Raw genomic sequence first — 57,671 nt, 5'->3', positions numbered from 1 at the left:
CATAATTTCCATATAAATTGAATTTAGTATTTCGTAAATTCAGTGATGCAGAAGCTGTCCCTAAATTTCCTGTTCCTACAGTTGCAGCAACATTTCCGTTTATTCCACGCTTCACATTCTTCTTTAAAACAATATTGATAATTCCAGAAGTTCCATCAGGATCGTATTTTGCAGACGGATTTGTGACAATTTCTATTCGTTCAATACTACTTGCTGGAATACCTTCCAAAACACTTTTACCGTTTCCACCGCTCATATTACTTGGTTTTCCGTCGATAAGAATTGTCACATTTGCATCACCTCTCAAAGAAATTCCACCATCTTGATCCACTTCAACCGATGGAACATTATTCAAAACATCTGTAACTGTTCCACCTGTAACTGAAATATCATCTCCAACATTGTAAACTTTCTTTTCGATTCCAAGTTGCAATTGGTTTTTCTCCGTTTGAATAACCACTTCATCCAACAAATTATTGATACTTACCAATGAAATCGCGCCTACTTTTCTAAGTGGTTTTTCTGCAGAAAGTTGAATATTTCGGATGGTTTTCGTTATATAATCTGGATTTGTAACCACCAAGTAATAATTTCCATACTTCACTTCTTCCAATACAAACGAACCATTTTCATCGGTATAAATTCCTGTTGCGACTTGAGAAGTTTCTACGCTAAATAAACGAATCATCGTATACTCAAGAGGAGTTTTACTCAGTGAATCTAAAACACGACCATCAATAGATCCGAAACCACTAACTGTTTGAGAAAATGAAAAAAAGCTGAGAGCTAAAAAAAATAAAAAAAGCGTAAAGCGCATAAAATTGTAGAAATATGGTACAAAAGTACTGTAATAAGGTCAGCTCAGGAGTCTCTCCATCTAAAACAATGTTAAGATTTTATTGAAACAAATGATTGCTAAATGTTTAACAGCAAGAATGGAAAATCACAAAGAATGCTCATATAGATAAAAATACTTTACATTCTCAGGCCTTTTCGGGGGAAATCAATGAGTGATTATCCGCGTAGTTTATCGAGTAAATTACTCAAAACCTCTGCTTCTTCTTCCGTTAAATTCCCTGTAAAATCAAGATCCGATTGATTGTCATCATCAATTTGTTTTAGGATATTCAATCCTGCCTCAGAAATTGACACATAGACCACTCTTCTATCAGAATCACAACGAACACGTTCTATTAATCCCTTTTCGATTAATTTATCCATCAATCGTGTGGTATTTGGAGACTTTTCCACCATTCGTTCTTTCACAGCATTTACACTGATTACCTCTTTAGCTCCTCGAAGAATTCTCAAAATATTGAATTGTGGCATTGACAAATCAAATTTTGACATGTACGTATTTTGAATATTACCTAGATAATTTGAAGTATAACGTAGATTCACCACGGCTTTATGCTTAGAATTTTTAAATTTCGATTGGATAACCTGTCCTATTTCCATGCTACAAATTTAATTACCGTGGTATTATTTACAAACTTTATTTAGTTAATTTTTACTATTTAATGATAGAACCAATTAAAATCCGTTGGTTTCAAGTCTCCTTCAAACACAAACTCCAATCGATGCGTACCTGGAAGTAAATGCAAAAAATTCTGATCCATGAAGACTACCCCTATTTTTGAAGTAAACCAAAAATCTAGCAGTATTGTTTCATTTTCGATGAGAACGACTCCTTTTCCAGAAGCTGTATCGAGTGATTCGACAGTTACTTTAGGAGCAATGCCAACAATTGCTTTTCCTGGAAATAATTCATGAACAAAGATCCGACTGCACATTTTTCCTGTTTCATCTTTCCAATTGAATTGAATAGCAAAATCAACTTTCTTATACTTCTCTAATTCTTGTGGAAATAATTCAACAGAATGCGGATATGCAAGTGTTTGATGGCATCTTAAAGTATCCAAAATCCTTCCTTGAAAATCACTCACTTGAGCTTCTATTTCGCATAAAAATCCAGTTGGGATATCTGAAATAAGTACAAACTTTTCCTTACCAAGTGTATCAATTCGTGCAGCAATTGTTACATCTTTAAAATCGTTTTTCACTTGATATTGCAAGGCTTTCCATCTCCCAAAATAATCGATACTACTCCATGTTGGAGCTGGCCAACAATCATTGAATTGCCAATAAATCGTTCCTGCACATCTTGGATAAGTTGTTCTATGTGCAACAACCGCAATCCCAACAGCCTTAGCTTGAGTCAATTGAGAAAAATATACAAACCGCTGGAAATCATCTGTTTTACCATAAAGTAAATTCGAATGTTTGGCAATCATTCCGTTTCCGACATAGCTTTTCTGGTGCTTCTTCATCACTGGACTATCTAATTTCCAATCCGTTGGGTTACTAAACGAAGAAAGAGTTGCTAATTCTGGAAAAGACTGAAAACCATATTCAGCATTGAAACGCCCCGATTTTCTACCGAAATCCTCAATTGGATCTTTTCCATGCCAAACTCCCCAATAATGTTGGGTTCCATGATTGTAATACTCATCATTTCCCCAATTGCTCAACGGTGAAGTATGTTCGTAAGGAATATTTGTTATTCTTTTGATTGTTTCAGGAATTAATTCTTTAAAAAGCTTCTGATAATAAACTCCAATCAACGCTTCGTCCTTACTTGAAAGATTATAAGTACTTTGAAATCCCCAATTTTTCCAAGCTACGTCTACTTCATTATTTCCATTAAACAACGTTAAAGAAGCATGAGAAGCCAGCCGGGGTATTTGCTGTTGAATCTCCTCTTGAACGTTCTTCAAAAACTCATCGGTTCCAGGATACATCGCACATGCAAACATGAAATCTTCCCAAACCATTAATCCGCCTTCGTCACAGGCTTCTAAAAAAGATTCTCTAGGATAAAATCCACCACCCCAAATGCGTACCATGTTGAAATTACACTCCAACATGGTTTTCACAGCATTTTTTAACTTTTGATCCGTAATTCGAGCTGGGAAAATATCATCCGGAATATAATCTGCTCCTTTACAGAAAATTGGTCGATTGTTTACTTTTAACTGAAAAGAAGTTCCCCATTGGTCTTTTTCCTGAACCAATTCCACTTTTTTCACTCCAAACCGGATATCTTTTTCGAAGATAATTTCTCCTTTTTCATTTTTCAAAAGCCAGTGATCTTGATATAAAAAAGCTTCTCCTTGACCTCTTGGCCACCATAATTTCGGATTTTCAAGTGTTTCTGTCCGTTTGAGCACCTTATTTTGACTTTTCAACACTTGCAAGCCAAACAGATTACTTTCCCAAGTAAAAGATTCTGAGCTTTCTTTGGCCAAAATCAGTGAAAATTCAGAAGTTGCCTTTTCATCAGAAACAGCAAGCGTATTGGAATAATTTGAAACAACTTTATTAGAAGAGAAAATGGCTACTCTAACTGGCTCCCAAAATCCCATGGTAAGAATACGTAGCGACCAATCCCAACCAAACTGATACTGAGGTTTTCTACAATGTGGCGCCACTTGCGTTTTTCCAACATCATTTGGAGCAGGCAATGTAACTCCAACCTTCCCCATTCTCGGCTTTTGATACATGACAGGCGGAGTAAAAACCACTTTCAGTTTATTTTTCCCAACGATTATCTTGTCTTGAACATCGAAACGATAGTTTACAAAAGAATTATTGGTTTCAGCTACGAATTTTCCATTCAAAAAAATGGAAGCATACGTATCGATACTTGGGAATTCTAATTCAACGAATTGGTTGAAATCTGCTTCTGTTAGAAGAAATTCAGACTCTAAAATCCATTGATAGTTTTCAACCCAAGCAAATTTATCTTCATTCATCCCAACAAAAGGATCCGGAAGTTCTTTTGCGGTAATCAATGCTTCCTGAACAGAACCTTTTTCACCCATCGGCATCCATTTTTTTGAAATTGGATGTTGCACTTTCCACGATAAATTCATTTGACCAAACAGATTTATTGCCAACGAGAAGAAAATACTAATCAGAATAAATTTTACCATTTTCTATCGAACGGTGTATCAATCATTTCGTCTTTATTAGCAGTTTTCAACGCATAATTAAATCCATTGTAAACCGAAAAACCACCTACTTCACCTTTTGTATTTATAGCGATAAATGCACATTGCAAACCACTCATATCCTTATGTTTACGAATCAATCTTTCAACTATTTCTTTACATGCTTGCTCGGGAGATTTTCCCTGTCGCATCAATTCCACAACAGCATGCGAACCAGAGATTCGAATGATTGATTCACCCAAACCCGTTGCAACAGCACCACCAACCTCTTGATCTACAAATAATCCAGAGCCAATAATAGGAGAATCTCCCAAACGACCAGGTAATTTATAAGCCCAACCAGAAGTCGTACAAGCTCCACTAATTCGACCTTGTGAATCAATTGCTAAAAGTCCAATTGTATCATGATTCTCATGATTAATTGCAGGTTTTTTGGCAATCTCGGCTTGTTCTTTCTTCCATTTCTCCCACTCCTTTTTCACTTCAGGGAGTGGTGTTTTAATGGTTTCAAACTTATTTTTTAACGCATATTTTTTCGCTCCAGCACCAACAAGCATCACGTGTGGTGTATTTTGCATAATGTGTTTTGCTACAGAAATCGGATGAGCAATTCCTTCCAAACAGCCTACAGAACCACAATTTGATTCCCAATCCATGATACAAGCATCCAAGGTTACGTGTCCTTCACGATCCGGCATTCCACCAATCCCAACACTTCTGTTAGTTACATCGCTTTCCGTATGTCTTGCTCCTGCTTCCACCGCATCCAAAGAAGATCCTCCAGCTTCAAGTTTCAACCATCCAGCACGGTTTGCATCTTGCCCATGACTCCAAGTGGAAATCATTTTTGCTTCTCCAGTATAATGCGAAAAGGAAGGTTCAGAAATTGGTTCCTCACTTGCAAAACTTGGTTTTACAATAGACGCAGCTAAACCAACTGCTCCTAACTTCACAAAAGATCTGCGCTCCATACACTTAGTTATTAGCGAGTTCAGAGGACAACCAAGTTTGAAATTCCGTTGCATATTTCGCATGATCAGCATAATCTTTCGCGAAATTGTGCAATCCATCATAGTTGGGTTGGGCACACATGTACAAATAATCGTTTTTATCTGGATTCAAAACGGCATCAACTACTCCAGTTGGAGGCATTGAAATAGGTCCTGGAGGCAATCCATTGTACAAATAGGTGTTATACGGACAATCTTTATTTCGATGTTCGTAAGTCAAGCGTTGAACTCCTTTCAATTGATCTCCCCAGCAAAATTTGAATGTTGGATCTGATTGCAATTTCATCCCTGTATTCAAGCGATTTAAGTACAAGCGGGCGATAACTGGCCATTCAGATGCATTTTTTGATTGTTCACCATAAACAATGGAAGCCAAAGTAACAGCTTGAGAAGGAGATTTCAAGCCTACTTCATTCAATTTCGCCATTCTTTCCGAGGTCCAGAAATTTTTAAATTCTTTCGCCATACGATCCAAAAATGCTTCTTTATCAGTATCGTAATACATTCTGTAAGAATTTGGCATAAACAACGCGGGAATTTGCTCAACAGTAAATCCATATTTGTTCAACGTTTCCGAATCCAAAATATAATCTTCCAATTCAGTACTATCAACCATGATTGATTCAGATACTTTTACACACAAATCATGAATCGTTTTACAATTATTGAATGTAACCACAACTTCCACTTCAAAACTCCCGCTTTTTAAAGAGTTCAGCAAGTCTCGATAGGATGTGTGAGCAGGAAACGCATACATCCCAGGTTCAATATTCTCTACAGTAACCTTCTTGTTTTTTGCCATTGAAAGAAAAGCATCTGTATTAGATATAACACCTGCTTTTTCCAATGATTTTGCAATTCCGTCTAGTGATTGGCGATTATCGATTACTACCCGAGCCTCTTTGTCATTGGAAGTTTTCTTGAAATAAATCATTAAAGGCGTCCAACCGAAAACCAGTGCAACTCCAATCAACATAACCACAACAGCTGCGAATACTACTTTTTTGTTTCTTTTCTTTCCAGACATTTCTGATATAAAATTTCGTCCAACCAAATACCTTTCTCTAGGTACCATTCTTTTCTTAGGCCTACTCTTAAAAAACCAGCTTTTTCAAACAAACCAACACTTGCTAAATTGTCGCTATGAATAGAACAATGGATGTTGTGTAATGCTAAAATTTGAGTAGCGTAATTTTCTAATAGTACTAATGCTTCAAAAGCAAATCCATGATTCTTATTGTCCTCATCCGCAATTAAAATTCCAACTGCAGCCCGAAGGTGTTTAAAATCCACTTGATATAAGTCAATCGCTCCAATTGGCTCTCGGGTCCCAACAACACAAATCATCATTCTCAATTGACCATGTGTGCGAATATGTTGCGCCTGATCAATGTATTCAAGAATAGATGAAAATGAAAATGGAACTTCTGTCCCCGTTATCTTCCAATGTTTGGGGTTATTTTCCCAAAGCATCAACTTGGTAGCGTCCTCTTTTTCAACAGCACGCAAGAAAACGGATTTACCAGTTAAACTCATTAATTACTCCTTTTTAGTTGCTTTAAAAGCGTTCAAATGTAAGTCAAAAACTGCTTATTTAAATGGAAGGAATTTGAATTCTTTCAACAAGTTACTAAGAGTTAATTAAAATGTCGAATTCCTAATTCAAATGAATGGAATCTTTTCAATTAAATACAATTGAATGATTTCACCTACTTTGACGTAATTCCGCAATATTACGTCAGTAACTTTAGATAAATAAATATAAAAACATGTAAATAAGATAGTTAAACCCAAATATCAATCCAAAAATTACTCAAATTACTCATTCAGAGTATCAATCCGATTTAAAATATCGTCCATCGAATAAGCCTTGATCCCAGTATAATTTTCAGGCAAATTCAAACCATTTACTTGATTAATCAGTTTTTTAGATTCCAAATAGACCAAAAGATCCGATAATTGATTTACCTGATTCCCTAAATTCATAACCTCTCTTATTGGGTGCAAACAAGTAATTCCATCAATTGCTTTTTCGTAGCTTGAAAAAACAATTTGTGGATTCAATGGAACGATTTCTTTCGGAATTTCCACCAAAACCAAAGGAATAGCAGATCTCTTCGCTTTTTTCAGCATTGAAGTAGTTAACAACTGTTCTGATTTTCGATAGGTCAAGCTGAAATAATCTTTTCCAACCGAAATTCCAATGTGTGGCGGAATTTTATCGGCATTCCAAATCCAAATAACTGTTTTTTGGAGAAGTTGTTCGGGAAGCTCTCTATGAATTGATTTAAAGTCAAATTTAGACATTGGTTTCTCCTTTAAAAACAACTTCAGCTGGACCAATGAGCCAAATATTCGTGAATTTGGAATTTTCTCGAGTGAATCGAACCGCGAGGTTTCCTCCTTGAGATTTCACGGCATACTCAAACTCACCAACAATCAGATTTTTCTCTCCTAGAGCAATTGCTGCAGCTGTAACACCGGTTCCGCAACTCAATGTTTCATCTTCCACCCCACGTTCATAGGTTTTAATCTCAAAAGAATGAGAATCTAACTGATGAATGGCATTTACATTGATTCCTTCTTGTTTGTAGGTATCTGAATACCGGATTTGCTTTCCGTAGGAAACAATATCAAAATCAGCTACATTCTCCGTGAAATGAATGAAATGTGGGGAACCCGTATTCAAAACAAATTCTTTATGAGATACATCAATTTCCGACACATCATTCATTTTTAAGAAAACCAACGAACCCTTTTTCACCGCTTCGTGTACTCCGTCAATAGCCATGAAAGAAACGTGATCCTTTATAATCCCTAATTCATGGGCAAATGCAACCGAACATCGCGCCCCATTTCCGCAAAAACTTTTCGACCCATCCGAATTGTAATAGTCCACTTCGAAATCGTATCCTGAAATTGAATTGATTTTTATCAAACCATCCGCACCAACACCAAATCTCCGATCACATAACTTTTGAATCGTAGAAATAGATAAATCATCCCACTCTCCCGATCGGTTATCAATCATCACAAAATCGTTTCCTGTGCCTTGATATTTTACAAAAAATAGACTCATATATCCTTTGCTACGATTGAGTTACAAGCTTTTTATGCTTAACAATCTTTAACAGCACAAAAGTAACAATCATCGATTGATAACTGTTATAATTGTATAGAAATTTAGCATAAACTAATTTAATATCATGAGCAACACATTAAAATTCTTAGGATTAGGAATTGTTGGCGGTATGATTCCATTCGCCTTCGGCTTCCTTTTAAAGTCAACTTACGAAGAGCCGTTATCAGAGCAAGTTATCGACGGCAACAGACTAGCAAAAACCGTTTCATACAACGGGATGCCTGCGGAAGGCGCTTCATTTGTTGAAGCATCAGAAAATACGATTAACTCAGTAGTTCACGTCACCACCAAAGTAGTTCGAACACAGGTTCAACGAGATCCATTCTACGAATTCTTTTACGGCCCTGGAACTGGTGGTCGTGAATTCAAACAATATGGAAGCGGATCTGGATCTGGAGTAATCGTTTCCAGTGATGGGTACATCGTAACCAATAACCACGTTATTCAAGATGCATCTGAAATTGAAGTCATTCTCAACGACAATTCAAAATACACAGCAACAGTGATTGGAACAGATCCTTCCACTGACATTGCAGTATTAAAAATTGATGCTCCAGGTTTAAAACCAATTGGAATTGGAAATAGCGACGATTTAAGAGTTGGTGAATGGGTTCTTGCAGTTGGAAATCCGTTTAACTTAACATCCACTGTAACCGCTGGTATCGTCAGTGCAAAAGCGAGAAACATCAACTTACTATCTGACAGAACAAGAAACACCAATGTTCCTATTGAATCCTTTATTCAAACAGATGCAGCGGTAAATCCAGGGAATTCTGGAGGAGCTTTGGTAAATACAAAAGGTGACTTGGTTGGAATTAACACAGCGATTGCTTCACAAACAGGTTCTTATTCCGGATACAGCTTTGCTATTCCAGTAAACCTAGTAAATAAAGTAATGCGCGACATTATTGACTTCGGAATTGTTCAAAGAGCTTATTTAGGAGTTCAAATTGCAGACATCAACCAAGAAATAAAAGAGAAAAACAGCTTACCTTCTACAAAAGGAGTTTTCATTTCTTCTGTTACAGATGAGGGTGGATCAGACAAAGCTGGAGTGAAGAAAAACTGGGTTATTTTAAAAGTTGGAACCAAAGAAGTGAACTCTGTAGCTGCATTGCAAGAAGAAATCGGAAAACGCAGACCTGGTGATAAAGTGAACCTTACGTTACGCACAGAAGATGGAAACGAAGTAATTAAAGAAGTTCTTTTGAGATCAGCAGACGGAGAAACATCCTTGAAGTCGAAAGAAGAAATGAGCAAAACAACTGCACTTGGTGGAACTTTTATAGAATTAACTTCCAAAGAGAAAAAAGAATTAAACGTCAGCCTCGGAGTGAAAGTAAAAACATTGGAACCAGGAAAATTAAAATCGAGCGGACTTTCCGAGGGAGATATCATTACGAAGGTCAATCAAACACAGATTGAATCTGTAGAGCAACTCACCCGACTTCTAACCAACACAAAAGGTGGAATTTTGTTGGAGATTGTTTCAGAAAGCGGTAAGAAAGAATACGTCGGATTCGGTTTATAAACCTCAAATCCGTTCAAAAGGTTTAAATGTTCAAAGTCCCGATAGCTATCGGAATGAAATTCATTAGCAATTAATTTTGAACTTTTTAACCCTTGAACTTTTTTGAACTTTCGCCGCGAAAGTGCCGTAATTCGGGATGGAATATAAAATAATTGTTAAGGCATGGTTTTTGAGAGGTGAAAATCTCTTGAAAATCTGCCTTTTTTATTTGGAAATCACTTGTATTTCGTCGTAACTTTGCACCCAGATTTTCATTAATCGTTATAAAACGAAGTTCATTACATGAGACAACTTAAGATTACAAAATCGATTACCAATCGTGAGAGCCAGTCATTAGACAAGTATCTTCAAGACATTGGTAAAGAAGAGCTAATCACCGCCGAAGAAGAAGTAGAATTGGCGCGTAAAATCAAACAAGGCGATCAAAGAGCATTAGAGAAGTTAACTCGTGCCAACTTACGTTTCGTCGTGTCTGTAGCAAAACAGTATCAAAATCAAGGATTAACATTGCCCGATCTTATTAACGAAGGGAATTTAGGTTTGATCAAAGCTGCACAGAAATTTGATGAGACGCGTGGTTTCAAATTCATTTCTTACGCTGTATGGTGGATTCGTCAATCTATCTTACAAGCTTTAGCAGAACAAGCTCGTATTGTACGTTTACCATTAAACCAAGTTGGTTCATTAAACAAAATCAACAAGGCATTTTCAAGATTGGAACAAGAATTCGAAAGACCTCCTTCAGCAGAAGAATTAGCAGAGGCTTTGGAAGTTCCAGAGGATAAAATCAAAGAAAGCTTAAATGTTTCAGGTCGTCACGTATCTATGGATGCTCCTCTTTCTTCATCTGAAGACGGTGGTACATTGATGGATGTTATGGCAAACGCTGATTCACCAAAAGCTGACCATGCGCTAATGGCAGAGTCACTTCAAAAAGAAATCGAACGTTCTTTAAGTACATTAACGGACAAAGAGCGTGAAATCATTCGTTTATTCTTCGGAATTGGAATGAATCACGGTTTGACTCTAGAAGAGATTGGTGCTAAGTTTAATTTAACACGCGAGCGTGTTCGACAAATTAAGGAGAAGGCGATTAGACGTCTTCGACACACCTCTCGAAATAAGTTATTGAAAGCATATTTAGGATAAGAAAAAAGGCTGTCTGCTAACGCGGGCGGCCTTTTTTGCTTTACACACATGTATCTCGTTGAAAATAATAAACATAAATAAATACACCCGTTAGATGGAAGCTGCATTAGGCTATGAAAAAGAGTTAAACATGCACGTTCAGAAAGAACGCGCTGCTGTGAAATTGTCAAGTCACGTTGGTGAGTTACTTTACGACAAAGGAATTGAATTGGTTTTGTTCCGTAATCACCTTACAGACATTACGATTTCAGAAATTCTAAACTTGCATGAATATGCAAAGAATGTTGTGAAGAAACCAATTGACATTGAAACGACAGCTGCTTTAGCTGAAGAATTGTTGAAAATGGATTTGGCTCCTGCTAAAATCGACATCGGTAAGTTATCTAGTGAATGGATTGCTGAAGGAACATCTTTCGATTCAAAAGCTGCTTTTTTAGGAGCGAAATTAGGTAAATTCTCTAGTGCTTCAGGATCTGTTGAGCCAAGGGATGTCGTTTTATATGGGTTTGGTCGTATTGGTCGTTTGGCAGCTCGTGAGTTGATCAAACAAGCCGGTAAAGGTCAACAATTGCGTTTACGTGCAATCGTTACGCGTGGTGCAAGTGACAAGGACATCGTTAAGCGTGCTGCTTTATTGCGTTCTGATTCTGTTCACGGTGCTTTCAGAGGAAGTGTTGTGGAAGATTTGGAAAACAAAACTTTAATCATCAACGGACAAATTGTTCACATGATTGATGCTTCCAATCCTGAAGATGTAGATTACACGAAATACGGAATCAACAACGCATTAGTAATTGACAACACAGGTGTATACACCAATCGTGAAGCTTTATCGAAGCATTTAGCAGCTAAAGGAGTTTCCAAAGTATTGTTGACTGCTCCTGGTAAAGAAATTCCAAATGTTGTTTACGGGATCAACCAAGGTGATTTAGATGTTGAGAATGAAACGATTTATTCTGCAGCTTCTTGTACAACCAATGCAATCTCCCCTATTTTAAAAGTTGTCAATGACGCTTTTGGAATCGTGAAAGGACATATTGAAACAGTTCACGCATACACAAATGACCAAAACTTGTTGGACAACATGCACAAATCTTCACGTAGAGGACGTTCTGCTGCTATCAATATGGTTATTACTTCTACTGGAGCTGGAGCTGCTGTAACGAAAGTTATTCCAAACTTAAAAGATAAATTGACCGCTAATGCAGTTCGTGTACCAACTCCAAATGGTTCATTGGCAATTCTTTCTTTGGAATTACAAAAAGGAACAACAATCGAAGATGTCAATAACGTAGTTCGTGCTGCTTCTTTGGAAGGCGATTTAGTCAATCAGATTTTCTATTCGTACGATCCAGAATTGGTTTCTAGCGATATTATTGGAAATACCTGTTGTTCTGTGTATGACTCGCATGCTACTATCGTTTCTTTAGACGGAAAAAATGTGGTGTTATATACTTGGTACGACAACGAATTTGGTTACACGAAACAAGTAATTCGTTTGGCTAAACACATTACAAAAGTTCAACGTTTGATTTATTATTAATAGTCAAATCAAATTTGAAATATATTGATAAAAGGATTCTTCGGGATCCTTTTTTTTATTTTCTTTTATTTTTTATTGCAACATTATTGCATTTAACTATATTTGCAACACAATTGCATTAAAAACTATTTCGATGACACGAATTCTCGTATTGGTATGTATCTGTTTATCCTCTCAAACGCTTTTCTCACAAGTTCTGCATGGAACAGTGATCGATGAGCATTCCAAACAAATCATTGCAGAAGCTTCTATTGGAATTGAAGAACATGAAATTCATGTAACGACAGATGCTGAAGGGAAATTCCAACTGAATCTGAAAAACATGCCACAACTTTTTCATCTAGTTGTAAGAGCACCTCATTATGATTTACTGCGAGTAGAACTAATTAAAAGTAAAACAGATACTTCCATCGTGATTTTATTACACGAACAGCACTTTGAACTGGAAGAGGTGGAAATCAAATCCAGCTACGGACAAACAGCAAATCAGGTCGTTTCTCATGTGGAAGTAAGAAAATTATCAACATTAAATGGAATTCCTCAAAGCTCTTTGGGTGATGCATTGGCAACGATTCCTGGAGTTTATAATTCTTCTACAGGAACTGGAATCTACAAACCCATTATCCGCGGATTGAGTGGAAGTCGAGTAATTACTTACCTGAACGGAATTCGACTGGAAAACCAGCAATGGGGCGGTGATCATGGGTTAGGAATCACAGAAATAGGAATAGACCAAGTAGAAGTTATCAAAGGCCCATCAAGTTTGCTCTACGGAGCAGATGCTTTGGGAGGGATTCTTTACTTTTCAGATGAAAAATATGCACATCTGAACAAGACTACATTTATGCTTCAAAGTCGTTTTGAATCCAATTCACTCCTCACTTCCAATACCGTAGGATTTAAAACCAGTACCAAAAAACTTCGATTAGCTGTTTATGGTGGCTACAATTCCGCTGCAGATTATCAGACTCCAGATGGATTGTATGTAAAAAACACCCGTTACAATCAAAAAATGGCGCGCATATCTGCTGGCTTCGGTCGGAAAAATTACACGTCCAATATTCGCTATTCCCTTTTGATGATGGATGTGGGAATTCCAGGGCATTCACACGACTCAATTCCTGATCCTGCCGACTTCTACGGAACTAAAGCTGTACGTGAAAAGGGACTTCCTTATCAACACATTTTCAATCAGATAATCTCTTGGGAAAATAAATTTTTCTTCAAAAAACACGAATTTCAAGTCCTGCTGGGAAATACCCACAATCAACTTCAAGAATACGAAGAAAAAGTAACTATTCCAGGGATGTTTCTTCAATTGAACACCACTTCTTATCAAGTCAAGCACAAAGTTACTTTAAGAAATCAACTAGAATTGATCAGTGGAGTTCAGGGAATGGTGCAATTAAATAAAAACAATCCCGACGCAGAGGAAATCTTGATTCCAAATGCAACAACGATGGATAATGGAATTTACACAGTCTTAAATGGTACTGTCAAAAAAACAACCTTTCAATTGGGATTGCGCATGGATGTGCGGCATTTAAAAGTTCAGGATGATAGTATTCAATTCAATAACTGGTATCCGGGATTTACTTATTCGGCTGGAATTGTTCAACGTTTCAAGAACAGCAAATTACGCATCAATCTTTCATCTGGCTTCCGAGCGCCACACAGTTCAGAATTACTGGCAAACGGTGTACATCACGGAACCATGCGATTTGAAATTGGCAACAGAGACTTAAAAACAGAGCAGGCGAATCAGATTGATTTGACTTATGAATATGACAACGAACACATTAGTTTCATCGTTAATCCGTTCTATAGCTATATTCAACACTTCATTTACATCGAGCCATCCGACAGCTTTGCAGAATCACTTCCTGTTTATTATTACAAAAGCGCCACTTCTGCACAGCTTTATGGAATTGATGCTGGAATCCACCTTCATCCACATTTCGCTCACGGACTTCATTTAGAATCGACCTACTCTTTGGTCTATGGAATTATCAATAACAATTATTCCATGCCGCTAGTTCCTCCTGGAAGAATTCAAACGAATTTACGTTTTGCATTTAACTCGAAAAGAGCGTTTAAATTTGATGAAATCATTATTCAACACGCATATTATTTCCCTCAAAACAACGTATTTAACTACGAAACTAGAACGGTCGATTATCATGTTCTTGATGCAGGACTGAAGTTTTCATTCACACAAAGTAAATCTGTTTGGGGACTACAGGCTGGAGTGAAAAATTGTCTGAATACACGTTATGTCCCACATATTTCTAGATTAAAAACATTTGATATTCCTTCCCCTGGAATTAATGGATATATAGTAATCACATATAATTTAAAGTAAATGAAAAAAGCAACATTACTAGTTGGAATCGCACTATTCTTGGGTGCCGTATCTTGTAAGAAAAAAGAATGTCATGACTGTCATTATGAAAACGTTCAGAATGAAGAAGTGGAGTTAGGAAACAAGTGTGGTGACGATTTAGAAAACCTAGAAAAAAACGGATATTCTGACGGAACTCAAACATACGAAGTTCATTGTCACGAACATTAAATAGTAAGGGAGCCTGAGGGTTCCCTTATTTTTTCAATCCGTTTTGCTTCAAACACTTCATCACTTTCTTATCGTGTTTCGCTCTTTCTTCTGGAGTTGTATTCGGAGTGGTCAAAAGTTCTTTGCACTTGTTATCGACAACTTCCCATCGAGCCATTAATTTTTCTTCTTGTTTTGCGCTAGTTGTCCCTTTTTCAAAGGCATCATTAATGGAATCATTGGCAACTACACAGGTACAAAAATCCCATTGTTCACCGTACTTTTTAACAATCTTTTCGTGATTTTCCTTATTTTCTACCGCAACTGATTTCTTTTCTGTAGCAGTATCCTTCAAAGCAGTTGTCAAATCATCTGCTTTAGCAACAGTATCTATATTAGATTCTATTTCACATTCCTTACATTCTTCATTGGAGCTGCAAGAAATGATTAGTAGACTAAGAGATAAAAACAATAGAAACGAACTTTTTTTCATAAGGCTGAATTACAGACAAATGTATAAATAATGATGGAAATTGAATTGAAAACTATTTGCTCAATTTAACACCTCACCCATTCAGAACTAATATTCAGGAAAAGGTATCAAGACAATCGTGTACTTAAACGATTTGTGTTTGGGCTTTAAGACAATTTTTGTACGTGTAAGGGAAATAATTTCGAAAATCAAATCTTTCTTTGTACCCTTAAAACCGATTTCATTTTTTGATTGATCCAACCAAAAGCCCATTTTGATACCTGGTTTCGTTCCTAAGTCTTTCAGTCGGTGGAAATAAGCATTCTGTGATTCGTGGAAAACAATCAAATCCTTGTACTCAAATTGCAAAGGTGTGTAATCTTTATCTCCATCCAATTGCTTATCTATCAACCAAACTTTGGAGGAATTATCATGTAATAAAATGTAATTATCAATGGGCTCAATACCAGTATCTCCACAGGAAGAAAGTAATAGAATAGAAAGAATTAGATGACAACTAAATTTCATCAAAATAGCATATTGTTTCTATCAAGAATTTTCTTAATCTCAACTCCCATTGAATCGATAAATTCAGCTTTCACTTTTCGAGGAACATCTTCATCAATTACTTCACAATTGACGTAATCGTATCTTCCATCTTTCCAACGGAACAAACAATTGTAGTAGGTGATATTATTATTGATGTTATCTGGAAAGCGAATCACCAAATCATCGTATCCCGAAGAAGTTTTACGCTCTTCAATTAAATTCCCGTTAAAGCCATTTAGTTTTACCAAATTCCCTCCTTCTCTTTCAAAAATCAACATTCTTCTTATCGGAAAGCCATTAACACCAGCTTTTATCAACAATTTGAATCCATCCTTCAAAGGAGTGTTTTTATTCAACTTAAAAAAGCGAAAGAAATTTGGAGAACAAGATGGATGAGCTGGATCATCATTTTTTGTTGCTTTCGGATCACAAAGATGTAATTCAACCAATAATTCAGCTTCTACTTTCGATTTAAAGCTATTTTCATTAAAATTAGTACTGATGGTATTATCCGTCAAGGCTTCTTTACTTGAATGTCTTTTCTCGATTGTAATAGTATCATCCGCTTCATCGCTACAAGAAGTGAAAACAATTGAAAGGAGTAAAAACAATCCGAATTTGATTTTCATACCGTTATTTTTGTTTTTAATGAAATATTTTGGAAGAAGTTACAAAGGACTCCGTGAATTTCTTTGGATCTACTCCTGTCTCGATATTTTTCACTTTAAACCAATCCAACATACGCTCAGTAGGCATATTCCCAGTTAATTCATCTTTCGCCATTGGACAACCACCAAAACCTTTTATAGCGCCTTCAAAATAGCGACAACCAGCAGTATATGCCGCTTCCGTCAAAATAGCAGCATTTTCTGGTAAAGTGTGCAAATGCGCACTAATCTGAATGGATTTAGATTCCGATAAAATTGTTGAGAAAACTTGCTGAATTAATGCTGGTGTTGCCACTCCAATTGTATCTGAAAGGGAAAGTCGAGAAACTTCAAATAACTGTGTTAAACGTTCCGCCCAAGTTACTATTAAATCTGGTGACCATGCATCTCCATAAGGATTTCCGAATCCCATTGAAAGGTACAATACCAATTCTTTATTCTCTTTGTGACAGATATTTGCAATAGCTTCCACTCTTTTCAAAGATTCTTGAATGGTTGCATTGGTATTTCGCACCTGAAAAGTCTCTGAAATACTGAACGGGTATCCTAGAAAATCAATACGTTCAAATTTCGCAGCATCTTCCGCCCCGCGTTCATTTGGTATTATTGCTAATAATTTCGTGTCACTTTCATTCAAACCTTCTAAAACCCTTGCAGTGTCTTGCATTTGAGGAATGGCTTTGGGCGAAACGAAACTTCCAAAATCTAAAGTATCAAACCCACATTCCAAAAGACTGTTCAAATAAGTAATCTTATCATTTGTCTCAATCCATTCTTTAATACCTTGCATGGCATCACGTGGACATTCTGTTATAAAAACACGGTCATTCATGTGCTATTTTCTTTCGTTTTTTTAGAACTGCTTTATTTATCTTTTTCACCAAACCCGGACCTTCATAAATAAATCCAGAATACAACTGGATTAAACTTGCTCCAGCCTCCAATTTTTCAAGGGCATCTTCAGCAGAATATATCCCACCGACACCAATTATAGGAAAAGAACCATTCGAATTTTTGTACAAATACCGAACAACTTCTGTTGATCTATTTTTAAGTGGTTTTCCTGAAACACCACCCATTCCAATCGCTTCAACTTGGGCACTTGAAGTTACTAAATTACCTCGTTCAATAGTCGTATTTGTAGCAATAATTCCTGCAATTTCGGTTTCCTTAACAATAGCAATTATGTCATCTAATTGAGAATCTGTTAAGTCTGGAGCTATTTTTAAAAAGATGGGTTTAGATGAGTTTATTTCAGAGCGTTTATCCATCAAGGTTTGCAATAGTTTAGTAAGCGGTTCTTTATCTTGTAATTCTCTCAAATTTGGAGTGTTCGGAGAAGAAACATTGACCACAAAATAATCTACATATTGTTCTAAAGCATTGTAGCAAATAAGATAGTCGGAAATTGCATCCTCATTCGGAGTCACTTTGTTTTTGCCAATATTTCCTCCGATGATACAAGCTGGTTGCAATTTTTTAAGTCTTTCAACAATTTCAGCTGCTCCATCATTATTGAATCCCATGCGATTAATGATTGCCTGATCTTCAATCAATCGAAACAAGCGTGGTTTCGGATTACCATCTTGTCCAACAGGTGTTACGGTTCCAATTTCAACAAAACCAAATCCACAAGCTGCCAATTCATTAATTCGAAGCGCATTTTTATCAAATCCAGCAGCTAGCCCAACTGGATTAGGGAATTTTATCCCTGCAACTTCTGTTTCTAAGAGTTGATTCTTTACACAATAAATGGATTTCCAAATAGGCCTAACTAAAGGAACCTTTAGCCAAAACCCAAGTAATTTAAACGTGAAGTAATGAACCTTTTCAGGATCATATTTAAAGAGAAACCAGCGTAGCAAAGGATACATTCTATCAATTTGTACCAAAGGTAGAAACACAAAACGAGCTTATCAATAGATAAGCTCGTTTTGTTAAAAGAATTTTAAAATTGGTTCTAGAACTTCGCTTTATATCTTCGTTTTCCGAATTTCATTGGCCTATTACCTGTAGATGATTTATAAGTAATATTTCTTGTAACCATAATATTTACAAAAATCATAGCATCTTTTTGTTTATCACCTCTTTGACTACCTGCATTAAATGCCGATGGGTTTGTAGACGGATTAGATAAATAAGCTGCTTGTGCTCCATAAGTTGCTCCAATAGCTGATGCATCGTAATAAACACCATGTACATCATCAATATAATCAGAGAACGTTTTCACATAAGTGACTTCTAGTCCTATTCTCCACATACGATTAATTCCCATTCTGAAACCAACTCCAAGAGGAACCATTGCGGTAATTCTCTTGTAATTTGCTGGTCCTCCAGGCAATCCTTGACCTTCTGTATGCATGTCATGTAACGCAACCCAGCTCCCTTGATATTGAGCTTTCGGATTATAATACATCGCTCCAATTCCTGCAATTAAATACAATTGCTCGTTGTGATCTGTAAATCCTCTTAAACCAGGAATATTATATCTACGTCCAATTTTTTCATTCGCAAGTAGAATAAATTCAATTCGTTGACTTAAACTTACAAAGAATGAACGGAAATGAAGATTTCGCATATTCCGAATAGGCTCTTTTGTCAATGCATCATTACCTCGAATCATCCCCAAGTTTACCATTGTGGATGTTGCAAAATAAGGATGAAAGCGATATCTGTATGATACAGAACCTCCAAAATGCGTCGAATTAAAATCGATGTCTTTCAAACTGTAATCTGTTCCAATTTGGTTAGCTCCACCTAGATCTCCAAGGAAACTAGTAGCGCCAATTCCAATTGAAATTTCTTTCTTATTCATTGCCCAATTACGCTGAGTATTGAAGTTCGAACCTTGACCAAATGTAACTGTTGAAACTATGGATAAAATAGTTAGACTTATGTATCTCATTCTAAAAATTTATGTTGTAGTAGTTTTCACAGCGCTAAATTAAGGTTTTCTATTTACGCAATCAAAAAAAAAGTCGGATTTATTCAAATTGCTAGTTTTATTGAATAATTTACCGTATCCATTGAATTTATCTTAGAAAATTAGTTCAAATAGAAAGCCCTCCATTTCTAGAGGGCTTTCATTCAATTAAGCGGCATATTTACCTAAAAAATATTCTCTTAATTTTTCCAATGCTCGAAATGTTTTCACCTTCGCATTATTTTCAGTAATTCCAATTGATTCTCCAATTTCTTTAAAGCTTAATTGCTCGAAGAAACGCATCTCAATCAATTTCAGTTGTTCTTCTTTTAGTCGTTGCATTGCTGCAAGAAGTAACGATTGGTTGTACTCAAACTCTTGGTTTTCAAAAAACAGAGTGTCAAAGGATGGAATTTGAACATTCTCCATAGAAACAGTTCTAGAAGCTTGTAACTCTCTGTAAGATTGGTACAATTCACTCTTAGCTATTCGATAAAGCCAAGAGCCAAAAGGCACTCCTCGGTCTTCATACTTCGATATATTCTTAATTGCCTTGATGAAAACCTGAGAAGCTACATCATAAGCTAGCTCTGGATCTTCCATCCGCTGTTTCAAATAACGAAGTATTGCATCATAATACTTACGGTACAAAGGTTCAAATCTTGCCGGATCTGCCTTTGCTTGTATCACCCATACTTGCTCCTCTTGGAGTAGTTCCGATGATTGGTGGAAATAGACATTAATTGCCATGGTATATTTGGATTTTGGGTTTGCATAATTTTTTGCATTGGGTATATCTAACTTAACTGATTTTTTTTGAAATTATTATCGAATTCTGAAATATATAGTGGATTTTTAACAAAAATTCGACGAACTAAGCTATTTATCCTATCAATTTAGTAGATTTTAGATCTAATTGATTCCAGAAGTGTCAGTTAGAGTTCTTAAAAACTGTTCCAATTGACTGATTTCATGTTCAGTAATCGAAAATGGTCGAATAATAGGGGATTTATTTTCAAATACCTCACCTCCCTTGGAATAATGCAAAATAACACCTCGCAAAGTCTCAATACTTCCATCGTGCATATAAGGAGCTGTTAAGGCTACATTTCGCAAACTAGGAACTTTAAATTTTCCATTATCAGTTTGCAAGCCATTTATTCGAAAACGACCATTATCCAATACATAATCAGAATACAACCCATTGCTGAGTACTTTGTAATTGGTGAAATGAGGAGCTGAATGACATTTCGTACAATACAGCTTTTCAGAAAACAAAAGCCAACCTGCTAGTTCATCTGAATTTAAAACCGCATTCTCCCCTGCTCGATAGCGGTCAAATTTACTATTCTGGCTGATTAAAGATCTTTCGTAAGAACTTAATGCACGTGTAATGACAAATGCATCTAACTCTCGTTTAAAAATAGATTTTGCTAATTGGCTGTATTGCTCATCATTAGAAAGCTTTTGAAGAATTTCCTTCATCGAACTCCCCATTTCCTGATGATCTTGCATAGGGACCAATGCTTGGAGCTCTAACGTTTTTACTTCGCCATCATACATGTAGCTTTTAAAATAAGCGCTGTTCAATAAACTTGGAGCATTGCGCATCGCAACTCTTCCTTCAATACCAATACTCTTGGGTAAACCATCTGTAAAAGCTTTCTCAGGCTGATGACAGTTGGAACAAGCTATTTCATTGTTTTTGGAGAGTCTCTTATCAAAGAAGAGCATTTTCCCAAAAGCAATTTTCTCACTTGAATTTAGATTGTCAATTGGAGAGGGAATTTCACCCAAAATCAAGGTGTTTTTCTTGCGGAAAGTACACATTGATCCTAATAGAATCAATAGGAAACAGATTAAAATGCCTTGCTTATTGAATTTCATGACTCATTGAAATCTAATTTACTGGATTCCAATCAAAAAACACTTACTTTTTACGGACAATATAAAGAATCTCTTGTTTTGAAAGCCTGAAACGCTCAATTTCTTCGATTGATATCGGATTTTTCTCAAAAGCGATTTCTACCTCAAAGCCTGCTTTTCTCAACCAATCAGGATAATCCATTCCGAAAAGACGCACGTGATCTTTTTGCCAAAAATGTTTCTCGCGCTCTTCAGGTGAAGTAATATTCCAATCTTCATACGTTTCAGATCTTGAAATATCTTGTGGAACCTGAAGAATTCCCCAAGCACCTGGAGCCATCACTCGATACAATTCTTTCATACATTTTAATGCATCATCCACATGTTCCATCACGTGATTACAAAAAACAACATCGAATCGGTTATCTTCCAAAGGAATCTCATGTAAATCGAAATGCATATCCGCAATGGGAGAAAGTAAATCTCCCGTTAAGTAATCCAAGTTCTGCTGATTCTTGAATTTTTTATGGAAACACTGTTCTGGAGCAATATGAAGTACTTTCAATTTGGGAGCAGAAAAGAAATTACTTTCTCTTTTCAAGTACAACCACATTAAACGATGGCGTTCTAAAGTTAAATCATAAGGGCAAAGTACATTATCGCGATGCGCAACTTCAGATCCGTAGGATAAAAATTTTCTAAATTTCCGATTACACACAGGACATTCGACATTGTTTCCTTTGTAAATGACAGGCGCAAACACTTTAAAAACGTAGCTTAAACGAATCAAAAGTGGTCTTGGTAATTTATTCAGAAGAAATTTATACGCTTTTTTCATACGAACAAAGTTAATAATCTAGAACATCCTAACGACAATCTTTAAAGACTTCTTTTAAATTTGCACCATGAAGAATCTACTCCTATTACTTAGTTTATATTCATTTACACAAAATACAGTGATTGCTCAAGTCCAAACACATACTCCAGTTGCGAAAGAAATTCCAACAGAATTAACGAAACACAATCACATACGCATTGATCCTTATTTTTGGATGAATCAACGGGATTCTAAGCCAGTATTGGATTACATTGCTGAAGAAAACACTTATTCAAACGCTTTTTTTGAGCAGAAAAAACCGTTAATCAATACTTTTTTGGCTGAATTTGAAAATAGAATTAATCCAGAAGAAACAAGTGCTCCGATAGAAATTCAAGGAAATACCTATCAATGGCGTCAAATAAAAGACAAGGATTACAAACAATTAATTTTAATTGAAAAAGGCAAAGAATCTATCTATTTTGATGAAAATGAACGAGCTAAAGGAACCGAATATTACAGCTTAGGTGACTTATCAATATCTCCTAACAATCAACTAGTTGCGTTTTCAGAAGATAAAATTGGGAGAAGAAATTACACGATTCTATTTCGCGATAATCAATCGGATAAAATACTTAAAGACGAACTCAAGAAAACAGATGGAAGTGTTATTTGGGCGAATGATAACAAAACTGTTTTCTACGTAAAAAAAGATCCAACAACCCTTCGGGAGTATCAAGTTTACAAGCACATTCTAGGAACCAGTCAATCAAAAGACGAATTAGTCTTTGAAGAAAAGGACGAGCGTTTTACGGTTTACATCTCAAAAACATTAGACAAATCATTCATACTCATTCATACAGAAAGTTCTACAACTTCAGAGATTTCGTTGATTAAATCAGACAATCCTTCCGAAAAAGCCCTTTGTTTTTTGAAGCGTGAGCAAGACCATTTGTATGAAATTGATCATCACGAAACTGGATTCTTCGTTCTTTCAAATAAAAACAGTCCCAATCGCAAATTGGTATTCACAGAATCGATTCCAACATCCATTGAATCGTGCAAAACACTCATTGCACATGATTCAGAAACCTATCTAGAAGGACTTGAAGTCTTTAGTACATTTTTAGCGCTACAGTCACGCAAAATGGGACGTACAGAAATTTCAATCGGAAATATCGACGCTACAAACTTCTCGGTCATCTCTATGCCAGAAGAAGTTTATGAACTAGGATTCAGTTACAATGAAAATTACTTCGCTAAAAAAATAAACTATTACTATGCCTCTTTCACAAGTCCAAGTTCTATCTATCAATACGACTTGGCATCCAAAAACTCTCAACTCGTTTTTCAAAAAAAATTAATTGATCCTAAATTCCATTCGGAAGATTATATTTCTAAGCGAATTTGGGCCATAGCCAATGATGGCGAGAAAATTCCAGTTTCTATCGTGTACAAAAAAGGAACAGATTTATCAAAAGCCCCACTTCTACTTTACGGATACGGAAGTTATGGAGTTACTATTCCTACTACCTTTTCTGCAACTAGAATTAGCTTATTGGACAGAGGTTTCGTTTATGCAATTGCCCATATTAGAGGTGGAAAATTCTTAGGTGAAAACTGGTACCAAGATGGCAAGTTAAATCACAAACGAAATACATTTACCGATTTCATCAACGCAGCGGAATGGCTTGCTATGGCTGGATATTGCGATCCAAATGCTATTTATGCACAAGGCGGAAGCGCCGGAGGATTGTTAATGGGTGCGGTAACCAATATGGCACCTCATTTGTTCAAAGGAATTATTGCTCAAGTTCCGTTTGTTGATGTGGTATCGACCATGTTGGACGAGAGTATTCCATTAACTGTAGGTGAATACGAAGAATGGGGAAATCCAAATATTGAAGCTGATTATTGGTACATGTTGAGTTATTCTCCGTACGATCATATCCGGAAAATAAATTATCCAGCTATGTTGATTACGACAGGCTATCACGATTCACAAGTTCAATATTGGGAACCATTGAAATGGGTGGCGAAATTGCGTAAAAACAACTTGGGAAATCAGCCCATTTTATTTGATTGTACAATGACTGCAGGCCATGGTGGCGGATCGGGAAGAACAACCGAAAGATTGGAAGTTGCAAAAGAATTTGCATTTTTGTGCCACATTCAGGGGATTAATGAGTAGATTTTATTTCATAATAATCTTTCTTGCCTACTTCAGTTCGATTTCGATTGCTCAGGACAATGATTCGTTGCCTTATGCAAAATATCGAACCAGACTTGTTTTATATGCCGATTTTGGTTGGAGTACAGCTCCAATGTCGATCTCTTATCCATTCAATAATGGAATGAAAAGCGCTAAGTATCGAAATAGTACTTGGGTTTGGTTTTTCCTACAAATGGATGTCATTACGTTTTGGAGTTACTCTACCAAATTCTGTGCGGTCCAAGAACAAATTCGGAAAAACAAAATACTACGATTTTGGAGTTGATTTTGGTTTCAAAAATATGTTCTTTGATGCGAGTTTACATCTATACAATGGTTACGCAATGAAAAATGCCAATCGTTGGAATGATACCATTAGTAGTTCAAATCAAAATTTAATTAGACAAGATGTGAATGCAAGCAGTTTTTCCATTAGCGCTTGGCAATTCTGGAACAATCATTTTAAAATGGCAGCTTTCAGAGGGAAAACAGCCTCTTATCAACGAGATGTAAAAACTTTCTATTTAAAATACACTACGAATTATCACGGAATTTCTTCAAATCAACCCTTATTACCTATTGAATTACACGATACAACGGAAAGTAAAACTTCCGCTAACATTATTGCAGCATTTGATATTGGAGTTGTTCCAGGGTATGCTTATGTTCGAAGATGGCGTATTTTTCAATTCGGAATTATGGGTGGACTTGGTTTAGTTCTTCAGTCTAAACTGTATACGTTTGATGCAACAACGAGATCATTTTTAGGGCTTGCACCTCGCGTAGATTTGCGGATTATTGGAGGAATTAATAAACCGAAGTACTTCATTATGTTTGTGAGTGAATTTGACAATAAATCAATTGCTTTTAATAATTTAAGCTACAAACAAACCTTCTACAACTTAAAAATAGTGGGAGGTGTTCGCTTGAATGTCACTAAAAAGAAGGAAGCACGAGAAGCTGCTGAGAAAAAAGCGGCAGAGAAGGAACGTAAAAAATAATTACGAATTACGAATTACGAATTACGAATTACGAATTACTATACTTTCTAATGATTATTGAGTAAACTGGAAACAGGTACTTTCCAAGAGTTTTTCCACTCACCTACTGACATCACCATATTATTATAGACTAAAGTATCTGGGGGCAATTGATCTAATTCAGAATAGGAAGTAAAAAACACATCTTGTCCATTATCAACCAACATTTTTAAACGGTTGAAAAATGAAACATTCAATTCCTTTTCCAATTGTTTGATAAATCGAACAGAACTATCAATCGAGCAACCAGAAGCGTTTGCTTGATCCTCATTTACAGCCAATACGACATGATAATCTCCCAAAACTGCGCCGTATGCATTCAGCTTCGCGCCGTGAGCAGCCCATTCAGCCAAAAAAGGAGGTAGAATTTCTTCAATCCACGATTTTTCAGTCGCCGTTAATTTACGATCTGACTGATAGCTCCATAAACGAGCATTATCTGGAAGTTCTTCGAAAGGTATCATATCTTATAATTCTGCAGCATTAGCAATTAACTCTGCTACATCCAATACTTGGATTTCATGTTCTTTATTGAAGTTTTTCACTCCATCAGTCATCATTGTATTACAGAAAGGACAACCAGTAGCAATAATTGTTGCTTCTGTTTCCAAGGCATCTTCCGTACGTTCAACGTTCACTTCTTTATTTCCTTTTTCAGCTTCTTTAAACATTTGAGCTCCACCTGCTCCACAACACAAACCAGTTGTTTTACAGCGCTTCATTTCAACCAATTCAGCATCTAACTTTTCAATCAACGCTCTTGGTGCTTCATACACATCATTCGCTCTTCCTAAATAACACGGATCATGAAAAGTGATTTTCTTTCCTTTAAAAACACCACCTTCTTTGATTTTTAGTTTTCCAGAATTAATCAATTCTTGAATCAATTGGGTGTGATGAATAACTTCATATTTCCCTCCTAACTCAGGATATTCATTCTTTAAAGTGTTGAAACAATGAGGACAAGCCGTTACAATCTTCTTTACTTCGTATCCATCAAGCACTTGAATATTCATCATTGCTTGCATTTGGAACGTAAATTCATTTCCAGCACGCTTTGCGGGATCTCCTGTACACGATTCTTCTGCACCTAGTACGGCAAAATTGACTTGACATTCGTTCAAGATACGAACCAAAGCCTTCGTGATTTTTTTTGCTCTATCATCAAAACTACCCGAACAACCTACCCAAAATAAAATATCTGGAGTTTGTCCTTGCGCCATCATTTCGGCCATTGTTGGTACATGTAACGTGCTCATAATTATCTAGAATTTCAATCTTGAAATAGCTTTTCTATTTGGAGTATTAATCCTCGTGAATCCAATTTCCTCTATCTGCTGGAGAAAATTGCCAAGGAGCTCCGTTGTTTTCGATATTTGTTAGCATTCCAGTTAATTCAGTTGGCATTTTGGATTCTTCCATTACTAAATACCTTCTCAAATCAACAATAATTGCTAAAGGATCAATGTTTACTGGACATTCCTGCACACATGCATTACAAGATGTACATGCCCAAACTTCTTCTTCAGTGATGTAATCTCCCAGCAAGGATTTTCCATCTTCGTAATCTTTTCCGTTTTTGCGTTTTCCATCCGCATATTCTACCAGTCGATCACGTGTATCCATCATGATTTTACGTGGAGAAAGTTTTTTACCCGTAATATTTGCAGGACAAGAAGATGTACAACGCCCACATTCAGTGCAGGTGTATGCATCCATCAAATTCTTCCAAGTCAAGTCATTCACATCTTTTGCTCCAAAACGCTGAGGAGTTGCGTCTGCAACTGGTGCGGCATATGGATCTGCTGTTGGATCAAGCATCAATTTCACCTCATTGGTAACAGCTTCCATATTGGTGAACTTTCCTTTTTTCTCCAAATTGGAATAATAGGTATTTGGGAAAGCTAAAAGGATATGGAAATGCTTGGAGTAAGGCAAATAATTCAAGAAAGCAAGAACCATTACCCAGTGTCCCCACCAGCCAATTCGTTCTAAAATATGTAAAGTCTCTACACTAAATCCACCAAAAAGGTGTGGTCCAACCCAAGATGAAATTGCAAATCCGAAAGATCCAGCTTCATGAGATGCGTGCGAAGCTCCTTTCAAATACAAGGCCTCATCTGCTCCATTCATGGTGAAAATACAAGTCACCAAAATAAGTTCCATCACCAAAATAAGATTTGCATCAAATGTTGGAAACCCTTTCATTTCTGGCTTTTTGAAACGTGGAAGCTTCAATATATTTCTTCGAGTTAAAAAAGCAATCGTAGCAATTAAGGCCGCAACGGAAAGCACTTCAATAATTGAAATTGCTAAGGTGTATAATCCACCAAGAGACGACATGAAAATGCGGTGTGATCCTCGAATACCATCTGTGATGATCTCAATTAATTCAACTTGAGTAATTACAAAGGCTACATAAATTCCAAGGTGTAATAAGGCAGGAATTGGTCGAGCAAACATTTTCTTTTGACCCAACGCAACCAATGCCATTGTTTTCCAACGCTGTCCAGGTTTGTCTTTTCTGTCAATGTCTCTTCCTAATAAAATATTTGAACGGATTTTCAAGATGTTTATTCCAAACCACCCGAATCCAGCAATTAGCATTACACTAAATATAATTGCAGCTACCATAAGTTCTCTTCTTAATTATTAATCAGGGATTGAATCTAACAAGTTACGCAATTTTTTCTCTTCGTTTCCAGTAATCGGAACACCTTTTGTTTTAGCACCAAAAACAGAGAAGTGAATGTATCTTTCAGGATGTAATTCAATATCATTCACCAAGTTTTGTAAACTCTTATTGGTTACAACCAATTCATTGTACAATTTCTCATCTTTCAACAACTTACCTAAAGTTCCTTTTCCAGATTCAATTTCAGCAAAGGTTGCATTCAGCTTTTCAATGGTCGTATTCGCATTATTGATTACTTTTTTGAAATCTGCTGTTACTAAATCATCCGAAACCTTTTCAAAATTTCCAACAATCTTCGAAATTTTCTCATTGGAAGCCTTCAAGTTTCCAGTAATTGACTCTACATTGCTCATAATCCGGCTCAACTTCACTTTTTCAGTCGCTACGAGTCCTTCAACATCATCAGCAATGTTTCCAAACTTTTTAAACGCATATTTCAATTCTTCCAAAGAAGTTTTCAATTCCGAAGTTGCTGTTGTATCCCAAAATCCTTTCAAAGAAGTAATTGTTTTATCAACATTCACAACCAATGCAGAAACTTTTTGCATAACAGGATTTGCATACGATTTCAACTGTCCGAACATATCCAATTGAACCCTACCTTGAATAGCTTCACCTTCTTTGTAATACCCTTTGGATAAATCATCACCCATAAAAAGGAACAATCCTTTATTTAAAAGATCGACCGAACCAGTTTCTACCACAGATGATTTTGGAATTTTCAATCCATCTTCCTGTACTGTAAAAACCATTTTCACTTTTGATAATGAATCTCCACTTGGATTGTAATCTACAGAGATGATTTTACCAATTACTACTCCGTTTAGATAAACAGAAGTTGAAGCTCCTAATCCTCCAGCATTTGGGAAATAAGCAGTATACTTCGCATCTCCTCCAAAAAAAGAATAGCCTTTCAAAAAATTAATACCTGTTACGAGTAATCCAATTGCTAGAATTGCAATAAGTCCCGCTTTCACTTCTTTTTTGATCTTCAAAATATTTATTTTTCTGCTAATTTAATAGCTTTTTCCAAACTAATACGCTCTCCATTTTGAAAAGCTACAACAAATGCGTGAGGAAAATCCTTTTGTCGGATTTCATTTTTATAACTATTCGCTGCAGCAAAGTCATTCACAAACTCTCCTACAGTATATTTATATAGTTTATCTTGCTGATATTCAAATACATTATGTTTTTTAAATCGCGCAGAATTCGAATTTATTTTGCTCTCAGACGTTTCAATTTGTACCCGAAACACAATTTGATCTTTACCTTCATTTTTTTCAACCAAAGGAATATTATTATTCGGTTGTGGTCCTCTTGTTTTATAGTCTACTCCTTCTAATTCTGCTTTGTATTTTTCAAATGCTGTAAACATTGCTCCCGCCATTTTTTTCTGACCAGTAGAATCGGCTAAAAATTTCTCCTCTTCCTTATTGGTCAAAAATCCCGTTTCAATCAATACACTTGGCATTGTTGTTTTGTACAAAACCAGAAATCCAGCTTGTTTCACTCCCCGATCATAGCGACCAATTGCCTTAAATTCTCCTTGTAACTTGTCCGCAAATACAATAGACTGATCTAAAAAAAGAGAAAGTTGGAGCTGACGTGCAATAATCGCATCTGGTGACATATCGAAATCCTTATATTTTTCTCCTTTATCAGCTTCTAAATAAATCGTACTATTCTCTCGATCAGCAATTTTAGCTTGCGCATCTGTTTTGTGAAGTCCTAGTACATACGTTTCGGTTCCAGAAGCGCTGGGTGAAGCAGAATTCGCGTGAATACAAATAAATAAATCTGCATTTGCTTTGTTGGCAATTTTAGCGCGATCATCTAATTCCACAAAAACATCTTTATCTCTGGTGAAAACCACTTTTATTTCAGGATATCCTTCTTTTATTTTCCGACCTAGTTCTAATGCCATTGATAGACACACATTCTTTTCGTGAGCTGAAGAACCATGACAACCAGGATCTTTTCCACCATGACCAGCATCAATCACAACTGTTCTAATTGTTCCCTGAGGCTTAATAACGGTCGTTTTTTTTGCTCCTTGAAATCCAAAAAGCATCGCGAAGGGTACTAGAATCACTAGCCACCTTAACCATTTCAAACTATTTTCTAACCGGTTCATTTCAAGATATATCATTTCCAATCTAAAATTACAACCCTTTCTGTAGCAATCTTTAGACCAATTAGGAAACTTATCTATAGTTAAATGTTGAAAAATCAATTTAAATCCGAAAAATGCAGTTTTTAGCACGACTTTTGTTAACTCGCTTTCTTTTTTAGCAAAGAAGTTGCACAAACTGTTATTTATAATCAAGTAAACGTGTGTAATTTCGTAGCTTTGTGCCTTCGCTGTAGCTTTAGCACAAGCGTTGCAAACGTTAATACAAGTATTGAAAACAAAAAAGGACACTTTCCTGTTTTTTTCTGCTGCAATTAGAATTTGTTTCTTCTTGCTCATTTGTATTTCCCCAGTTTACGCATTGAGCCAGCCAATACCAGAAGACTCTACTAAACTGCGTAAAATCTACTTGAATGACACTGACTTTGAATCCATTATTACTTATTCCGCTAGAGATTCCATTTATTCTGATTTGAGAAAGCAACAAGTTCATTTATATGGTGATGCTAAGTTGAATTATGAAGGAGTTGACATGTCGGCTGACTATTTATTAATCGATTTAGAGAAAAATGAAGTGCTGGCAACATTCACTGTTGATTCTTTGGGACGAAGAGTTGGAAAACCCTTGTTTATAGATAATGGAGATACGTTAAAAGCAGCCTCTATTCGCTATAATTTCGATACCAAAAAGGGATATATTCAAGAAGCAGCCATCAAGCAAGATGAATATTACTTGACGATGGAAAAAGCCAAAAGACACGCGAATGATGAAGTTCATTTTGTGAAAGGAAAATTTACAACCTGTAATTTAGAAGAGCCACATTATCATTTTGGACTGTCAAAAGCTGTCATGGTTCCAGATGAGCGGATTGTTTCTGGACCAATGAATCTTTGGGTAATGGGCGTTCCTACTCCACTTGGACTTCCTTTTGCAATCATTCCACTAAAAAAGAAAAAAGAGCGCACAAATGGTTTTATCATGCCGCAATATTCCTTAATTTCTGCTTATGGAATGGGGCTTCAAGATTTAGGGTACTACTTCCCTATTTCTGAACGTTTGCAAACAATTGTCTACGCTACTGGATTTACACGCGGAAGTTTTGGATTTAGAAATTATTCAGAATACGCTACTCGTTATAAATACAATGGGAACTTCGACTTAGGATATACCCGATTTAGATTTGGATATCCCGATTCAACTGTTTTCAGTACCACAACTGTTCGTTGGACACACAACCAAGACGCGAAATTGAATCCAAACTGGTCGTTTACTGCAAATGTGAATTACAACTCTAACTCCACCAACAAACAAACATTAAACACCCAAAATAATCCGCAATACTTCAACAACACCTTAAATTCGGATATTCGTTTAGGAAAACGATTCGGCTCCTTGCCCATTTCTGCTGATTTAAAACTGAGTTTGAGACAAAATTCACAAACACGTATCATTGATTTAACCTCTCCAATTTTCAACTTTCAAACAACCAATCGGATTTTTCCATTTAAGCGAGTCAATAAAGTCGTCGGTTTTAGTTATGCAAATGAGTTTCAAAATAGATCCTCATTCAAAGATCGTTATTTGAAAAATGGAAATTTTGATAGTATTGGACAAAATTTCAGGAATGGGTTCACTCAAAACTTCAATGTTCAAGCAACATTCAGCGCATTAAAAAACACTCTTCGTATCACTCCTTCAGTAACTTACAAACAGATTTACAATTTCCAGTCCATTCAAAAAACAGTGGATACTGTTACAAATTTTGCAATCATTGATACTATTGGAAAAGGAGGATTTAGCCATTCTTTTAATTCAAGTGTTTCTGTAACTTCAAATTTGTATTCATACTACCGATTCATTGGTAAGCGTAAAACGATACTCCGTCACGTTATGACACCGACCGTATCCTTCAATTACGCACCAGCTATTCAACAAGGAATTACTAGTTATCAGGACACCTCAGGAAGAGAAATTAAATACAGCAGATACGAAGGAAGTTTGTATTCTGAATACCTCACAAAATCGTCAGGAAGAATTATTTTCGGAGTAAATAACACCTTCGAGTTAAAACAAAAGAGTGCAAAAGACACAGTAACGGGCTTCAAAAAGCTACGCTTAATTGATAATTTCTTCTTGAATACAGATTATGATATTTTTAAAGATTCGATGAATTGGGGTAACTTAAACATGAGAATGGTCATTAATCCCAACGAATTCATCAATCTTACCATTACAGCAAATCACAGCTGGTATTCTTGGAATGATACAACTGGTGTCACTAAAAGACAATTTGCAATCAAAGAAAATCAAGGTATTGGTCGGATAACTTCTGCTTCGTTTGCAACATCTTTGATACTAACAACTAAAAAGAACAGAGACAAGCTCCAAAACATCTCTAATGAAATGGCTAATATTTGGAACCCTCAGTACCAACAATGGATGCTGAATCCCAATCAAATGGTTCATTTTGATATTCCATGGAAACTAACCATTGATCATATTTTTGGGTTGAATTTGAATACAGACGTTCTAACCTACCGAGGGAAACACTACCTCCCTACCAACACAATCAATGTAAGTGGAGATGTGAATCTGACTCCAAATTGGAAAGTTGCAGCCCGACTGATGTACGATATTCAAACGCGATCAATAAGTAACTTCAACATTAATTTATACCGAAATATCCATTGTTGGAATGTCGTTTTCAATTGGACACCCATCGGAACAAACAAAAGTTTCACAGTCGGAATTAGAGGAAATGCTTCCATGTTGCAAAATGCAAACATCAATATCCGTAAACCACCTATCGTACTCAACTAATTATTTAAATTTCCTAAAAATTGTGACGTCAACTAAAAATAGTTTGTATTTTTCAATCAAAACAAACTACTTTGATTCCACTGCAAATAAATAAACAACCCAGTCCAAAAAAAGGGGATTTACTACTTTCAGAGCCTTTCCTCATGGATAGTAATTTTTCGAGAGTTGTTATTTTATTGTGCGAACACAATGAAGAAGGCAGCTTTGGATTAATCCTCAATAACACGCTTGAAATAGACGTAAATTCTATCGTTACTGATTTCCCAGAGGTGAAAATTCCTGTAGGATTTGGAGGCCCCGTTGAACGGAGTCAACTCTTCTACATGCATCAAAATGAGCAAATTGAAGGCTGCACGAAAATTGGAAAAAACCTATATCTCGGAGGCGATTATTTAGAAATAAAAGATCGGATAAAAAAAGACGAGATGACTGCTTCCAACTTGCGTTTCTTTATTGGATATACTGGTTGGGGCAAAGGACAACTTCAGGAGGAAATCGATGAATTAAGTTGGGTTGTAATGAAAGCACCCGATGATTTGAATGTTTTCAATGCCTTTGAAGATGAATTGTGGAGAGATTTAATTCTACAATTAGGCGGGAAGTATAAAATAATGGCTGATTATCCATTAAATCCAGCAGACAACTAGGGAGAATTATCTTATTTTTGGAGCAAGGTTCAAAAACAGGTTCAATAAGTTCCAAAGGTTGAAAAAGTTCAAACCTTGGAACCAATGGCTACTCTGAATTGAACTCTTTGAACATTTAAACCCTTTGAACAATATAGAATAAGATGAGTACTCCTCTTGCAGAACGTATGCGACCAAATGAATTGTCTGAATATATTGGACAACGTCATTTATTGGAGGAAAATGGAGCATTGAAAAAGGCTATAGAATCGAAAATATTGCCGTCTATTATCTTTTGGGGACCTCCAGGAGTTGGTAAAACCACTTTAGCCAATCTTCTTGCAAAGCAATTAAACAGACCATTTTATACACTTTCGGCTATTTCTTCGGGAGTAAAAGATATTCGCGAAATCATTCAAAAGGCTGAAAGTCAAGGAATGTTTCAAACAAGCGGAGCTGTTCTATTCATCGATGAAATTCACCGTTTTTCTAAATCACAGCAAGATTCCTTACTTGGAGCTGTGGAAAAAGGAACAATTACGTTAATCGGTGCAACAACAGAGAACCCTTCATTTGAAGTTATTTCAGCACTCCTTTCCCGTTGTCAGGTTTACACCTTGGAAAGCCACACCCTAGAAGATCTTTTAGAGCTCATCAACCGCGCAATCAAACAAGATATCCTTCTTTCCAAACGGAAAATTGAGTTACGCGAATACAAATCACTGATTGCAGTTGCTGGCGGTGACGCCCGTAAAATGCTCAACTTACTAGAACTTGTTGTAAACACCTTTTCACCCAGCGAAACAGCAATTATTACTGATGAATTGGTGAATCAACTGGCGCAGCAACGTGTTCGTTATGACAAAGACGGAGAACAGCATTATGATATCATCTCAGCATTCATCAAATCCATTCGCGGAAGTGATCCAGACGGTGCAGTATATTGGCTTGCACGAATGATTGAAGGTGGAGAAGATCCGAAATTTATCGCACGAAGATTACTCATTTCAGCCGCCGAAGACGTTGGCTTAGCAAATCCAACAGCATTAATCATGGCGAACAATACATTTCAAGCAATTCAAGTGATTGGATGGCCAGAAGCCCGAATTATATTGTCTCAATGTGCTATTTATCTGGCAACATCTCCCAAAGGAAACGCTGCTTATATTGCTATTGATGAAGCCATTTCAACGGTGAAACAAGATCCAAACGCTCCTGTTCCACTTCATTTGAGAAATGCACCCACCAAATTGATGAAAGACTTGGGTTATGGAGCAGAATACCAATACGCACATGATTTTCCTGGAAACTTTGTCTTTCAACAATACCTTCCAGATTCCTTGAAAAACAGAACATTTTTCCATGCAGGAAGCAGTGCTCGTGAACAAGAAATTAATAAGCAACTACAAACGCTTTGGCCTAATAAATTTAAAAAATGAGTCGAGTAGCTTATTATTTATTCGTTTACCCGCTTTCAAAGCTTCCATTGTGGTTTACTTATCGCTTTTCAGACTTCTTTTTTCTCCTTTTAATAACCGTATTTCCCTACCGCAAAAAAGTAATTGAAGGAAATATTTCTCGTTCTTTTCCAAATCTATCCATTCAGGAACAAAAACGCATCAAACGCTCCTTTTACAGACATTTCGCAGATATGCTTCTGGAAGGAGTGAAAAATTTAGGAATTTCAGAAAAAGAATTGCGTAAACGTTTCGTAATCAATAATCCTGAAATGATGCAGGAATTATACAATCAAAATAAAAGTGTATTGCTAGTTTCGGCTCACTATATGAATTGGGAATGGATGATTACTGGTCAAGATTTATTCTTTCCGCACAAAGCCGTTGGAATTGGAATGCCGTTAACAAGCGGTTATTGGGACAAGAAAATCAATACACTTCGATCACGCTTTGGAATGCATGTTATTCATGCAAAAAATGTCAAAGACGCCTTCAACTCCTATTTAGAAAAAGGAATTCCCACTGCAACATTAACGCTTAGCGATCAAAGTCCAGCAGATTCTCTAAAATGCTACTGGATGACGTTCTTGCATCAACAAACAGGAGTACTTTTTGGAGCTGAACAGCTAGCAAACACCTATAATCAGGCCGTGGTTTTTTACCTACCAAAGAAGATTAAACGTGGCTACTACGAAGTGGAATTACAACTACTCACAGCTGAACCGAGAAGCTTAGCTTGGGGTGAAATTACGGAAACTCATGCTCGTTTATTGGAACAACGAATTATGACTGAGCCTGGTCCTTGGTTGTGGTCGCACAAACGCTGGAAAAGAAGTGTTCCTGATAATATCCCAAAATTAAAAGAAGAACAACGTGAGAAATTTAATCGTCATTTTAGGAGCAATACTAATTTATAGCACTAGTTTTAGTCAGGAAATAAAATCTATTGACACACTGCATTTTACAAGTGAAAAATCATACTCCCGTGCACTTGCTCGCTACTCCAAAAACGAATTGGTATTTGGAACTTCCAAGACCGGAGTAATCCTGTATAATGAAAAAACTAAGAAAACAAAAACACTCATAAAACCAGTCAATTCTGGAGAGTTCAGAGATGTAATCGTTGATGAGAAGAAAATCTATACTTGTGTAAGTGGCGATTCTGGGATTATTTACAAAGTGAATGGAAAAAAAGTCTCCGAACTTTACCGGGAAGCTTGTTTTATTGACGATATCGTTCTTAAAAATCGTGAATTGATTCTGCTCAGCGATCCAGTTGACAAAGAATTATACATCAAAACCATTCATACTCAAAAAGGATATTTTTACCAATACGGTCCTTTCAAAACCATTCAGGGAGAAGCCTATTATGCAGCCAGTGGCACAACTGCACAGTTAATTGAACACTGGTATTATCATGTCTCAGGTGGGCCGAATAATGCCACTTTCTATCGCAGAAGTACTTTTGAATATCGTGAAAACATAACCTCTCAATTACCGCTACCCAAAGCCGAAGGTGCTGGGCCGTTCTCCATTTTCATGATTGACGAACAAAATGGTTCAATTGTAGGTGGAAACTATACAAAACCAGACACATCTGATTCTACGGCATGTTACACTTCTGATGGTGGAAAAACCTGGCTTCTTTCTGAAAAACAACCAAACGGTTATCGTTCTTGCGTTACTGGAAATACAAAAATACTCTTTGCCTGTGGCACAAACGGAATTGATTATTCTATTGATGGCGGGAAAAACTGGAAATTTTTGATGAAAGGGAATTTTTGCGCATTGCTTTTGGAGGAGAATACCTTATACGCAACAACGAATAAAGGATATTGTTTAAAAATAAAAATGCAGATGAAATAAAATGTAGGCACGCGAAGCATCGCGTGCCTACATTTTATTTCATTGCCGCCACAGCAGCCAATAATTTCTCCTTGCTCTGCTTACCTACTAATTTCTTTACCAATTTCCCTTCACCATTGATAAATAGCAAAGTTGGATAACCTGAAATAGTATATACTCTAGAAATAGTTGGGCCATCCGCATCATTTTCAGCGTCAATCTTTAAATTGATAAACTTATTGTTGAATAAATTTCCAACTTCAGAGTCTTGAAACGTTGTTGCAGCCATTTCTTTGCACGGTCCACACCAAGTGGTGTATACATCAATAAAAATCAATTTTCCAGTAGATTTGGCTTTCTTGATTGCCTTTGAAAGTGTCATTTTATCAAACTTGATTCCTGATGAACCAAAACTAGTAACAGAGCTTGTTGATACTGAATTTTCAATTGATTTGAATGAAAGTCCAATAAATGCAAGCCCAATTAAAAACAATAAAGTAAATTTCATCTGTGATTTATTATGAGTCATAATCTTTGGTTAAATTTAGCAATTATAATTCCTAATTGCGATTCCTAATTTTGAATTAGCATGAATCGCTCAATTTTTGTTCCAAACGGATGGCCTTCGAAATAAATTATATCAATTGTTCTGCGGAAATACAAAATAAGATTCATTCAATTGTGCAATTATGGAACAATCAATCACCATTTTACGACGTTAAAACAAGTGGATCAACTGGAATTCCAAAATCCATTTCCCTCACTAGAAAACAACTGGAATCTTCCGCAAAACGAAGTAATACCTTCTTTCATTTAGACGAGAAATCACATGTTTTTATGTGCATGTCTCCCGATACTATTGGTGGAAAAATGCTTATAATCAGAGCACTCGTTGGAGATTATGCACTTGATGTGATTGAAGTGCGTGCAAATCCTCTAGTTGAATTGGAGCAAAACAAACATTATTCGTTTATTTCCCTTGTTCCCTATCAAGTAAAATGTATTCTAGAAGAAAATCCAGCTAGATTGAATCAGTTTGATCAGATTTTATTAGGGGGAATGGGGCTTTCAGTTGAACTTGAAACCACACTTCTCAATTTCAAACCAGCTATCTATATTGGTTTCGGTATGACTGAAACTGTTTCCCATATTGCTTTACGTAAACTTGGAAGTCCTGTTTATGAAGCTCTAAATGGTGTGGAGGTTGAAACTTCGAACGATTGTTTAGTCATCACAGATACGGAACTTGGAATTCATCAAATGCAAACGAATGATGAAATTGAACTCATTGATTCAACACATTTTAATTGGCTTGGAAGAGCGGATTTTGTGATTAATAGCGGAGGAATAAAAATTCACCCCGAGAAACTGGAACAAGAACTAGAGCCACTGATTTCGACACCCTTCATCATTGCTGGTTTGCCACATGAATCTTTTGGCGAAGAATGTATCTTAATCAGCGAAAAAATGCTTCAGGAGGCAGACTTTTTGAAAATTCAGACTATCATTCAGGAAAAGTTTGGTAAATATGCAGCTCCAAAACGTCAAATTGAACGAGCGATACTAAAAACCGAAAACGGAAAAATTCGTCGGAAAGAAATGCTAAATCTACTTTTGAATGACTAAAGCTGAATGCTTTCGATTATTGGGATTGCCCTCATCAGCAAGTGAAGCAGAAATACGCAAGCAGTATAAAAAAATGGCTTTGCGTCTTCATCCTGATGTGAATCCAGATCCATTGGCTCACGAAGCATTCATCAAACTTACCAAAGCAGTTGAGATTATACTTAATCCCGATTACAAAGAAGAAATTATTACTTCCAGAAGTTCTCGAAAGGCATCAACTAATGAATCAGACGAAGATCGTTTGGAGCGCATGCGCGTCGCCAAAATGCGTTACGAACAGCAAAAGATGCAGCAGGCAAAGGATAATGATGTCTACTTCAAATCACTGACTTCAGGGATGCGTTGGAGTATTTACAAATACATCATGCGTATTTCAGTAGCCCTTTCATTGGCAATGACTTTGGAATTCTTTCTTCCTGTTCACTATGAGACAGACGTTTTAAAAGGAAGTTCAAAATCCTTGAATAGCGGAATTTTGAAGAGTAATATCACCCGAATTGAATTGGAAAACAGAGGGAATTACTTTGTTCAAAACACACCTTACGCTTGGATGAATTGTTATCCTGAAGTCATTATCGAAACGACTTGGTTTCTGCACACTCCGCTAAAAATGATTACTACAGATGATGTGAAACGATATAGAACACATTTCGATTTTCACCTTGGAAGTATTCGATTTGGGTTGATCATCTTCTTTCTAATCCCACTTCACCCCTATTTGATCCGCAAAAAAAGGGTTAGCTTTTCTTTTCTGTATCAGTTTTCCTTTTGGGGAATTGGATTCGTGATAACCTATATTTTATTGACCCAAGGAAGATTGATCCATTTAATCAGCTTTGGCTTTCTATGAATTATTTCTTCATAGCGCGATCCATTTCACGTCTATCGTCTTTCGCCTTCAAATCATGACGTTTATCGTGTAATTTTTTACCCACTCCAGTAGCCATTTCCAATTTCAGCCAACCTTTTTCAGATAAAAACAATTTCAAAGGAACAATCGTATTCCCTTTTGTTTTTAGCCATTTTTCAAGTTTCTTGATTTCTTTTTTATTCAGCAAGAGTTTTCTATCTGAACGAGCCATGTGGTTGTAAAATGATCCGTTTTCATAAGGTGAAACGTGCATATTCCGGATAAAAACCTGTCCGCTTTCAACAATACAATATGCTTCAAGGATACTCGCTTTCCCGTTACGAATACTTTTTATTTCCGTACCTGACAAAACCATTCCAGCGGTGAAAACTTCATCTAACTGATATTCAAACCGCGCACGTTTGTTCTTAATATTTACTTCGTTCTTAGACATGATTTAATTGAGCCTCTTTTTGCCCCCATTCTTTTAATCCTCTGTAAAAATAGTAAATCGTACAGAACATAAGGATATGACTCAAATCATCTTTGTTTAACCACTTATGTACATCTAGCTTGAAAATGAAAATAAAAGCGGAAGGTGTTAAAATAATCACCCCGATAATCATGTTTTTCAAGAATTTTGCCTGCTCACTGCGTTTCATTAGGATAAAGGCATAAACCCCAGTATAAATAATGTAGGTCAAAATCGCATCAATTGCAACAAATATGAACTTTTGAGTCAGTATTGCAGCTACGCAAAGTCCGATACTCTTGATCCAAATAATTGGAAATGCATATTTTTTCGGATTGGATACTCCTTTAATTTTAAGCATTCCCGTTGCTGAAAAGGAATTAGCAACACATCCCAAAATCCAACACGGATACTTTCCGAAAAAGCCTGTATAGTTGAAAAATAGATGCCCCAATCCACCAAAAACGGTAGATATTCCGAAGAATAGGTAAAAAGCTCTCCAGTAAAAATTAGCTTCATTTTTAAATTTCCCCAATTTAGAGAAGGCAAAAAAGCAAAAACCAGCAATTATCCAATTAAAAAGCAATGCCATTGGTTCTTGCAGATGTAATCCTAAAAATTCAAATTGTATTTTTTCCACGGTGCAAAAGTACTGTTTCATGCAGGAAAACACAAATTCATTTCATGTTTGATGTCTAAAACTTTCAATTAGATTGGATTTTTCCAGTCTTCAAAGCAAGTCAAAATACGTACATTTGAGGCGATGAATATTCCTTCAAAATATGTAGAAGAAGCAGTTGAACAATTCAGCTCATTACCAGGAATTGGAAAACGTACTGCATTGCGCTTGGTTTTGAATTTATTAAAAAGGAATCCGGAAGAATTGGAGCGCTTTGGGGATGTTTTACAACAATTAAAGACTCATGTACAAAGTTGTTCTTCTTGCGGAAACATTTCCGATACCGCTATTTGCTCTATCTGTGCTAATGAGAAGCGAAATCATCGCTTAATTTGTGTTGTAGAGGATATTCGTGATGTAATGGCGATTGAAAGCACTGGAACTTACTTGGGGATTTATCATGTCTTAGGAGGCATTATTTCACCGATGGATGGAATTGGTCCGAATGATTTATTTATTCAACCATTGGTAGATAAATGTTCGCAAGGTTCTGTGGATGAAATCATCTTAGCACTTAGTCCAACCATGGAAGGCGATACCACAAACTTCTTCTTGTACAAAAAAATTCATGCAACAAACGTTCAAATCACGACCCTTTCTCGCGGAATTGCAGTAGGTTCAGAAATTCAATACGCGGATGAAATTACCTTGTCGCGATCAATTCAGCAACGCATTCCGTTTCAATCATAATACAATTAGTCCATTATTTTCTTGCTCAGAAATAGATAAATAGTATATTTGAATATACTTCAAACTAAGAACTATGTTAAAAGAATTTAAAGACTTTATCTCTCGTGGAAATGTTGTGGACCTAGCCGTTGCAGTTATTATTGGTGCAGCATTCGGTGCAATTGTAACATCTTTAGTTGCTGATATTATTACACCATTAATTTTACAACCAGTTATTGAGAAAGCTGGTGTTGCAAATTTGGCAGAAGTTAGTTGGAATGGCGTTTTATACGGAAAATTCCTAGCAGCTGTTATTAACTTTTTTGTGGTAGCATTTTGTATCTTCATGATTGTTAAATTGATGAACCGAGCAATGTCTTTACGCAAGAAAAAAGAAGAAGAAACACCTGCTGCTCCAGCTGAACCTTCCAATGAAGAAAAGCTTTTGATGGAAATTCGGGACTTACTGAAAAATAAGTAACTAGGAGTTTAAAAACGATGTAGATAAAACCGTTTTTACACCCATTCACTAATTGATTTGATAGAATTATCATTCAAACTTTTGTGGATTTGAAAATTTATATATCTTCGTTCGAAACAATTGTCCATTTCAGGGCATAAAAAGTGAATATTTAAATACCAATGACAAGTATTTTTGTTGCAAAACTAGATTTCAACACAACAGAGGAACAGTTGAAATCCCTTTTTGAAGATTATGGTAAAGTGAACCGCGTTACCATTGCAAAAGACCGTGAAACTGGCAAGCCTCGAGGGTTTGCTTTTGTTGAAATGGCAGATGAATCTGAGGCTGATAAAGCAATCGAGGCATTAGACGACTCTTCTGTAAACGGTAGAAATATCGCTGTAAAGAAAGCTGACGACCGTGCTTCGGGAGGAAAACCATCAGGTGATAACAATCGCTCTGGTGATAGACCTGCTTTTCGACCAAGAGAAGATCGTGGTCCTGGATCGGATTCAAAACCAGATGAAGGACGACCAAGTAAACCAGTTTTCACTAGTCCTGATGACATTTCTCCTTCCAAGGTTGAGCGTAAAAAGGAAAAAGATGTTCCGCGCGGAGGAGGAAAAGATGCCCCTAAGAAACCAAAAATGGAAGCTTACCGTAAAAGTGGTAAAGACAACCAATTTTTGAACGACGATGATTTATCGGATGAAGAATTGGATTTATTCGGAAGAAACGGAGAAGAAGACGAAGAAGAAGATTATCGTAAATACCTAGTAAATAGCGATGATGATTCTGAGGAAGACTACGACGATGAGGACGAATGGGATGACGAAGAAGATGATAACGAATAAAAATTAATGAAAATCCTGACTTACAAGTCAGGATTTTTTTCTTTGAAACCACTCGAATTCCTTTTAAACATTGAGTTGTTCGCAATATCGCGAACTTGCAACTTTCAGTAAAAACTCCAAGGGTTTGATAGTCTCTTTTTAACAATTTATTCCTCAGACTCCCCCTCCTTTTGGTTAACAAAACACAAGAGCCAATTGTAAATCCATATTTTTTCTTACTTTTGTTACAACTGGGGTCGACATTGGATTTGACAGCGATCGAGATTTCGGTGGGAAGCATGCAGAGCGTTGTAGTGAAGCTCTTTAATATCTTGCTGCGAACCATAATTGACAATACGTCATACGCACTTGCTGCTTAATTTACTAGGTAAATAAGGCTTAATCCAGTGGAAGTTTAGTACACGGACAAGTTTCTCCTCTGCACGATTCTGATTTTCGATCAGCAGGCCAAGGGGAATCATTTTAGAAAATCTGGCACTGAGCGAGCTTCGCGCAAGGTGTGAGATCTCAGAAGCTAAGGTTGGATCTTGGGTGTTTTTGTCCGAATTCAACTCGAAAACTAATCAAAAAATAAGCATGTAGAAGACATTCGGAACCATTGTTTGGACGAGGGTTCGAACCCCTCCGACTCCACTCAAAAGCCTGTAAGTATTTGATTTACAGGCTTTTTTATTTTAAACTGTCAGTTTTACTGTCAGAAACCCCAGTAATGACCAGAGTTTTTCACCAAAAATTAGAAGACCTTAAAATATTTCTTCTATTTTAAGGCTCTTAGTCTCTAGGTTAAGTAAACATTATGAAAAAAAATCGTTTTGAATCTAACGACACTTGGTTCTATGTAGTCGCTTGTATCATTTTAATGTCGATGCTATTTTCTGATTTGATAAAAAAGATAATCGTGATTGACTGGATTCGCTATGCTCTATTGATCTTACTTCCGACGTTTCTAATTATCCTTATAAACAAAACTCAACGAAAAAAGAACATTGGAGTAAATGATAAAGACGGTGAGCAATTAGTTAAAAGGCATTTTTTCTCTAAAAAGAAAATTCTTAGGTGTATTTTATTGATTTTAGTATTCTTAATTCTAATTGTAGCCTTGGTCAAGCTCTGTGGAGTAATGCTGGATTGCGAATATTCAGTTTTTCTACTTCTAAGCTTGTTTCTATTTGGGTTCTTAGCAATAGAAATATACTTATTTACTAAGGCATTCTCTTACATCTCTCGAAGATTTCAAAAAGATAAAAAGATTTTTTTTTCAATATCAAAGTGGAGGATTTGGGAGAGCAGCTCATTTACTCAATTCTTATCAATAACTATTCTTGTTACGATTTTCAGTTGGATTTTTTCAGGTCAGTTATTTATGAATTGGGTAAATGATAAGTTTACCAATCCTGATGTTTTAGCAAAAAAATATTATCACGAATCGATAACAACCTATAGAGTAGGTGCAGTTTGTAGCGATGGAACAGGTAGCTTTGCAACTGGTTCAGGCGCATGTTCCCACCATGGTGGTGTATCGTATTGGGTGGAAGACACTATTTATAACAAAAGCCTAGAACGATGTAAAAAAGAAGCTAAAGAATTTTCGTGGGTTGATTAATATGAGTCTATTCTAAGAGTTGGTAGACCTTAATAAAGTTGCACAGTTATAGCTCTTCTGTTTTTATAATGATTTGGTTTGTTCGGGATAATTTAAGGCTGTAAAGAAGAAAATTGAATATTTTTATGATATGAAAGACAATGACTTACAATTAGATGTACAAAGACGTTTGAATGATGGTACAAGTAAATTTATCTATTATATTATTGCTTTAGCCGTTGCAGCAATTGGATTTGCAGTTAATAAATCCTTTGGAAAAAAACCAGAAGGAAGTGATTTCTGGTTAATGGGTGCAGTTATTTTATGGAGTCTTTGTATCTATTCTGGATTCAGATTTAACATTCACACATTCACACAACTTTCAACTAGTAACGCTCAATATGATCTGGTAAAAGAATATAATCTTTTAGAAAATAGTGAAGACTTGAAATTTGTCAATGATAAATATTCTGAAATATTAAATGGAATCTCGAAGAAAATTGACCGTGCTTTTAATGATTGCATTTTTACTTTCTTTTCTGGGGTTATCTTTTTCGCTGTCTGGCATATTCTAATGATGTTTAATTCCCCTGTTTCAGCACCTGATATTCATCCCAATGTTAAGAAAGTACAAGAAATACATATTCAACATCATCCTGATATTTTAAGCCCCGACACTGTAAAATAATTCTAAATTTACGGCAACAAAACTATTTGCTTAAATTTAGTCCATATTGAGATGGTGTTTAATAGACTATTTATCAATAGTAGATATACCCATAAATAATCGCTATCAAAGAATCTTATAATGAGCAAAACAGAAAGAATTTGGAACGTAATTGTTAAAGTATGGAAAGATCCAGTTTGGAGTAAAGTTATTTCAGCTGGTATAATATTGTTAGTAGCTACATTATGGACTAAATATAGTAATTACTCAGCACAGGAGGTTTATACTTTCATCGTCTCATGCCTAAAGTACGAACTACCTGTCTTTGTTTTTTTGTCAATTATAGGTCTGTTTTTTTTAACAAAGTGGTTGATTAGATTTTTTAAGAGAAATAAACATCCTATTTGGGATGAACAAGTTGGCAATTACAAGTTCGGAGAATTATATCATATTTTATTAAATCAGAATCTTCCATTTGGTACAAATGGAATGAATTGGTCAGGGCAAGAACCTCCGCAGGAAGATTTATTGAATATGTTTCATGTGTATTCTCCTTTTTTTAATAAAGGTGTTACCTTGAATGATGAGCTGAACGATGGCGGGTATTTATATGGAGTTCTCGCTCCAAAATTAGTTGGTTATGGTCTTTTGGAAAAGATTGAGACAAAGAACCTACAAATTGATGTTATGGATATTAAGTATCAAACATCGGAAGTTGGGTATAAATTTTACGCATTATTAGAAAAGTCAATTTATTTATTGTCGGGTAAGAGTCGTTAAATTCTTGTCTTATGTTTCTGATTATATTTTATTCCCTATGAGAGAGTTTGATTTCGACCCGGCATTAGAAAATTTATTTTTAAGCTTTGATTGTATTAAATGTTTCGAACGCCAACAAATTGAATTAGATATTCCTGATCAAGAAAATATTGTAGGTGACGAATTGACATCCGAAGGAATGATGTTTTGTAAATGTGGTGAAGAGTATTATTGTAAAATTTTTATCACACCTTATCAAGGTTATGGCTATATAGATGGAATCGGATCCGATTATCGCATTACTAAATTAGGGACAGACGGTTCTTTTAATGAACAACAATACGAAGCACTTATTGATGATCAATATGATGCTATAGTATCTAATACCGAATTCTATGAAACCTTTTGTGCAGAAATTAGAAGCTTAAGGGAGCTAAATGCTATCAAACTGGCCAATAATCGAGCTGATAAAGCATTAAGACGACAAATTTATATCGGTGTAATTTCATCCATGGAAACCTATTTATCAGATGCATTCATCAATACCACATTAAATTCGGATATCTTCCTCAAAAGATTTGTTGCTACATTCAAAGATTTCAAAAATGAAACAATCTCGTTAAATAAATTATATGATGAATTTGAAAAAATTAAACTCCGATGTCGACAATCAATGTTAGAAATCATATTTCACAATTTAGCTAAGGTGAAGGGAATGTATCTCGATACATTAGGAGTTGATTTTGGTAGTATTGCTGTTCCTTCTAAGGCAGTTACTAAGCGTCATGATTTAGTACATCGTAATGGCTGGACTAAAGAAAAAGATCAGATAATGGTTGACAATGATATCATTACTGATCTTATAGTAGATATTCAGTTATTTATTGATAACATCGAAGATCAATTAAAAAAACTGTAAGACTTTTTTGAAAAGTAAAACGAAGAAAATGAGCCAGAGTTTAGATCACATAAAAAAAATCTATGTTGAACAATTAGGTTTTGATCTATCAGATTCAAAACACTCGGACCACCCTTTTTTCAATAGCTATAATGAATTGCTAGCTCTTGATCCTTTATCTGAAGAATTTAATTATCTTCTATATAATAGCCTATTTGGACCAATAGACTATTTATATGAGCTAAACCTGATAGACAATTCAGCTTTTGAATTATGGAAAAATCGTCTCATTAAGAATACTAAAAATGTCTCATTTTACGGAGATCTATTTGAATTATACTTTCATTGGACTTTAGTTCAGAAAAATATCACTTTTAAAAATCGAGAGAAGCCTGATTTTTCAATTGATTACAATGGTGAAATATTTGTAGAATGTACTAGCGCGTTATTTAGTTTTACAGCTATACCTTCTGAAAAGCAAATTTTTCAAAAGATAAGAAATTCTGTAAGAGAAAAATTGGTGGTAAATTATATGAATTCATCCACTGTTTTATTTGTAGATATTACTAATCCGATTTTTCATGCTAAGAAACTCGATTTGGAAATATCCAAGCAATATTTATTTTCGATACTAGAAAATATAAATGAAGGTTTTAAAAAGAACTCACCAAAGAATTTGAAATCTTTGGGAGCAATAGTTTTTATATCTTTTGATTACTATGAAGATAAAGATGGTGAATGGAAATACCCTTGCAATATTGCACATTACTCACCTACGAAAATCGCTGACAGCAATTTGATTTCATTTTTAGAATCCAACTTCATTTTAGCTGAGTCAAAACTAGAAACCGTGAATCCAAAATTTCATCATTAATACATCAAATAATTATTGTTTCTGGTTCCATTTCCGTTCGCTCTTCTCCACAAAAATAAAAAAGCATTACGTGAGTGATGCTTTTTTATTTTTGTCACTCTGTACTCGCTCTCACACTTTCCGGGCTTTTTTCTTTTCAGAGTAAGTGTGAGAACTGAGTATGAAATCCCGGTTCGAAGAACGAATTTAGTCTCCTCCTTTGAAGGAAGGCCGAGGAGCGTGGCAAACCCAAATCTTCCGCAACTAGCCATTTTCATTCGGTTTCCGAAAATTCATAGCGGTTCAATTCCGGTTTACTCAAAAGGAGTTGTATTTCAGTGCTTTTTATAATACTGAAACTTAACAAGCTATGCTCTATAAAAGCATTTAATCCATTAAATAAAATCCAGATTACTATTAATTAGATTGTTGTATTCCATCCTAGAAAGCGGAATACATCTGGAGTCAGAAAAATAAAAAGAAAAATATTTTGACTTGATAAAAAACCAACTAAAATTAGAGGAATTTCAAATCAGAATATATCCTAAAAACATGGTTTAGAGATCATTGTTGAAAAAAAAAATAAACCTCAGACAACATTTTTATTAAAATATTTATATCTTTCAAACGTTAACAAAAATTAAAATGGGGAATCCGAAAACCATATTTAGAGTAGGAAAAAATAAAAGACCATCAAAATGAAATCAAATCTAAATGACACTTTTAAGCGTTTTCAGGAAAATGTAATTGAAACGAACAAAATCTTTGCAGGAATGGCAACAGGAGGAGAAACTGGCGCAGGACCATGTGAATCAGGATTCGTTGATAGTGCAGGTGATCCGAATACCTTTATAGAAACAGAAACTCAGTGTACAATTGATCCAGATAAGTGCGATGCATTGGCAAGAAGTATTTCTGCTTTAGAAAGATAAACAACCCGAAATTTGGTGAAATCAACTCTAGTATGAGAACTGATTTTTTTAAAAAACACCGGATAAAAACTTTTTTTTATCCGGTGTTTAAGTATTATTCATTTCATGTATTGGTAATCATTATCGTATTTTCAATACTATTTTCTTGTCAAAAGAATATGATTCGAAATTATTCCAGATATGATAAAGAAAAAGAAACAAACTACTTAAAATCAATTAATTGTATTCTTCTAATTGAAAATAAAGCCATCAATAAAGGATATTACAGAAACCTTGCAATTTACCATGCGGATAAAAACAATGACCAACCGTTATTTGAAAAGCTTCTTTTAGGAGTAAATCTTCAAGACAGTTTTTCATTAAAAAATTTAACTTCCAGAAAATACACTCATTTTCAAAATGAAATGACTGATTTTATGAAACAAATCACAACCAGTTCTAAATCATCTGATTCAAAGATTCTGAATATATTAGATTCGTGCTATTCTCTTGAGCAAAAACACCGAATAAAGATTGGAAGTGTTTATCTGAAATACAGAAAAAATGAAATTACACGAAATGAATTTGAGAAATTTTCAGACAGCATATTTCGATTGCAAAACCCCTTAGATGAAATCAGCAGTGAATTATTCTATCGAAGTATGGATACTATTGGATATGTCCCTGGCTATCGAGAGTTAAATTTAGAATATATACACATGATGTTTACTATTATCCAACATTTGGACAACAACGAAAAGAAAAAAAGACTGATTGAAGATTACTTAAATCAGGTAAAAAAAAATAATTTACCCAGTGAGTACTATGTCCAAATTGTTGACCGTTATTTGGAATCAAATAATCTGCCTTTACAATTTTTAATGACAACCAAAGCACAAAGCGGTAACCCAATTAATAGTCTTTCAAAAAAAGAATTAAAACAAATTAATATAAATAGATTATTATTTGGTTTAAAGCCATTTACATTATGAAATACTTACTATTTTTCTCAATTGAGGATGACATTACTACTCATAGAATGGTCGATTGGTGTATAAGCCTGAATGTTACACCGATCATTATTGACACTCGTAATTTGTCGAAAGTTTTGCTAAATTATTCCATTGCGAATAACATTTTTTCTTTTCAGATAAAGCATAAACGAAGTATTGTTACAGAAAAGGATGTCGTGGGATATATTTATAGAAGATCGAATGCTAGTACATTGAGTAATTATAAGTTTAGTACATTAACTCCAGAGCTCGAGGAATTTGCACAACAAGAAATCATTTCATTTAATTCGGGTTTTTTTCATGCGCTTTTTAAATACATGAAAGGTGTAAACAATTTGAACACCGCAATCAACGATAAACTGGAAACTCTTTTTCTTGCACAGGAAAGTGGTTTTAAAATTCCTGATTCACACCTTTTGACATCGAATGAAGAAGCAATAAAAATCATCAAAAAAACAGGTAAAAGATACATTACCAAGCCCATTTATAATATGGTTATGTTAAGACATAATTCAAACCATTACATGCAGTATACCACAGAGGTGAAATCTAAGCATTTCAATAAAGAAAGTGAGGTTTTCCCATTTTTGTTGCAAGAACGCATAGAAAAGAGTTTTGAGATACGCACCTTTTTTCTAAATGAAAAGGCCTTTAGTATGGCTATTTTTTCACAAGAAGATAAACAAACTTCAGAAGATTTTAGGAGATACAATACAGTGCATCCTAACAGAACAGTTCCATTTGAATTAAAAAAAGAGGATTTGCTAAAATTAAAAAAACTGATGAAGTCGCTCAATCTTAATTCTGGTTCAATCGACTTTCTCAAAAGTGAAACAGGAGAATTATATTTCTTGGAAGTTAATCCTGTGGGACAGTTTGGAATGGTTTCTGGTCCGTGTAATTATTATTTAGAGCGAGAAGTAGTTACTAATTTAGTATCAAATGAAAAAATCAATTAGTCAAATTATTAAAGATGACAAGTCCTCTCCTTTGACATTAAAGAAGATGAAAAAGAGTAAAAATGCAACTCCTAAAATGCAGTATAAAACGCTGTTTCAAGTTAGTCTTTATGAATCAAGCCAAGTCAGAGTAGTGAATTTTTATAAGCCAATCAGCAAGCTGTAAAACATGAAAGAGAACTATTTTATTTTTTTTAGTAACTGCATTCCTGTTTATGGTGTAGAATACACGGCAATTTGCGATTTTCAAAATGGCAAAATCCATCACTTTGATTCTAATTTGAAAGAGTTAATTCAGTTAATTGATTCACGAATATCCTTGAAGCAATTAGAAAACAGGTATATTGAAGAGAAAGATGGACTTGCCAATTTTCTCCATTATTTTTATGAAAAAGGAATCGGGATGTACACCAATGAAGTTGAATCCTTTCCTCGATTACCCATCCAGTGGGATCATCCCAGCAAAGTAACGAATGCTATTTTAGACTTTGGAATAGAAACAGATTATTCCGTTAAAAGTATTCTAGATGAGCTGGATTATTTTAGATGTAAACATATTCAGTTACGATTTTTTGAGGTAATTCCACTCCAAATACTCCATGATGTTTTGTCAGTATTCAAAGAATCTGACGTATTGTCCATCGATTTAATATTCAATGATGATATACCTTTATTTGAACTGAAAAAGTTGTATCTAGTCACCAGCAAAATTAATTCTGTCACTATTTTTAATGCGAAAGAAGATCAAATAGTCGGGAATTTACCTTTTTTGATCTCTTATCTAAATCGTAAAATTTCAAATGAAAAATCATGCGGACTCATCACGAAAGAGCACTTATCTACTGGTTTGCATTTATTTATGGAATCACATTTTCACAATAATTGCCTGAATAGAAAAATCAGCATTGATAAAGATGGAAATGTAAAAAACTGCCCTTCGATGAATTGGGATTATGGACGTGTTCAGACTGGAAATCTAAAAGAAAAGATCCTTCAGGCTTTGAATCATGAAGTAACTCAAATTAAAAAGTCCGAAATAGAAGTTTGCCGGGAGTGTGAATTTAGAATGGTTTGTACTGACTGCAGGGCATATCTTGAAAAACCTTCCGACATGTATTCCAAGCCTTTAAAATGCGGATATAACCCAAAAACTGGAATCTGGGAGGAATGGAGCACAAATCCAATAAAAAAAGATGCTATCGGTTTTTATGCACTAAAGCATATCATTTAACAAATCAATACCTTTCGTTATTTTCAAAGATTTAATCATCTTAATTAACTACTTTAATAATTGATATATCAATTAAATGAATGATGCTTTAATAAATAAAGAACTAAAAAATGACAATAAAAATATTTAAACCTACAAACCCTTTATTAAAAAAACACATTGAATGCTTTTACATCCTTGAAAGAACCTCTGAAGAAAACCCCGCTACTTATTTCACATTTCCCAGTATTTATACAATTGCTACTATTAGTGAGCAAACAAAAACGTTGGTTACTGAAAATAAAATAATAACAACCCATTGTCCATCTAATCCGATTGAAACCAATTTAGTATGCAATTTCAATGAACCAGTCCTTGTGAAATATGAAGGCAAAATCAATGAAATTACTACGTACTTCAAACCTCTTGGAATAAATCCTTTTATAAGAAATGATTTGAAAAATTATTCAGAAGGAACTTTTCCCGATTTTAATCCATACGATGATTATAAGGCCACTATGGCGTCCATTCTTTCAATAAAAAATCCGGATGAAAAAATCGAGAAACTAGAATGTTATTGGATTTCAAAATTGAAGCCGTTTGAAGATGTTTTGTTAGAGAATGTACTCGCCGAAATGATGGATGCAAGCAATTTAAATCAGTCGATGACGAAATTGTCTCTTAAAACCGGTCGGTCGCGAACAACCATAAACAAACATTTTGATAAACATATTTGTAAAACACCTTCTCAATTCAAAAAAATAATCAGATTTCGGGCAGCTATCCAAAGTCATCTTGAAAATAAAAATGAAATGGGGCTATCTTATAATCTAGATTATTTTGACCAGTCACATATGATTCGAGATTTTAGAAAATTAACTGGTTTTACACCCAAAGCATTTTTTTCAAAAATAGCAGAACTTGAAGAGAATCAAATAAAATGGGTATTTGTTTAATGGGTTTACAAAAATACAATTCCAACATTTTATTAAGTGATAACATTGCATCTTAATTCTATTCTTAAATAATGATGAAGTTGTGTTTGACAATAATAATGCTATTTCCAATACTGATTTTTGGACAAAAAGACATCTCAACCAATCTTGCAAAATACATGCAAGCACAGGTTGATGTAAACAATTTTAGTGGAACAGTTCTTGTCACAAAAAACGGTTCGGTTTTATTGAAAAAATCATACGGTTTAGCGGATTACGAGTGGAATATCAAAAATACCGTAAATACTAAATTTCAGTTAGCTTCGGTGACAAAACAATTTACAGCTGCTGCTATTCTCCTGTTAGTAGAAAAAGGGAAACTGTCACTGAATGATCATCTAAGTGATTTTTTTCCAGATTATCCGAAATCCGATAGCGTTACTATTCATATGTTATTAGCTCATTCTTCAGGACTTGCATTAGGGTTTAAAGATCTGGCATTAACTACCATTAGTGTTGATTCTGCTTATTCTGAAATAAAGAAAATACCTTACGATTTTTCACCAGGAACTAAAAGTGAGTATAGCAATATTGGCTATTACCTGTTAGCTAAGATTATAGAAAAGGTTTCAGGTCAAACCTATGCCGCTTTTTTAAAGGAAAATATATTTGAAAAAGTAGGAATGAATAATACAGGCGTCAGTAATAACGATTCAATAGTATCAGAAAAAGCCAAGGTATACTGTCGAACAGAAAAAGGATTCATCCAGAATCCCTATATCAATTGGGGATTTAATATAGGCCACGATGGCGTTTATTCTACCGTCGAAGATTTGGCATTATGGGACAATGCTTTGTACGGAACAACTATCCTCTCAGCAGAAATGAAAAAACGAATGTTTACACCCCATAATTCTGAAAATTGGGGGTATGGATTTATAATTAATCCATTTTATAATCACGGACATCAACTAATTGCGCATGACGGAGGTTTTTTTGGCACAATGACTTCTTTTAATCGATTTACAGATGACAAACTCTTTGTAACGGTTTTATCTAATAATGAATCTCAATCTTATATTATTGCTTACGGACTTTCCGCAATTTCTTTTCAAAAAGACGTTGAACTTCCTTACAAACATTCTCAGATCAAAATAGATACTTTACTATATGATCAATTTACAGGGAAGTATGGTGAAATCGAGATCATAAAAACGGATGGAAAACTGTACTATAATAGTTCCGAAATGGAACTCTTGCCTGAATCCAAATTAAAATTTTTCAGAGCAGACAATAACGACAGGACGATTGAATTTATTCAGGACAAATCAGGCAGCTATAGTTCTTTAATTCTAACAAAAGGTGGAGTGAAAGAAATAATAAAGAGAACTATTCAGTAAAAAGTACGAATAGCTAATAAACTTCGATCAACATATGCTGTTTTGGGACTTTCAGAAAGAAAAAATCCCCAAAGCGATGCTCCAGGGATTTGGATTTAATAAGCTTTTGGAGCTGCAACTTAACGAAAATGATCCGTTATCATCGTCACAAGGGCTTCGTCACTCATTCGGATCGAAGTGCTTTCTGTAGCCACTGCATGCTTATACTGCGGCGTGTCGGAAAGAAAGTGAATGAATTGTTCCTGAGCCTGACCAGTGCCTGTAACATGAATTTCCTCAATATTGACCATTTTCGCGGCAATTTCTTTGAAAAACTTATGCGTGAGCGCCTGTTCCTGATTATTTTCGGCATTTTCATTCGTGTTCCGATCAGCACCTGGATTGTCGACTCTTCCAAGAATCACAAATTCGGTGTCATCTTCTTCTTTACGACCAGCTATCGTTGCGTGATGAGCATCCATCCACACCCCAAATTGTTTTTTCTGTTTTCCTGACATACTGTTTTTCTTAAAGATAGTTGAATGGAATGGTGATACTCGGTTTTTTGGGATAGATTGTGAAGATTTTGTTACTCGTTCGATTCTATTGATTTTTACAAGCCGATATCATTATTCCCCAATGAATTCTAACTTTGTAATGTGGCGAAACAGAAAAATACGGAGAATAAAAAGCTTCATTCCAAATTAATGGGACAGAAGAAAAACAATAAACAGGCCGCGAAAGAGTTGAATAAACAACGACTTCGGGAATTGAATCAGTTGGCCAATAAATTGCGAAGGGGTGACCAAAATGAGACTTGAAGCTTTTAAATTTGATTCATATCAGTACTTCGAACGTTCAAAACCCACTTTTTATCATTATAATTGATTTTAAACAAACAGGTAACAATCGCCAATTAAAGAATAACCGATGAAACATTTAGCGCTACTCACACTATTCTCTTTTTCTGTATTGATTTCAGTGGCCCAAAAAGGGAAGTCTAAAAATGGGAAGGAATCAGTTTCAATAACTGAAACTTCTAATTCCAAGCCTTTTGTGCTAGGTACAATCGAAGAAATCCAATCAAAAGAGCTTTCAGAAAAAAGAACGTTGAACATTTATCTCCCAGAAGGTTATAATCCAAACGATTCAATAAAGTACCCAGTAATTTACCTACTCGACGGTTCTGCAGATGAAGATTTTATTCACATCGTTGGACTTGTTCAGTTCTTTAGTTTCGAATGGATCAACCAGCTGCCGAAGTCTATTGTAGTGGGTGTTGCAAATGTTGACCGAAAAAGAGATTTTACATTTGCATCTGATGTAAAACCAACCATTCCAACTCCAAATTCAGGGCATTCTGATAAATTCATCTCATTTATTGAAAAAGAGTTGCAGCCATTTATTGAAAATAAATACCATACAAATACCGATAAAACCATCATTGGGCAATCCTTAGGCGGATTACTTGCTACGGAAGTACTTTTGAAAAAACCGACACTCTTCAACAAATACATTATCATTAGCCCTAGTTTGTGGTGGGATAATGGTTCGCTTTTGGAATTTAATTCAACAATACTATCTGAGAGTTCAACTCAACAAACAGATATCTATATTGCTGTTGGAAAAGAAGGTATAACACCCACCAAAATTCCCCGAGTAATGGAAGTAGATGCTAATTTATTGGCGGATAAATTGAAGAAATCAAAAAGTAAAAGCGTAAATGTGTTTTTCGATTATTTGCCGTTGGAAAATCACGCTACAATTATGCATCAAGCAGTTATGAATTCGTTTCAGTTTTTGTATCCAACGTTGCAACATTAATATAGCTTATCCCTAGATTTTTTCAATGACGAAAGTTAATCACAAAACGGAAAAAATTCCTTGGCAATTCAAAAGCTTGGGGACTGAGGACTTTTTCCTTTCACATCTAAATCTCACTCACAAAAAGACTCTTTCCCTCCTACCTATTTCACAAAACAGTTTAAAAACTAAGAAGTAATCTTTACGTAAGTAAGGTATCATAATTTTCCTCCAGTATTCAAAACTGAATTTTATTCCTATATATAACCAAAAAAACGGTAACTTAATAACGCAATCTCTTTTAAGACAAAGTCAAACATGAAGACATCATTCTTTCAAAATGCAATGAGAATCTTACTGGGCTCATTTATGCTATTGGCCGGAATCGGTCACTTAACCTTTCAACGAACTGAATTCTTAGCCCAAGTTCCTAGATGGCTGCCTAATGACTCACGTTTTATGGACTTTGTTGTTTTGTCTTCTGGAATTGTGGAAATTATCCTTGGTTTAGCAATGATATTTTGGGTAAAACAAAAGATTAAGGTTGGAATAATATTGGCTATTTTCTACATACTGGTATTTCCGGGAAATATATCCCAATACACCAATGAAATTGACGCTTTTGGATTAGATACAGACCAAAAACGATTGATCCGATTATTTTTCCAACCCGTATTAATTTGTTGGGCTCTCTGGTCGACTGGAGTGATCAAAAAATGGAGAAATAAGAATTAAGTTAGATACTCCATTTTATGCTACTTATACATTGTTAGCAATCGTCTTTATTTCTTTATTAGTCGAATTACAGCTCTCAATTCTGCAGATGTTATGGTCACGAAATATACACCCGCAGGTTCTTGTATATTCAGGTTCAAGACTTGAGAATTATCGAATTCTTTTGTTTGAATGATTTTGCCATTCAAATCGGTAATGTCGATTTTTAGAGCGTAATATTTTTCACCAAGATTAACTGAAAAATTGCCCTCAGTTGGGTTTGGGGAAACTACAAGTGCATCTCCAAAATCGTTCTCCATAAGACTAACAGTTGCAATGGAAACACAGAAAGATGTGTCTACACAGCCGTTCTCCGTCAGCTTTACAGCATAGTTTCCGTTGGCAGTTGCCGTGAAGTTCTGATTTGTTTCTCCTACAATGGGAATATAGTTATTGTCGCAATTCAGCCACTGATAGCTTGCAGCAGTATTATTAGATGAAATAACAATTCCGCTCACTGATGTAGTGATATCCGAAACATTATTTATCGTTAAATCAAGAGTTACCAACGAATCACAACCAGTGGCAGCACCACCAACAATATTGAAAATTGCTGAATTGTTGCTTGCGTTATATGTATTCCCATCAATCCATGTATAACTTCCACACGCAGTTTTTGTATCTGTTCCCGTTACTGCAGTATTTAGTGTCAAATTTAATGTTGCCGTAACTAGGCACCCATTACCATTTGTATAAGTATGTATTGCTGTGTTATTATCAGTAGCGTAAGTATTCCCATCAATCCAAATGTAACTATCACACGCTGTGACAAAATCAGTTATTGATTCCGAACTAGTAATTGTTAAGTTTAAAGTAACTATACTATCACAACCATTTGAATTTGAAAGCGTATGCGATGCTGTACTATTATTTGCAATATATGTGTTCCCATCAATCCATGTATAACTTCCACAGGCAGTTTTAGTATCAATCGTTGTCTCTGCGTTTTGATTATCAAGTATAAGGTTACTATACTATCACAGCCATTTACACTTGATAAGGTATAGGTGGCTAATGTATTGTTTTCAGTATAATTAGTACCATCCATCCATGTATAACTTTCGCAAGCAGTTTGAGTATCTACACCCGTTAATTGCTCACTCACAGTGAGGTTCAATGTAACAACACTGTCGCAGCCATTGATACTAGTCATAGTATCCTTATACATTCCTGAACTCGTCAAAAGATTTCCTCCAAAATTGAAAGTAGCTCCGTAACAAATGGTCTGTACAATAGAATCATAAACTGTTT

Annotated in this window: 59 protein-coding genes and 1 other RNA gene (2 of these 60 running past the window's edge); 32 read left to right on the top strand and 28 right to left on the bottom strand. The window is 35.4% G+C overall.

The window, feature by feature from the left end:
• The 8 genes from FLUTA_RS17070 to dapF form a co-directional block, all read right to left on the bottom strand.
• Window positions 1–817, bottom strand: partial view of a TonB-dependent receptor domain-containing protein gene (locus tag FLUTA_RS17070; protein ID WP_013688153.1) — the beginning only. 1,607 nt of this gene lie to the left of the window's left edge; only the first 817 of its 2,424 coding nucleotides appear in the window; its start codon is at window positions 815–817; its stop codon lies beyond the left edge, outside the window.
• 197 nt (window positions 818–1,014) lie between these two features.
• Entirely contained in the window at window positions 1,015–1,350 is a 336-nt protein-coding gene (locus FLUTA_RS17065; protein WP_342630447.1) for a MarR family winged helix-turn-helix transcriptional regulator, read from the bottom strand.
• A gap of 167 nt (window positions 1,351–1,517) precedes the next feature.
• Window positions 1,518–3,995 (bottom strand): glycoside hydrolase family 2 protein, encoded by a 2,478-nt coding sequence (locus tag FLUTA_RS17060; protein ID WP_043023906.1) that lies wholly within the window; start codon window positions 3,993–3,995, stop codon window positions 1,518–1,520.
• The gene (locus FLUTA_RS17055; RefSeq protein WP_013688150.1) at window positions 3,989–4,984 is read right to left on the bottom strand and encodes a glycosylasparaginase; all 996 of its coding nucleotides are present in this window, start codon (window positions 4,982–4,984) and stop codon (window positions 3,989–3,991) included. The genes FLUTA_RS17060 and FLUTA_RS17055 overlap by 7 nt, the downstream gene beginning before the upstream one ends.
• A 4-nt stretch (window positions 4,985–4,988) precedes the next feature.
• The gene (gene mltG, locus FLUTA_RS17050; RefSeq protein ID WP_013688149.1) at window positions 4,989–6,050 is read right to left on the bottom strand and encodes an endolytic transglycosylase MltG; all 1,062 of its coding nucleotides are present in this window, start codon (window positions 6,048–6,050) and stop codon (window positions 4,989–4,991) included.
• On the bottom strand, window positions 6,020–6,559 hold the full coding sequence (locus FLUTA_RS17045) for a GNAT family N-acetyltransferase (protein WP_013688148.1): 540 nt from the start codon (window positions 6,557–6,559) through the stop codon (window positions 6,020–6,022). Before FLUTA_RS17045 ends, mltG begins: the two co-directional genes overlap by 31 nt.
• Window positions 6,560–6,841: 282 nt before the next feature.
• A complete protein-coding gene (locus FLUTA_RS17040; protein ID WP_013688147.1) occupies window positions 6,842–7,330 on the bottom strand; it encodes a hypothetical protein in 489 nt (162 codons plus the stop codon).
• Window positions 7,323–8,102, bottom strand: coding sequence for a diaminopimelate epimerase (gene dapF, locus FLUTA_RS17035; RefSeq protein WP_013688146.1), 780 nt, complete (start codon window positions 8,100–8,102; stop codon window positions 7,323–7,325). The genes FLUTA_RS17040 and dapF overlap by 8 nt, the downstream gene beginning before the upstream one ends.
• Before the next feature lie 127 nt (window positions 8,103–8,229).
• On the opposite strand from dapF, the gene FLUTA_RS17030 reads away from it, so the two are divergent.
• The 5 genes from FLUTA_RS17030 (at window position 8,230) to FLUTA_RS17010 (ending at window position 14,960) form a co-directional block, all read left to right on the top strand.
• Window positions 8,230–9,696 (top strand): trypsin-like peptidase domain-containing protein, encoded by a 1,467-nt coding sequence (locus FLUTA_RS17030; protein ID WP_013688145.1) that lies wholly within the window; start codon window positions 8,230–8,232, stop codon window positions 9,694–9,696.
• A 282-nt stretch (window positions 9,697–9,978) separates the two neighbouring features.
• Window positions 9,979–10,845 (top strand): sigma-70 family RNA polymerase sigma factor, encoded by an 867-nt coding sequence (locus tag FLUTA_RS17025; RefSeq protein ID WP_013688144.1) that lies wholly within the window; start codon window positions 9,979–9,981, stop codon window positions 10,843–10,845.
• A gap of 94 nt (window positions 10,846–10,939) precedes the next feature.
• Entirely contained in the window at window positions 10,940–12,388 is a 1,449-nt protein-coding gene (locus FLUTA_RS17020) for a glyceraldehyde-3-phosphate dehydrogenase (protein WP_013688143.1), read from the top strand.
• Between the two features lie 133 nt (window positions 12,389–12,521).
• Window positions 12,522–14,750, top strand: coding sequence for a TonB-dependent receptor (locus FLUTA_RS17015; RefSeq protein WP_013688142.1), 2,229 nt, complete (start codon window positions 12,522–12,524; stop codon window positions 14,748–14,750).
• A complete protein-coding gene (locus tag FLUTA_RS17010) occupies window positions 14,751–14,960 on the top strand; it encodes a hypothetical protein (RefSeq protein WP_013688141.1) in 210 nt (69 codons plus the stop codon).
• A 25-nt stretch (window positions 14,961–14,985) separates the two neighbouring features.
• On the opposite strand, the gene FLUTA_RS17005 is transcribed toward FLUTA_RS17010, so the two are convergent.
• The 9 genes from FLUTA_RS17005 to FLUTA_RS16965 all read right to left on the bottom strand — a co-directional run bounded on the left by FLUTA_RS17005 (window position 14,986) and on the right by FLUTA_RS16965 (window position 22,255).
• Window positions 14,986–15,432: a hypothetical protein gene (locus FLUTA_RS17005; RefSeq protein ID WP_013688140.1), complete on the bottom strand. Its 447-nt coding sequence runs from the start codon at window positions 15,430–15,432 to the stop codon at window positions 14,986–14,988.
• Window positions 15,433–15,519: 87 nt separating this feature from the next.
• Window positions 15,520–15,939, bottom strand: coding sequence for a hypothetical protein (locus FLUTA_RS17000; RefSeq protein WP_013688139.1), 420 nt, complete (start codon window positions 15,937–15,939; stop codon window positions 15,520–15,522).
• Window positions 15,939–16,589 (bottom strand): hypothetical protein, encoded by a 651-nt coding sequence (locus FLUTA_RS16995; RefSeq protein ID WP_013688138.1) that lies wholly within the window; start codon window positions 16,587–16,589, stop codon window positions 15,939–15,941. The genes FLUTA_RS17000 and FLUTA_RS16995 overlap by 1 nt, the downstream gene beginning before the upstream one ends.
• A gap of 16 nt (window positions 16,590–16,605) precedes the next feature.
• Window positions 16,606–17,460: a hydroxymethylglutaryl-CoA lyase gene (locus FLUTA_RS16990; RefSeq protein ID WP_013688137.1), complete on the bottom strand. Its 855-nt coding sequence runs from the start codon at window positions 17,458–17,460 to the stop codon at window positions 16,606–16,608.
• The gene (locus FLUTA_RS16985) at window positions 17,453–18,502 is read right to left on the bottom strand and encodes a quinone-dependent dihydroorotate dehydrogenase (RefSeq protein ID WP_043023905.1); all 1,050 of its coding nucleotides are present in this window, start codon (window positions 18,500–18,502) and stop codon (window positions 17,453–17,455) included. The genes FLUTA_RS16990 and FLUTA_RS16985 overlap by 8 nt, the downstream gene beginning before the upstream one ends.
• 86 nt (window positions 18,503–18,588) lie before the next feature.
• Window positions 18,589–19,533, bottom strand: coding sequence for a hypothetical protein (locus tag FLUTA_RS16980; RefSeq protein WP_013688135.1), 945 nt, complete (start codon window positions 19,531–19,533; stop codon window positions 18,589–18,591).
• A gap of 186 nt (window positions 19,534–19,719) precedes the next feature.
• Entirely contained in the window at window positions 19,720–20,301 is a 582-nt protein-coding gene (locus FLUTA_RS16975) for an RNA polymerase sigma factor (protein WP_013688134.1), read from the bottom strand.
• Between the two features lie 162 nt (window positions 20,302–20,463).
• Window positions 20,464–21,438, bottom strand: coding sequence for a cytochrome-c peroxidase (locus FLUTA_RS16970; RefSeq protein ID WP_013688133.1), 975 nt, complete (start codon window positions 21,436–21,438; stop codon window positions 20,464–20,466).
• Between the two features lie 43 nt (window positions 21,439–21,481).
• On the bottom strand, window positions 21,482–22,255 hold the full coding sequence (locus FLUTA_RS16965; protein ID WP_013688132.1) for a class I SAM-dependent methyltransferase: 774 nt from the start codon (window positions 22,253–22,255) through the stop codon (window positions 21,482–21,484).
• Window positions 22,256–22,322: 67 nt separating this feature from the next.
• Here FLUTA_RS16965 and FLUTA_RS16960 point away from each other — a divergent pair, with 67 nt between their 5' ends.
• From FLUTA_RS16960 to FLUTA_RS16955, 3 genes are read left to right on the top strand one after another with little or no spacing between them, the layout of a single operon-like run.
• On the top strand, window positions 22,323–24,425 hold the full coding sequence (locus tag FLUTA_RS16960; RefSeq protein WP_013688131.1) for a S9 family peptidase: 2,103 nt from the start codon (window positions 22,323–22,325) through the stop codon (window positions 24,423–24,425).
• A complete protein-coding gene (locus tag FLUTA_RS21635) occupies window positions 24,418–24,732 on the top strand; it encodes a hypothetical protein (RefSeq protein WP_169312040.1) in 315 nt (104 codons plus the stop codon). The genes FLUTA_RS16960 and FLUTA_RS21635 overlap by 8 nt, the downstream gene beginning before the upstream one ends.
• On the top strand, window positions 24,644–25,447 hold the full coding sequence (locus FLUTA_RS16955) for a DUF4421 family protein (RefSeq protein ID WP_013688130.1): 804 nt from the start codon (window positions 24,644–24,646) through the stop codon (window positions 25,445–25,447). Before FLUTA_RS21635 ends, FLUTA_RS16955 begins: the two co-directional genes overlap by 89 nt.
• Window positions 25,448–25,494: 47 nt before the next feature.
• Here the strand turns inward: FLUTA_RS16955 and FLUTA_RS16950 are convergent, their stop codons facing one another.
• Genes FLUTA_RS16950 through FLUTA_RS16930 form a run of 5 tightly spaced genes read right to left on the bottom strand, consistent with a single transcriptional unit; the run spans window position 25,495 to window position 30,318 of the window.
• Window positions 25,495–25,950 carry a hypothetical protein gene (locus FLUTA_RS16950; protein WP_013688129.1) on the bottom strand — a complete coding sequence of 152 codons (456 nt, stop codon included), beginning with the start codon at window positions 25,948–25,950 and terminating at the stop codon, window positions 25,495–25,497.
• Window positions 25,951–25,953: 3 nt separating this feature from the next.
• Complete coding sequence (locus tag FLUTA_RS16945; RefSeq protein ID WP_013688128.1) at window positions 25,954–26,745, bottom strand: (Fe-S)-binding protein; 792 nt, start codon at window positions 26,743–26,745, stop codon at window positions 25,954–25,956.
• 46 nt (window positions 26,746–26,791) lie between these two features.
• A complete protein-coding gene (locus tag FLUTA_RS16940) occupies window positions 26,792–28,120 on the bottom strand; it encodes a 4Fe-4S dicluster domain-containing protein (protein ID WP_013688127.1) in 1,329 nt (442 codons plus the stop codon).
• An 18-nt stretch (window positions 28,121–28,138) separates the two neighbouring features.
• Window positions 28,139–29,176 (bottom strand): MlaD family protein, encoded by a 1,038-nt coding sequence (locus FLUTA_RS16935; protein ID WP_013688126.1) that lies wholly within the window; start codon window positions 29,174–29,176, stop codon window positions 28,139–28,141.
• A gap of 5 nt (window positions 29,177–29,181) precedes the next feature.
• Window positions 29,182–30,318 carry an N-acetylmuramoyl-L-alanine amidase family protein gene (locus FLUTA_RS16930; RefSeq protein WP_043024410.1) on the bottom strand — a complete coding sequence of 379 codons (1,137 nt, stop codon included), beginning with the start codon at window positions 30,316–30,318 and terminating at the stop codon, window positions 29,182–29,184.
• 268 nt (window positions 30,319–30,586) lie between these two features.
• Between FLUTA_RS16930 and FLUTA_RS16925 the strand changes: the two genes are divergently transcribed.
• The 5 genes from FLUTA_RS16925 to FLUTA_RS16905 all read left to right on the top strand — a co-directional run bounded on the left by FLUTA_RS16925 (window position 30,587) and on the right by FLUTA_RS16905 (window position 37,085).
• Window positions 30,587–33,136, top strand: coding sequence for a putative LPS assembly protein LptD (locus tag FLUTA_RS16925; RefSeq protein ID WP_169312099.1), 2,550 nt, complete (start codon window positions 30,587–30,589; stop codon window positions 33,134–33,136).
• Window positions 33,137–33,207: 71 nt separating this feature from the next.
• Window positions 33,208–33,783, top strand: a complete 576-nt coding sequence (locus FLUTA_RS16920) for a YqgE/AlgH family protein (protein WP_013688123.1) — start codon at window positions 33,208–33,210, stop codon at window positions 33,781–33,783.
• 143 nt (window positions 33,784–33,926) lie between these two features.
• Window positions 33,927–35,201, top strand: a complete 1,275-nt coding sequence (locus FLUTA_RS16915) for a replication-associated recombination protein A (RefSeq protein WP_013688122.1) — start codon at window positions 33,927–33,929, stop codon at window positions 35,199–35,201.
• Entirely contained in the window at window positions 35,198–36,136 is a 939-nt protein-coding gene (locus tag FLUTA_RS16910) for a lysophospholipid acyltransferase family protein (protein ID WP_013688121.1), read from the top strand. Before FLUTA_RS16915 ends, FLUTA_RS16910 begins: the two co-directional genes overlap by 4 nt.
• Window positions 36,093–37,085 carry a WD40/YVTN/BNR-like repeat-containing protein gene (locus FLUTA_RS16905; RefSeq protein ID WP_013688120.1) on the top strand — a complete coding sequence of 331 codons (993 nt, stop codon included), beginning with the start codon at window positions 36,093–36,095 and terminating at the stop codon, window positions 37,083–37,085. The genes FLUTA_RS16910 and FLUTA_RS16905 overlap by 44 nt, the downstream gene beginning before the upstream one ends.
• A gap of 34 nt (window positions 37,086–37,119) precedes the next feature.
• Here the strand turns inward: FLUTA_RS16905 and FLUTA_RS16900 are convergent, their stop codons facing one another.
• Complete coding sequence (locus FLUTA_RS16900; protein WP_013688119.1) at window positions 37,120–37,572, bottom strand: thioredoxin family protein; 453 nt, start codon at window positions 37,570–37,572, stop codon at window positions 37,120–37,122.
• Window positions 37,573–37,682: 110 nt separating this feature from the next.
• On the opposite strand from FLUTA_RS16900, the gene FLUTA_RS16895 reads away from it, so the two are divergent.
• A complete protein-coding gene (locus FLUTA_RS16895; protein ID WP_013688118.1) occupies window positions 37,683–38,690 on the top strand; it encodes an AMP-binding protein in 1,008 nt (335 codons plus the stop codon).
• Entirely contained in the window at window positions 38,683–39,540 is an 858-nt protein-coding gene (locus tag FLUTA_RS20990; protein WP_013688117.1) for a J domain-containing protein, read from the top strand. Before FLUTA_RS16895 ends, FLUTA_RS20990 begins: the two co-directional genes overlap by 8 nt.
• A 1-nt stretch (window position 39,541) precedes the next feature.
• Here FLUTA_RS20990 and smpB read toward each other — a convergent pair whose 3' ends face one another.
• Window positions 39,542–39,994, bottom strand: a complete 453-nt coding sequence (gene smpB, locus FLUTA_RS16885) for an SsrA-binding protein SmpB (RefSeq protein ID WP_013688116.1) — start codon at window positions 39,992–39,994, stop codon at window positions 39,542–39,544.
• A complete protein-coding gene (locus tag FLUTA_RS16880; protein WP_148235461.1) occupies window positions 39,987–40,652 on the bottom strand; it encodes a DUF6962 family protein in 666 nt (221 codons plus the stop codon). Before FLUTA_RS16880 ends, smpB begins: the two co-directional genes overlap by 8 nt.
• Window positions 40,653–40,775: 123 nt before the next feature.
• Here FLUTA_RS16880 and recR point away from each other — a divergent pair, with 123 nt between their 5' ends.
• From recR to FLUTA_RS16800, 15 genes are all read left to right on the top strand, one after another.
• The gene (recR, locus tag FLUTA_RS16875) at window positions 40,776–41,381 is read left to right on the top strand and encodes a recombination mediator RecR (RefSeq protein WP_013688114.1); all 606 of its coding nucleotides are present in this window, start codon (window positions 40,776–40,778) and stop codon (window positions 41,379–41,381) included.
• A 73-nt stretch (window positions 41,382–41,454) separates the two neighbouring features.
• Complete coding sequence (mscL, locus tag FLUTA_RS16870; protein WP_013688113.1) at window positions 41,455–41,841, top strand: large conductance mechanosensitive channel protein MscL; 387 nt, start codon at window positions 41,455–41,457, stop codon at window positions 41,839–41,841.
• 161 nt (window positions 41,842–42,002) lie between these two features.
• Complete coding sequence (locus FLUTA_RS21230; RefSeq protein WP_013688112.1) at window positions 42,003–42,677, top strand: RNA recognition motif domain-containing protein; 675 nt, start codon at window positions 42,003–42,005, stop codon at window positions 42,675–42,677.
• A 232-nt stretch (window positions 42,678–42,909) separates the two neighbouring features.
• Window positions 42,910–43,313, top strand: a transfer-messenger RNA (tmRNA) gene (ssrA, locus tag FLUTA_RS21225).
• Window positions 43,314–43,473: 160 nt separating this feature from the next.
• Entirely contained in the window at window positions 43,474–44,280 is an 807-nt protein-coding gene (locus FLUTA_RS16860; protein ID WP_013688111.1) for a DUF3761 domain-containing protein, read from the top strand.
• 130 nt (window positions 44,281–44,410) lie between these two features.
• Window positions 44,411–44,947 (top strand): hypothetical protein, encoded by a 537-nt coding sequence (locus FLUTA_RS16855; protein ID WP_013688110.1) that lies wholly within the window; start codon window positions 44,411–44,413, stop codon window positions 44,945–44,947.
• Between the two features lie 120 nt (window positions 44,948–45,067).
• Window positions 45,068–45,706 carry a hypothetical protein gene (locus tag FLUTA_RS16850; RefSeq protein ID WP_013688109.1) on the top strand — a complete coding sequence of 213 codons (639 nt, stop codon included), beginning with the start codon at window positions 45,068–45,070 and terminating at the stop codon, window positions 45,704–45,706.
• A gap of 37 nt (window positions 45,707–45,743) precedes the next feature.
• Window positions 45,744–46,604: a hypothetical protein gene (locus FLUTA_RS16845; RefSeq protein ID WP_043023903.1), complete on the top strand. Its 861-nt coding sequence runs from the start codon at window positions 45,744–45,746 to the stop codon at window positions 46,602–46,604.
• Between the two features lie 28 nt (window positions 46,605–46,632).
• A complete protein-coding gene (locus tag FLUTA_RS16840; RefSeq protein ID WP_013688107.1) occupies window positions 46,633–47,457 on the top strand; it encodes a hypothetical protein in 825 nt (274 codons plus the stop codon).
• A 677-nt stretch (window positions 47,458–48,134) separates the two neighbouring features.
• Window positions 48,135–48,368 (top strand): hypothetical protein, encoded by a 234-nt coding sequence (locus FLUTA_RS16830; RefSeq protein WP_013688106.1) that lies wholly within the window; start codon window positions 48,135–48,137, stop codon window positions 48,366–48,368.
• A 158-nt stretch (window positions 48,369–48,526) separates the two neighbouring features.
• Complete coding sequence (locus FLUTA_RS16825; protein WP_013688105.1) at window positions 48,527–49,339, top strand: hypothetical protein; 813 nt, start codon at window positions 48,527–48,529, stop codon at window positions 49,337–49,339.
• Window positions 49,336–50,319, top strand: coding sequence for a grasp-with-spasm system ATP-grasp peptide maturase (gwsG, locus tag FLUTA_RS20985; protein ID WP_013688104.1), 984 nt, complete (start codon window positions 49,336–49,338; stop codon window positions 50,317–50,319). The genes FLUTA_RS16825 and gwsG overlap by 4 nt, the downstream gene beginning before the upstream one ends.
• 169 nt (window positions 50,320–50,488) lie before the next feature.
• Entirely contained in the window at window positions 50,489–51,550 is a 1,062-nt protein-coding gene (gwsS, locus tag FLUTA_RS16810; protein ID WP_013688102.1) for a grasp-with-spasm system SPASM domain peptide maturase, read from the top strand.
• A 110-nt stretch (window positions 51,551–51,660) separates the two neighbouring features.
• Window positions 51,661–52,485, top strand: coding sequence for a helix-turn-helix domain-containing protein (locus FLUTA_RS16805; RefSeq protein ID WP_013688101.1), 825 nt, complete (start codon window positions 51,661–51,663; stop codon window positions 52,483–52,485).
• Window positions 52,486–52,583: 98 nt separating this feature from the next.
• On the top strand, window positions 52,584–53,864 hold the full coding sequence (locus tag FLUTA_RS16800; protein ID WP_169312098.1) for a serine hydrolase domain-containing protein: 1,281 nt from the start codon (window positions 52,584–52,586) through the stop codon (window positions 53,862–53,864).
• Window positions 53,865–53,983: 119 nt separating this feature from the next.
• Here the strand turns inward: FLUTA_RS16800 and FLUTA_RS16795 are convergent, their stop codons facing one another.
• Entirely contained in the window at window positions 53,984–54,361 is a 378-nt protein-coding gene (locus FLUTA_RS16795) for a hypothetical protein (RefSeq protein WP_013688099.1), read from the bottom strand.
• A 412-nt stretch (window positions 54,362–54,773) separates the two neighbouring features.
• Between FLUTA_RS16795 and FLUTA_RS16790 the strand changes: the two genes are divergently transcribed.
• Both FLUTA_RS16790 and FLUTA_RS16785 read left to right on the top strand, forming a co-directional pair.
• On the top strand, window positions 54,774–55,667 hold the full coding sequence (locus tag FLUTA_RS16790) for an alpha/beta hydrolase (RefSeq protein WP_013688098.1): 894 nt from the start codon (window positions 54,774–54,776) through the stop codon (window positions 55,665–55,667).
• A gap of 297 nt (window positions 55,668–55,964) precedes the next feature.
• Window positions 55,965–56,381, top strand: coding sequence for a DoxX family protein (locus FLUTA_RS16785; RefSeq protein WP_013688097.1), 417 nt, complete (start codon window positions 55,965–55,967; stop codon window positions 56,379–56,381).
• A 47-nt stretch (window positions 56,382–56,428) separates the two neighbouring features.
• On the opposite strand, the gene FLUTA_RS16780 is transcribed toward FLUTA_RS16785, so the two are convergent.
• Entirely contained in the window at window positions 56,429–57,073 is a 645-nt protein-coding gene (locus tag FLUTA_RS16780) for a T9SS type A sorting domain-containing protein (protein WP_013688096.1), read from the bottom strand.
• A 164-nt stretch (window positions 57,074–57,237) separates the two neighbouring features.
• A protein-coding gene (locus FLUTA_RS16775) for a beta strand repeat-containing protein (RefSeq protein ID WP_013688095.1) crosses the window boundary here: on the bottom strand, window positions 57,238–57,671 show its final stretch. 2,164 nt of this gene lie beyond the right edge of the window; only the last 434 of its 2,598 coding nucleotides appear in the window; its start codon lies beyond the right edge, outside the window; the stop codon is at window positions 57,238–57,240.

Origin of the sequence: Fluviicola taffensis DSM 16823 (assembly GCF_000194605.1) — a bacterium.
Taxonomy (GTDB): domain Bacteria; phylum Bacteroidota; class Bacteroidia; order Flavobacteriales_D; family Crocinitomicaceae; genus Fluviicola; species Fluviicola taffensis.
The sequence above is the reverse complement of the archived record's forward strand: the minus strand, read 5'-3'. Positions and strand labels throughout refer to the sequence as shown.

Bases quoted from the DNA above. Each gene is read 5' to 3' on its own strand.
- FLUTA_RS17065 (WP_342630447.1), bottom strand. From the start codon at position 1,350: ATGTCAAAATTTGATTTGTCAATGCCACAATTCAATATTTTGAGAATT.
- FLUTA_RS17060 (WP_043023906.1), bottom strand. From the start codon at position 3,995: ATGGTAAAATTTATTCTGATTAGTATTTTCTTCTCGTTGGCAATAAAT.
- FLUTA_RS17055 (WP_013688150.1), bottom strand. From the start codon at position 4,984: ATGGAGCGCAGATCTTTTGTGAAGTTAGGAGCAGTTGGTTTAGCTGCG.
- mltG (WP_013688149.1), bottom strand. From the start codon at position 6,050: ATGTCTGGAAAGAAAAGAAACAAAAAAGTAGTATTCGCAGCTGTTGTG.
- FLUTA_RS17045 (WP_013688148.1), bottom strand. From the start codon at position 6,559: ATGAGTTTAACTGGTAAATCCGTTTTCTTGCGTGCTGTTGAAAAAGAG.
- FLUTA_RS17040 (WP_013688147.1), bottom strand. From the start codon at position 7,330: ATGTCTAAATTTGACTTTAAATCAATTCATAGAGAGCTTCCCGAACAA.
- dapF (WP_013688146.1), bottom strand. From the start codon at position 8,102: ATGAGTCTATTTTTTGTAAAATATCAAGGCACAGGAAACGATTTTGTG.
- FLUTA_RS17030 (WP_013688145.1), top strand. From the start codon at position 8,230: ATGAGCAACACATTAAAATTCTTAGGATTAGGAATTGTTGGCGGTATG.
- FLUTA_RS17025 (WP_013688144.1), top strand. From the start codon at position 9,979: ATGAGACAACTTAAGATTACAAAATCGATTACCAATCGTGAGAGCCAG.
- FLUTA_RS17020 (WP_013688143.1), top strand. From the start codon at position 10,940: ATGGAAGCTGCATTAGGCTATGAAAAAGAGTTAAACATGCACGTTCAG.
- FLUTA_RS17015 (WP_013688142.1), top strand. From the start codon at position 12,522: ATGACACGAATTCTCGTATTGGTATGTATCTGTTTATCCTCTCAAACG.
- FLUTA_RS17010 (WP_013688141.1), top strand. From the start codon at position 14,751: ATGAAAAAAGCAACATTACTAGTTGGAATCGCACTATTCTTGGGTGCC.
- FLUTA_RS17005 (WP_013688140.1), bottom strand. From the start codon at position 15,432: ATGAAAAAAAGTTCGTTTCTATTGTTTTTATCTCTTAGTCTACTAATC.
- FLUTA_RS17000 (WP_013688139.1), bottom strand. From the start codon at position 15,939: ATGAAATTTAGTTGTCATCTAATTCTTTCTATTCTATTACTTTCTTCC.
- FLUTA_RS16995 (WP_013688138.1), bottom strand. From the start codon at position 16,589: ATGAAAATCAAATTCGGATTGTTTTTACTCCTTTCAATTGTTTTCACT.
- FLUTA_RS16990 (WP_013688137.1), bottom strand. From the start codon at position 17,460: ATGAATGACCGTGTTTTTATAACAGAATGTCCACGTGATGCCATGCAA.
- FLUTA_RS16985 (WP_043023905.1), bottom strand. From the start codon at position 18,502: ATGTATCCTTTGCTACGCTGGTTTCTCTTTAAATATGATCCTGAAAAG.
- FLUTA_RS16980 (WP_013688135.1), bottom strand. From the start codon at position 19,533: ATGAGATACATAAGTCTAACTATTTTATCCATAGTTTCAACAGTTACA.
- FLUTA_RS16975 (WP_013688134.1), bottom strand. From the start codon at position 20,301: ATGGCAATTAATGTCTATTTCCACCAATCATCGGAACTACTCCAAGAG.
- FLUTA_RS16970 (WP_013688133.1), bottom strand. From the start codon at position 21,438: ATGAAATTCAATAAGCAAGGCATTTTAATCTGTTTCCTATTGATTCTA.
- FLUTA_RS16965 (WP_013688132.1), bottom strand. From the start codon at position 22,255: ATGAAAAAAGCGTATAAATTTCTTCTGAATAAATTACCAAGACCACTT.
- FLUTA_RS16960 (WP_013688131.1), top strand. From the start codon at position 22,323: ATGAAGAATCTACTCCTATTACTTAGTTTATATTCATTTACACAAAAT.
- FLUTA_RS21635 (WP_169312040.1), top strand. From the start codon at position 24,418: ATGAGTAGATTTTATTTCATAATAATCTTTCTTGCCTACTTCAGTTCG.
- FLUTA_RS16955 (WP_013688130.1), top strand. From the start codon at position 24,644: ATGTCATTACGTTTTGGAGTTACTCTACCAAATTCTGTGCGGTCCAAG.
- FLUTA_RS16950 (WP_013688129.1), bottom strand. From the start codon at position 25,950: ATGATACCTTTCGAAGAACTTCCAGATAATGCTCGTTTATGGAGCTAT.
- FLUTA_RS16945 (WP_013688128.1), bottom strand. From the start codon at position 26,745: ATGAGCACGTTACATGTACCAACAATGGCCGAAATGATGGCGCAAGGA.
- FLUTA_RS16940 (WP_013688127.1), bottom strand. From the start codon at position 28,120: ATGGTAGCTGCAATTATATTTAGTGTAATGCTAATTGCTGGATTCGGG.
- FLUTA_RS16930 (WP_043024410.1), bottom strand. From the start codon at position 30,318: ATGAACCGGTTAGAAAATAGTTTGAAATGGTTAAGGTGGCTAGTGATT.
- FLUTA_RS16915 (WP_013688122.1), top strand. From the start codon at position 33,927: ATGAGTACTCCTCTTGCAGAACGTATGCGACCAAATGAATTGTCTGAA.
- FLUTA_RS16910 (WP_013688121.1), top strand. From the start codon at position 35,198: ATGAGTCGAGTAGCTTATTATTTATTCGTTTACCCGCTTTCAAAGCTT.
- FLUTA_RS16900 (WP_013688119.1), bottom strand. From the start codon at position 37,572: ATGAAATTTACTTTATTGTTTTTAATTGGGCTTGCATTTATTGGACTT.
- FLUTA_RS16895 (WP_013688118.1), top strand. From the start codon at position 37,683: ATGGCCTTCGAAATAAATTATATCAATTGTTCTGCGGAAATACAAAAT.
- FLUTA_RS20990 (WP_013688117.1), top strand. From the start codon at position 38,683: ATGACTAAAGCTGAATGCTTTCGATTATTGGGATTGCCCTCATCAGCA.
- smpB (WP_013688116.1), bottom strand. From the start codon at position 39,994: ATGTCTAAGAACGAAGTAAATATTAAGAACAAACGTGCGCGGTTTGAA.
- recR (WP_013688114.1), top strand. From the start codon at position 40,776: ATGAATATTCCTTCAAAATATGTAGAAGAAGCAGTTGAACAATTCAGC.
- mscL (WP_013688113.1), top strand. From the start codon at position 41,455: ATGTTAAAAGAATTTAAAGACTTTATCTCTCGTGGAAATGTTGTGGAC.
- FLUTA_RS21230 (WP_013688112.1), top strand. From the start codon at position 42,003: ATGACAAGTATTTTTGTTGCAAAACTAGATTTCAACACAACAGAGGAA.
- FLUTA_RS16860 (WP_013688111.1), top strand. From the start codon at position 43,474: ATGAAAAAAAATCGTTTTGAATCTAACGACACTTGGTTCTATGTAGTC.
- FLUTA_RS16855 (WP_013688110.1), top strand. From the start codon at position 44,411: ATGAAAGACAATGACTTACAATTAGATGTACAAAGACGTTTGAATGAT.
- FLUTA_RS16850 (WP_013688109.1), top strand. From the start codon at position 45,068: ATGAGCAAAACAGAAAGAATTTGGAACGTAATTGTTAAAGTATGGAAA.
- FLUTA_RS16845 (WP_043023903.1), top strand. From the start codon at position 45,744: ATGAGAGAGTTTGATTTCGACCCGGCATTAGAAAATTTATTTTTAAGC.
- FLUTA_RS16840 (WP_013688107.1), top strand. From the start codon at position 46,633: ATGAGCCAGAGTTTAGATCACATAAAAAAAATCTATGTTGAACAATTA.
- FLUTA_RS16830 (WP_013688106.1), top strand. From the start codon at position 48,135: ATGAAATCAAATCTAAATGACACTTTTAAGCGTTTTCAGGAAAATGTA.
- FLUTA_RS16825 (WP_013688105.1), top strand. From the start codon at position 48,527: ATGATTCGAAATTATTCCAGATATGATAAAGAAAAAGAAACAAACTAC.
- gwsG (WP_013688104.1), top strand. From the start codon at position 49,336: ATGAAATACTTACTATTTTTCTCAATTGAGGATGACATTACTACTCAT.
- gwsS (WP_013688102.1), top strand. From the start codon at position 50,489: ATGAAAGAGAACTATTTTATTTTTTTTAGTAACTGCATTCCTGTTTAT.
- FLUTA_RS16805 (WP_013688101.1), top strand. From the start codon at position 51,661: ATGACAATAAAAATATTTAAACCTACAAACCCTTTATTAAAAAAACAC.
- FLUTA_RS16800 (WP_169312098.1), top strand. From the start codon at position 52,584: ATGCTATTTCCAATACTGATTTTTGGACAAAAAGACATCTCAACCAAT.
- FLUTA_RS16795 (WP_013688099.1), bottom strand. From the start codon at position 54,361: ATGTCAGGAAAACAGAAAAAACAATTTGGGGTGTGGATGGATGCTCAT.
- FLUTA_RS16790 (WP_013688098.1), top strand. From the start codon at position 54,774: ATGAAACATTTAGCGCTACTCACACTATTCTCTTTTTCTGTATTGATT.
- FLUTA_RS16785 (WP_013688097.1), top strand. From the start codon at position 55,965: ATGAAGACATCATTCTTTCAAAATGCAATGAGAATCTTACTGGGCTCA.